This is a genomic window from Allocatenococcus thiocycli (assembly GCF_921292965.1).
GTDB classification, from domain to species: Bacteria; Pseudomonadota; Gammaproteobacteria; order Enterobacterales; family Vibrionaceae; genus Vibrio; species Vibrio natriegens.
This window is the reverse complement of sequence record NZ_CAKLCK010000029.1, coordinates 288,358-329,948: the sequence shown is the minus strand read 5'-3', so window position 1 is coordinate 329,948 and position 41,591 is coordinate 288,358. Positions and strand designations below refer to the sequence as shown.

Below are 41,591 nucleotides of genomic sequence, written 5' to 3'. Positions count from 1 at the left end.
CCGGTCTGATGCATGGATACTTCTGATTCTTTTTCTAATACCAAAACACGTGCGGTTGGGTAGCGCTGCTTCAGTTGCCATGCTGTTGATATTCCGACAATTCCGCCTCCGAGAATCACATAGTCGTACGGCTTTTCCATTGAAATCTCCAAAATAGTAGTGCCCGTGTTATTGCACACGGGCTAATTATTGTTATTTAGTTTGGTGGTGCCAGACCGTTCCCTGGCTCAGTAACATTTAGCGTGAAAATGAACCTCTCTGGCGAAGTAGTTCACGACTTAGATCTGGGTGCGGTACAAATTTATCTCGTCCGTGTAGCCAACGGTGGTTGTGAACAACCAGCATAGAACCGACGTTGACACGTACATTGAAACAGTTCGGATCATTTTCAAGAGACTCACCAATTTCATACAGGTACAAACCTTCACGTCGATTTTTAGGTTTCGCAAATTGGTCAATGAACAGGAAGTGTGGTTTACCTTCAGCATCCTCTTCAAAAAAGACTGGGTGCTCAATGTCATAACCGGTATTTTTGCTTGGTGGCGCGCCCCAAGTAATGTCTTGCTTCGCCATTGGATGATTATAGAATTTGTCTAGGTCCTGCCAGTCATCAAGATGCAGTAACAGCGAATCGCCGCCTTGCATGTTGCTCTCTTCCATTTTCATCATCAATACGAAATCCGTGCGTTCATCGACGTAGGTACCGTCGTTGTGCATTTCCATACGGCGGTGAGCCTGACGTAGGTAGCTGTCACTGTCGTCAACATTACGCACAGTAAAACGAGCATAATATTTACCGTACATGGCATCAAAGTTTGGCAGACCAATCATGTGCGAAATTGCCGTAGAGAGTTTGACGAAGTAACGACGTTGGATCTCGGTGTCTTCATAGTCTGCTCGTACTTCATCGCAAGCTTCGAGAAGAAATGCGCCTTGATTACGATCATCCATAATCTGAACAAGCAGCTTACCGAGTTGATAGTCGGATGCTTTATCCAGTGCTTCCGCTACAGCAAAGCGAAGAAATGGCTTGTACTCAATGGCTTGAAGATCCCACTCACAAGTCAGATCATTAAACTTCTCTAATAAGTCCTTTCCAAGAGTAATCACCTGCAAACGGCCATTTACCGGATGTGGGTTAACGGTGATGCCTTGTAGTTCTGAATTTACGCTGTCTTTGATGCTTAGTGTCATGGTTATTCCTTTTATTTCAGCAAAAGGTGTCCCGGTTCAGCTTTTGATTCTTAGTGGTAGATATTGCTTGTCTACCACTTGGTGTTGAGCGGCCTAATGGGGAGCACCCTGTTTATTCGTGGTTCTTTACTGTTGCAAAAAGGTTAACAGTGTTGGTCCTATATGTTCAATATATAGAAAATATACTTTCAATCTATAAAATAGATGGATTGCGTATCTAGCCGGGCGAAAATGCCGTTTTTGTTCACTTTTATTAATAAAAGAGATTCCTTTCATCACTTATTGATATTGAAAACGCCATTTTTCATCTTTTTTGCAGCAACTTTTATTTATTAATATCTCAAAAGCCAGGATTCGGGTTTGTCAGTGTTGTTAATGGTGTGTAAAAGCCGACATGGAGTATTTATAAGATCAATAACGTGAGGACATTATGAAAAAAACAATTAAAACGCTGCTGCTATTTTCCATGTTAAGTGTTGTGGGTGGTGCTCAGGCAGAAAATTACACTATAGGTACAGGAAGTCAGAGTGGAACTTATTACCCGTATGGTGGCGTTCTGGCAAAAATCTGGAGCGATAACTTACCTGATTTTAATATGCGAGTTGAAGTGACGGCGGCTTCAGTAGAGAACACCATCAAAGTGGTTCAGGATAAGCAATTGGTAGGTCTCGCGATGGGTGACGTCGTCATTCAGGCTCAAGAAGGAAGCAAGCCGTTTTCGCGTGCACTTGATGTTGCGGTATTGACGGCACTTTATCCAAACGTTGTGCAGTTTGTCGTGCGTGCAGATTCGGATATTTATTCACTGAGAGATTTAAAAGGGAAAACTGTCTCTCTGGGCGCGCCAGGTTCAGGCACCAGAGTGAGCGCAAGAAGTATTCTCTCTGCATTGGACCTTGATGAAGACGGTATGAATGTTCAGTCTCTGAACTTCTCTGCGACTGCTGAAGCTCTTGCGAATGGTCAGATTGATGCTGGGGTTTTTGTCGGTGGTACCGGGCTGGGCGCGATCACTGAATTGGCTCTGACCCGAGATATTCGCGTGCTTAATTTCTCCGCTGAAGACATGAAATCTATCATGGGTGCGCTTCCTGCGTATCAGTCAGTGCAGGTAGAGCAGGGCGTTTATAACGGTGTAGAAAGCTTTACGGCACCAGCTGTTTGGAACGTTTTGGTCGTTAACCAGCGACTTGACGAAGAGTTGGCTTACAACATGACCCGCTTAATTTTTGAAAACGCGTCAGCATTACAAAATTCACTCAGTGTTGCAAAATTCACCACGGTGGAAAATATGAACCAGCTAAGCGCTGTGTCTCTGCATCCGGGTGCCCAAAAGTATCTTCAAGAGCAGCAGAGTAAGCAAGCGCAGTAGGGCAGGTCAGTGAATGAAAGACAATAGAAACTGGAACCTGTTGGTTACCGAGCGTCTGATTGCTGTCGCCGCTATTTTTGCTGTGTCGTTATCAGCATTTCAGATTTGGCAAGGCATTACAGCGTCGTTAGCTGCGCCTACTTTTCGCCCCATTCATATTAGCTGGGTGTTGGTATTGGTATTTTTGGTTAAGCCGACATTCTCTTTAAACAGAACAACGTTAGTCTACCTGTTTGGGAGAATGATCGATCTGTGTTGCATGGTACTTACCATCTGGGCAACCTGGCGTATTAGCGTGTTCGATTACGATGATATGAGCTTTCTGATGGATGGTCTTCAGCTGACGGATACATTTGCAGGCGTAGTCGTCATCGCGATGTTGCTTGAGGCGACGCGACGTACTGTTGGTGCCGTGATGTCTTGGTTGGCAATCGTCTTTATTCTCTATGCAATGTTTGGCTCGCACTTACCGGATGCCATCGCAAGTAAGAGCTTTTCTATTGAAGAGATGATCCGCTTCCATATTTTTTCGACTAACGGCGTGTACGGAGCACCATTGGGAATTGCCGCAGGCGTGGTATTTACCTTCGTGCTATTTGGTGCCTTTCTTCAGGTTACCGGAGCGGGTCAATTTTTTATCGACTGTGCCTTCGCTGTGGCTGGTAAGTATCGCGGTGGGCCTGCAAAGGCGAGCGTGATCGCTTCTGCTGCGCTGGGTTCGATTTCTGGATCAGCCATTGCGAATACGGTTACGACGGGCTCGCTGACCATTCCGATGATGAAAAAGCTAGGTTACCGACCAGAGCAGGCGGCTGGCATTGAAGCGGCGGCGTCAACCGGTGGGCAAATTATGCCGCCAGTGATGGGGGCTGGAGCCTTTGTTATGGCGCAGTTTACCGGCATCGCTTACTCAGAGATCCTTCTGGTTTCGATTGTTCCTGCCATTCTCTACTTTCTTTCAACGTTGCTTTATATCCATTTGATGGCGTGTAAGCTCGGCTTGAAAGGGATGGCGCAAATAGAGAGCATCAAAATTGTTCTGGTCCGAGGCTGGCACTTCTTAGCACCATTAGTCTTTATTACGGTGCTATTGATGTTGAGTTACTCGCCTGTTCTGGTCGGAATTGCAGGGTGTGGTGCTATTCTTGCTGCGGCTATGGTGCGTAAATCGACGCGAGTTTCATTGAAGCTGATCTTACAGGGAATGAAGGAAGGGGCACTGATGGCCCTGCCTATCTCTGTGGCTTGTGCTTGTGCAGGTATTATCGTTGGCGTGATTGGACAAACCGGCATTGGTCTGCAATTCACTCAGTTCCTGCTTGCCATGTCGGGCGGTCAATTATGGTCGGTTCTGGGGCTGGTGGCGTTAGCTGCGTTGGTTCTGGGAATGGGGCTACCGGTTACTGCTGCGTATATCGTATTGTCAGTGATGGCGGTACCAGCATTGACCGATTTAGGTGTTAGCTTGCTTGCCGCGCATATGATCGTTTTTTGGTTGTCACAGACCTCTAATATCACTCCGCCGATCGCTCTGGCCGCGTTTGCGGGCGCTGGTATTGCAAATGCGTCACCAATGAAATCTGCGATTCAGGCGATGAAGTTGGCGCAAGGATTCTTCTTAATTCCTATTATGATGGCCCACGGCAACCTCATCTGGTTTAAAGAGTTCTCATTGTTCCCATTTGTTTTATCAGTCATCTACACACTCGCCTTGATCGTTGCGTTTGCGGGCAGTATTGAAGGCAGGTTGTTTAATCCTTTGTCCAAGGTGGCAAGGGGGATCCTGTTCGTCAGTGCGTTGGTGTTGGCATTTGGCGATAGTGATGTGATTAACATCGCAGCCACAGTGGGTATTCTTCTGGTTACCGTTTTGAATCAACTGAAAGTATTAACACCACTCAAAGCCAGTGCTGATTAGCGACATTTCTGGATAGTATTGCCCTCAGCCGCACCCGGACGGCTGGGGGCATTTTTATATCTCGCTATTTGATTCTTTTGGGTTGATACCACTCTTCCATAAACTTCAAAAACGCACGCGATGCATTAGACAGGTAATGGCTGCTTTTCCAGCCAATACCAAATTCGACTTTAAGTGCGGGATTAAACGGTACGCAAACCAATGGCTCATTTTCTTGCACTATTCGTCTCAGGCATGTGCTGACACCGGCTTCTTTCTTAACTAAGGCTTTCACGAGTTCGATTAAGTTGGTCTCAAAGCGTATATCTGGTTTTAAGTTGTGCTTTCGGCTGTAACGACTGACGGCTTCACGCAGCAAATATCCTTCCCGAAACAGAATAAGCGGCTGCTCGCAGAATTGTTCCAGCGTTACGTTCGATAATTGGGCAAAAGGGTGGCTCTCATTGACGCAGGCAACGATTTCTTCTGGGCACAACGAGACGTATCTCAGTTGATCAACGGGTTTATCTGTGCGGACGAATGCCAAGTCTAAAGCGCCTTCTAAAAGCATTTTTTCCAGTGTTGCCGTGCCGTGTTCCTGAACATGAATACGAATATTAGGGTAGGCTTGGTTAAAGGCTGACAGTGCTTCAGGGAAAAAATAAGACCCAAGCATCGCAGAAACACCAAAATCGATCTTGCCGCGTTCGAGCCCTTTTAGCTCATCCATTTCAATCTGGGCGAGTTCAACATCTTCCAAAATCCTTCGCGCATGGAACAGGAATCTCATGCCATCAGAGGTGAGCTGAATCTGTCTGCTGCTTCGATTGATCAATTTCAGACCGATTTCTTTCTCTAATTTTTGCATGCTAACGCTGAGTGCTGACTGGGCAATATCCAGTTGGTCGGCAGTTTTGGTGAAGTTGCCGTTCTTAGCCAAAGCTACAAAGTACTGAAGACGTTTGATGTCCACGTGACGTTCCCATGAGGTTTATGATGCGAACAAAATAGAATGAAATATACATCCTGGCGATTGAAACATAGGCTACAATCACTTTTGGTTATTATGAAGAGAAAAGCAATTAAGAGAAGATTACGATCACAGTCTTAATGCTTCTGCCGTGGTTTATGGCAATATCTAGGGTTTGTTTACTGACTGTCCCACATTACGTCACATTGATCATCAATGGCAGATTTTAGTAATTCAACAAGCGGCATTGCTCTGTGACTTATTGATACGATCGGCTCTGATTGCTCGTCATCATCGTTTGTTTCTTGAACGGACTTATTCTCTACTTCTGTTGCTTTGGTCAGCGAAGCGGTTAATTTAGCGAGCGCTTCTGGCAGGTCTTGAGCCGAGATCGAACCGGGCACAGTGCCGCTATGGCCCATCATTTTTATCATATTGAGGGCAATATCGCCGAACATGGTGATATTGGCATGGCTTTTACAGCGAAAGGTGATCAGCATGGTTCACTCCTGTTTTTCCTAATTATAATATACCAATCGTAGTAAATAACTGGTCAATCTAGCTTGTTAAAATACTCGATAACAGCGTTAACATTTTTGATTGTAGAGTAACTACTTATCGAAAAATGTTGCCTTGTTCTCAAGCATTTTTCCTACGCTATTTCTGACCACTTACTCACTGTGATTGGTATTCGCCAGTTTAACCGGAGTTTACCTAAATAGTGGAGTTAATTCTTTGGGGAAGCGGAAAGCGCGAACGCTCTCTTGCTTAATCAAATACGTTTAATCAAACAAGCTTTTAAAGAATCCACCGATTTGCTTCGGTGCTTCTGCTAATCCACGACCGATTTCTTTGAGGCCATCTTCCAAAGGCTGCAGGCAGTTAGGGCTCGTTTCTCCTGTTTCACTCCAAACAGGTAAACTGATTTCGCCAAAACAGCTTTCTCTTAATCCACCCTGACTATCAGTGCTGTAGTTTGCTAGCCCTATTTTCTCTGGCTTAGTTTGAACGATTGACTGGTAGCCGGCCTTTTTAAGGTAATCACCATAGATTCGTAACGGGCCACTCGATCCTGTCAAAGCAACTGGATTATTATCGTCGCGACCTACCCAAATAGTCACGACATCTTGGTTATCAAGCCCGACATACCAACTGTCACGCCCTTGGTTTGACGTACCAGTTTTACCCGCGAGGTGAGCACTGCGAGGCACGATCTGATTTAAGTAACGCGCGGTCCCTTGCTCGACGACTTGTTCCATTGCATATTCGATCAGCCAAGCAGCCTCAGGTTCCAATACTTTTTCTTGCTGAGGTTGATGACGATAAAGTTCTTGCCCATGTTCATCGAGCACTGCACTAAGTGCGAACAAGTTTTGTTTTTCACCCTGATTTCCCAACGCCTGATACATCTGAGTGACGTTCAGAGGGGAAAGTGCCAGTGCACCCAGTAACATCGATGGCACTTGTGGGACTTGACTCTCTTTGACACCTAATGACACCAAGGTGTTGGTTACCTTATCGGCTCTTCTCCGCTTTCATGAGTCAAACAACATCAATGAACCTATCATAATCACATGATTTATAATGCTTATTTTTATTATAAGTTTGTAGTGTATTTTGTCGTCTTTGTATTCCTCGTTGTTTTGCTTTAAAGGTCAGTGTGTCGAATCTTGTTCAATAGAAGAAGTGTCCCAATCAGTTTTCGTTCGTTGCCGTCGAGACCGAAGATATAAGGTCAAAGATCCAATCACAGGTGCAACCTGCACCGTAGACCACTATGTCAAAAGACGACTTCAGGATCTGCCTGTTAGCGGACGGCCATGCACGATAGAAGTTGAACTGGCTAAAACCAGAGATAAAGACGGAAGACGGCTAATTGAAGATACTGACTATGTCTCTAAAGGAGGTCGCTATACCGCTCGCTTTTGCAAGTTTATCAGTGGATTATGCCGCCACATGAGCATACATGCCGTGTCTCAGCATTTAGGTATTCGGTGGGAAACAGTCAAAAACATCGATAGAGAATACTTGCGTTCAAGCCTGCCAGCTTTAGAACCCGAGAAACTAAAGAACTTACTCCACATTGGCGTTGATGAAGTAGCTAGAGCTAAACGACACGATTATATGACCGTCGTTTACGACCTTGTTTCTGGTCATTTAATTTGGGTAGAACATGGACGAAAAGCAGAAGTCCTTATCTCATTTTTCGAGCAACTATCAGAGGAAACAAAGGCTGGAATTAAAGCGGTATCAATGGATATGGGGCAAGCTTACCAATCAGCGGTAAGAAAAATGTTACCTCATGCAGACATCGTTTTTGACCGATTCCATGTGATGCAAAACTACTGCATTTTAATCAGAAAAGAGAGAGCGAAAGCTTTTAGGATTGGCTCGCACGATGAGAAAAGGATGCTTAAAGGCACACTCTTCCTCCTACTGAAAAATGCACAGAAATTGGATGACAAGCAGTCTGACAGACTCGACGATTTACTTGAGAGTAACAAGACGTTGTGCGTGATTTATATGCTAAAAGAGCAGCTACAAGCGATATGGGATGAGCCTTGTTACGAGACCATGACAGCCGCTCTTGAAGCTTGGTGCCGTCTAGCAAAGTCAACTCGGATAATGTCACTAAGCAGCTTTGCAGACTCAATATTAGAAAGAAAAGTAGGTATCTGTAACTACGCAAAATACAAGCTGACCAACGCTCGGGTTGAGGCTGGCAATGTATCTATAGGGTTACTCAGACGAAGAGCCAGAGGAGTAAGAGATACAGATTATTTTAAGTTGAAGATCAGACAAACATCGGTTCCTGATACCCACTCAACTTTTTACCCAAATATCAAGCTCACCTAAGCGGAGAAGAACCCCTTATCTAACCCAATGGCCATACCGAGGTTTACAGTTGGCACATTGTAAGAATGGGCTAGAGCTTGGTATAGGCTCACCTGACCGCGGTACTGGCGATCGTAGTTTCGTGGTGACCACTTCTCATTATTTTGTGTTTGGATGGTAATTGGTTTATCCGCGAGGTTCGTTCCTAACGCGTAGCGTTCTGGCTGTGCTAATGCCGTGACATAAACTGCTGGTTTTATCAGCGATCCAATCTGACGCTCGGCATTTATCGCACGATTAAATCCATGGAAATTCGGCTGGCGGCTACCAATCATCGCGCGGATTGCACCGCTTCGTTTATCGGCAACGACCATCGCAGTTTCTAAAGACTGGCCTGCTTTCTTTTCTAAGTTGGGCATAACGTTGTAAACCGCTGCTTCTGCCTGACCTTGCACTTTAGGCTCGAAGGTCGTGAAAAGACGCAAACCGCGACCACTGTTGTAGTCGATGCCATTGTCTTTCAGTGATAGCTTTATGTAGTCGAAGTAAGGAGGCTCAGTGGTACTTCCTTTACCCTGAACAGCCAGTGACAATGGTTTCTGAATCGCGCGTTCGTAATCACTCGCTTCGAGATCGCCAGTGTCGACCATCATTTTTAGCACTAAGTCACGGCGAGCTTTTGCTCGTTCAGCGTAACGCCAAGGGTTGTAATAAGAGGGGCCTTTTACTAAACCGACAAGTAACGCTTGTTGATCAAGGCTCAGCTCCGCTAACGGTCGACCAAAATAATGTCGTGACGCTAAAGCAAAACCGTGAATCGCATTTTGACCGTTTTGACCCAAATAGACTTGGTTTAGGTAAGCATCAAGTAACTGATCTTTGCTGTAGCGATAATCCATGATCACCGCCAAGTAAGCCTCTTTAATCTTACGAATCAGGCTGCGTTCGCGAGTTAAGAACAAATTCTTCGCGAGCTGTTGAGTTAAGGTACTTCCGCCTTGTACGTTACGCCCCGCAGTAACGTTGGCTGCAAAAGCGCGGGCAATAGCGACAGGGGATACACCGTCGTGCTGATAGAAATCACGGTCTTCAGTGGCAAGCAAAGCAGCGACTAATGTCTCTGGCATGTCATCTTTGGATACGTAAATTCGTTTTTCGGTGTTGTCACCGTCGAGCATCCCTAAAATTTGTGGTTCGATCTGCAGTACGCCGAGATCATATTCTGAGGTTTCATCGGTGATCTTAACAATGCGTTTGCCACTAAATCGAATGCTTGCCTGCTGCGCAGGTTGCTCACCTTCAGGAAAAACGAATGGTCGACGAATCAGCCTTATTATCTGGCCAGAAATACTATATTCACCACTCTTTGTTGGCTGTGCGACTTTACGGTAATTTAGCTGATCCAACTCACTGAGCACTTCTTTCTGGCTAACCTGCATAGCAGGGCTTAACACCAAGTGACGTGCATAAACAACATTAGGCAGTTGCCACATTTGGCCTTCAAACTTGCTCGCGACCAGGTTGTTGAACTGCACTCCGAAGTAAATAATCGCTATAAGGAGTAATACAGCGCCGGCGAAGAGTACTTGAATCAAACGGCGGAACCAGAGTGTTTTCGATAGTGGAGACGGAGTGTTAGCAGGCATCTTTGTTTATGTTACGCGTTAAGTATAGCCGTGAAGCGTAGCCTGATGTTTGTTCGCTTATGTCATTAAAACGTTAACAGTCTCAATTAAGGGACACAAAGAGCAGAGGGAAGGGGTTACTGAGTGGTTACGTAGGCGTTATATGCAAAAAAGCCCACCGAAGCGGGCTTTTGAATTCTATGAAAGTTATGCGGTAACCGCAGGGCTCGCTGAAAACTCTTCAGTATCGATTTCTACTTGTTGAGCAGCGTTGTAGCGCGTGCCGGAGACGTTGTCATTGTTGATGAGTTGTCCCATTTTTTCTAACAGGTCGCTAGACAAACTCACCGACGTTGCCGAAACATTCTCGGTGAGATGGTCGATATTCGTCGTGCCTGGAATAACATGAATATGATCGTGTTGATCCAGCACCCAGCGTAGAACGATGCTAGCCAGACTTGCTTTACTTAGCACAGTGTCAGACTCTTGCTCGATCAATTGCGCCAGTTGTGTCACAAGGTGCTGGTTATGAGCAAAGTGCTCACTATCGAATCGAGGCATGTTGCGACGGATATCTTTCGGCGTAAAATTCGTCGGAGAATCGATTTTACCCGTCAAGATTCCACGCCCTAACGGACTAAATGCAACAAAGGCAGTCCCCAGTGCTTTACATGTTTCCAGCACTTTGATTTCAGGGTTGCGAGTCCAAAGTGAGTACTCAGATTGCACCGCTGCAATTGGGTGAACTTGAGCAGCTTTTGTTATTGTCGCTGCGGACACCTCTGACAAGCCGATTTCGCGAATTTTGCCTTCATCAACCAGTCTGCTTAGTTCGCCGACACTTTCTTCGATAGGGACGGTTTTGTCCCAGCGATGAAGGTAATAGAGGTCAATGACGTCTGTGTTTAGGCGTTGTAAGCTGTTCTCAATGTTTTTACGCATCGCTTCAGGACTACCATTGATCTCTTTCTTACCTTCTTCGTTAATGAACATGCCACATTTGCTGGCCAACACATATTCATCTCTTCTATGCCCAACGGCTTTGGCCACCAGTTTTTCATTGGCACCGCCACCATATAATGTCGCAGTATCAAGATGGTTGTAACCGAGGTCCAAGGCATGGTTGAGTAAATGAATGCTCTGTTTCTCATCCGGTGGTGTTCCGTACGCATGAGAGAGGTTCATACATCCCAGACCAACAGGGTTACATAGAAATTGGCCAATTTTCCGTTGTTGCATAGTAAGATTCCTTAGCTGTGTTGTCCTTAAATGAGCTGCTCTTCGATGCGGTGCAGTGTTTCCATTGCTGACAGGCATTGAGCAACACTTGAGTTCGGCTCTTTGCCGGTCTTAATTGCTTCGAAGAATTCACGGTCAATCAATTCAATACCGTTGTTTGACACAGTAACACCTGTCAAATCAATTTGGTTGTCATAGCCGTCATACAAATCATCGTAACGAGCAAGGAAAGTCCCCTCATCACAGATGTAACGGAAGAACGTACCAAATGGACCTTCGTTATTGAATGACAGAGAAAGCGTACAAATTGCGCCTGATGGCACCTTCATACCGATGCTCATGTCCATTGCGATGCCAAGATCCGGATGAATTGGTCCTTGCATGCCTTGAACTTGTGATGCGGTTTCGCCAGTTTGGTATTGGAATAAATCGACCGTGTGACATGCGTGGTGCCATAGCAGGTGATCGGTCCAGCTTCTTGGCTCGCCTTTCGCGTTGGTGTTGGTACGACGGAAGAAGTATGTCTGCACATCCATTTGTTGGATGTTTAGCTCGCCAGCCTGGATTTTATTGTGAATCCATTGGTGGCTTGGGTTGAAACGGCGAGTGTGGCCAGCCATTGCAACTAAACCCGTTGCCTTTTGAGTCTCGACTACTTTGTAGCTGTCTTCGATGTTATCAGCCATAGGAATTTCGACCAAAACGTGCTTGCCAGCTTCCATACACTGGATAGCTTGAGATGCGTGCACCTGAGTTGGCGTTGCTAAGATAACGGCATCAACATCGTCACGAACAAGTGCTTCTTCAAGTGTCGTTACACCAACAGCCTGAGAGTCATACTCATTGATCAGAGCATCAAGCTTGTCTTGTTCTGGAGAAACCATAACTGATACGGTTACGTCGTCGATATTTTGGATGGCTTCTAAGTGCTTACGGCCAAAGGCACCAGTTGCACCAACTACACATACTTTCATAAATAATCCTTTATTACACTTGGTTAAGAGGTAAGGGTATCGTTTGATTGGATGGGTGACGCTGAGTGCTCCATCGTATTCAAAATTTGATTAGATAACTGTTCTAACGTTTGATTATCGACAGTTACATTTAAATCCGACATTCGTTGATGCCAGTTGATTGCGCCGCTCGACATACTGGTATCGATATCAAGTGAAGCAAGTGTCTCGACTACTGATTTAAGTTCTTCGCTACGGCGTTTCCCATGGGTGAGCATTCTTTCCATATGGTAAACCGCCAATTGCGACAAATTAAGTTGCGGGTAACTCTTTTCCAGTGACTCAATCACATAGGGCGCGACCCCGGCACGATGAGCCGCAAGCATACATTCTGTTGTTAATGCTTCCAGACCTTTCACCATCGCTGAACGCAACATTTTTATTTGTGAAGCATCGCCGACCTGCTCTGAAATCACGGTTACATCAAACCCCAAATACTGTAATTGTGGTGCAACCAGAGTGGCTTTTTTACCAGAAATATACAGTGGGATTGGCTTTGAATTCGCTTTTACCGGACTCATTATTGCAGCGTCAATATAGGCTGCACCTTGCGACTCTACCAATTTAGCATTGTGTTTTTTCACTGCAGGAGCACACGAGTTACAATCTACGACAAACTGCTTCTCTGTCAGCGCACTACTAAGCGGTGCTAAAGCCAAGTTTGCCTGATCAGGTGTAACGAGAGAAAAAATAACCTGAGCGCCACAAACGGCTTGCTCTGGGTTAAACGCGCCATTGACCTGAAATTGGATGTAATCCATCAGTTTTGCTTCGCGTGTAGCCTCATCGCGTGTTTTGATATCAAAAGCACTGATCACGTCCGGTGCATTATCACCAGCGATGCTGATAAGTGCTTGAGCGGCTTCACCAAAGCCAATAAATGCGGCACGAGTTGTTTTCACCTTTGATACCCGAATATGTTGCTTCACCGAAAACGACTGTAACATTTGGGTAAAAACACGAATAATCAAAAGATGATATTAGGTATTCAATTTTGAGAAAGCGCTGCCCGATTTAGCCTGACATCTTCAAGCCATTCTTACGCAGAAGCGATACGAAATGCGTCTGTACGGTAGTCGCGTACCAGTTCTTACGCATGGTAAGGCCAATCGGTCGAGACTGCTGGCTGCAATCAAAAGGTAAAATCGTAAAGTGGCCTTCGTCCAGTTCACGTTGAATTTGATGTTGAGAAAGGACAGACAGGCGATCGCTGCCCAGTATCAGTTCTTTTACAAGCATCTGCGAACTGGCTTCTACTAAACGTGAAGGGGGCTCTAATCCACCATTGATGAAGATGTCTTCAAACATCTTGCGTCCTGGCGTATTAGCGCTGGAGACTACCCAACTGGCTTGATGTAAATCCTGCAGAGTGACATTCGCTTTTTTGGATAGCGGGTGATCGTGGCGTGCAAAGACTTTGTTTTCTGATTCAAACAGGGTTTCCTGACGAATATCAGTACTCGGGATCGGAAATCGCAATGCGCCAATCAGTACATCGATTTCACCGTACTTTAAGTGGTTGAGCAAATCGGAGTAGGGGCCATCGATAACCTGAATTCGGCAGTCTGGATAGCTTTGGCTGAATTCATTAATAGTAATAGGTAGCAAACAGGTACGAGCTAACGGCAGACAGCCCACTGTGATCACACTGTTATGACGGTCGCTAAGTGCATCGATCTCTTCGATTCCTTGCTTTATTTCAACAAATGCGAGCTTACAAGCTTTGACGAGCGCGGTACCGGCTTTGCTTACGACGATACCATTACTGATTTTTTCGAATAAGGTGACATCCAAGATCTCTTCAAGATCTTTTGACGCGCGGTAAACGGAAGATTGGGACACCTCCAACAAGCGGCTGGCTTCGGTAAAACCCTGACCATCCGAAACGGCAACTAACGCCTTCAGGTGTGTCGACGTCATATTGTATAAGAATCTATGAACGTTGCTTTTGCGTTGCCCTTTGGCGATTTTCAGTGTCTCAGAGATCCCATGCTCAATATGATCTAGCGCCCTATCAATACGAAACGCGAAAGCTTTACCTTGCGGAGTCGGCGTCATGCCATCACTGGTACGTTCAAATAGTTCACTGTGAATACTCTTTTCGAATTTTGAAATCGCTTGAGTGATGGCTGGTTGGGAGAGAAATACGGTCTCAGATGCCTTACTGATGCTGCCTGTCTTGACGACTTCAGAAATGGCGCGTAAGTGCCGAATATTTGGGATGTTAAACATAAGACCGCCTGTAAATGAGCAATGTAATTCTCAGTGTTGAATATGCAATTTGGAAAACTGGTAACGCTGATGGGGCAACGACCCTAGGAGGTGAACCCACATTAACTTTTCACTTATTTAGACATGTTTAAGCACAATGCTAAATGTTTAGGTTACTTTCTTGTTTATAAATTGTGACGACAATCTCCTATTTGTAATTGTATACAATGGAGGGTGTTTATTTTTTATTTAATATTTCAACGCTATAAAATTTGGTTTAATTTGTTGAATTTAAAGGATTTAATTTTCTATTGTTCTTAATTGATAATTGCCCCTTTATCTAAAAATTGAATGGCACTTTCACTATATGAATTATAGGTCATCTGGGGGGAGTGCTAGATTGTTAATGCCATGAAACAGGAGGTTCACAGAATGAGAACAATAAAAACATTATCACTTTCTCTCGCACTTGCTTACGCGGGAACTGCCGCATCATCTGAAATTGAAATCACGATTGGTCACGTTGATTCTCAGGAATGGACGACATCTAAAAAAGGTGCTGCTACACAGGTTTTTAAAAATCTTGTTGAAGCGGAATCCGGCGGCCGTATAAGTGTCAATGTCTACCCATCTAGCCAATTGGGTGGTGAGACTGAGCTACTACAGTCAGCTCAGGAAGGCATGTTAACAATGACGATGGTTTCTGGGGCTTACAGCAAGCTGTGTAAAGAAGCGAGTGTGCTTGAGATCCCTTACTTGTTCCCTTCAGCTCCGGTTGCATGGGAAGTTCTGGATGGTGAGTTCGGTAAAAAGCTGGGCGAACACTGTCTCAAGCAGACTGGGCTTCGTAACCTTGCTTACGGAGAAACTGGTTTCCGTCATTTCACCAACTCTAAGAAAGTCATCAGCAGCCCGGAAGACCTGAATGGGTTAAAAATCCGCGTGATGACCACCCCTCTTTATATCGAAATGTTGAAATCGGTAGACGCAGAACCAACGCCAATTGCTTGGCCTGAAGTTCCGGCTGCACTGACGACTGGCGTAGTAGACGGTCAGGAAAACCCTGTTGGTGTAATTGCGAACAACAAATTCTACGAGCTGCAAAAATACATCACGCTAGATGGCCATGTGTACGGCACTGACTTTCTGCTAATCAACGACGATTTCTACACTGGCTTAAAAGCAGAGGATAGAGAACTGATTGACCGTTCGGCAAAAGTAGCAAGTACGGTAAGTCGCGCTATCCAACAAGTGAACTCAGCTGCTGGCCTTGAATTACTGGCGAAAAAAGGCATGACAGTTACGTCACTAACGGCGGAACAGAAGCAGAAGTTCAGCGAGAAAACTCAGCCTGCTGTGATCAAATGGCTAGAAACGACGATTGATTCAAAATGGATCGATGAGGCACTTCAAGCAGTAGACGCTGCTAAATAATTTTAAGTAAGCCGTGAAGCCCATTACGGGCTTTACGGAATTTTGTGGAGAAAGGCTATGATAGAGCGATACAAAAAGCTGCTGGCTATCCTTGCTGGCACTTCATTGCTAACAGTCTTTGTAGTGATGTTGTTTAGCAGCATCAGTCGTTATTTTTTCAATACCTCGATTTTATGGGGTGAAGAGCTGTGTAAATACGCCATGATTTACGGCGTTATGTTTGCTACAGCAATCTGTTACCTCGATGAGTTACACATTAAATTCTCAGTTCTTAGCTCAGTGAAGTCAGCTAAGTTCCAAAAAGGATTAGAAGTCATTACTGACATAGCAGTGTTTGCGAGTGCATTGATATTGATTTGGTCAGGTTATTTGTTTGTTGCGAAGCGCGGTGCCATTGAATCACCGGGTATTGGGATCAGTATGTATTACTTCCAATCAGCACTAGTGGTTGGTGGTGTGTGCTTACTTATCGCAGCATCACTTCGATTAGCCGCTCATCTATCAGCTCTAACCGGGCGTGCACCCTGTCTAAAACGTAGAGATGTATAAGGATTTACTATGCCATCTATAGCTTTGATGGGCACCTTACTGATATTCGGTGTTCCGCTCGTATTCACAATCATTCTGGCGATGTCGTTTTATGTCACCAGTACGCCAATTTCAATTAGCTTAGTTGCTCAACGCATTTTTAGCGGATTGGATTCCTATTCAATTCTTGCAGTGCCTCTGTTTGTTCTGGCTGGTGAGCTGATGAACAAAAGTGGTATCACTACGCGAATTATCGATTTTGCTAATGCGTTAGTCGGGCACTTCCGAGGCGGACTTGCTCAGGTAAATATTTGGTCGTCAGTGATGTTTGCGGGTATTTCTGGCTCCGCGGTCGCAGACACTTCTGCTCTTGGCCGTGTGTTTATTCCTCAAATGGAAAAAGAGGGATACAGCAAAGAGTTTTCGTCCGCATTAACTGCTGCGTCATCTGTTATCGGCCCAATGATTCCGCCAAGTATCCCGGTGATTATCTACGCGTTAATCGCAAGTGGTGTGTCGGTTCCAGCGCTATTCTTAGCAGGGATTGTACCGGGTATTCTATCTGCGATTGCACTGTCGATATTTGTTTATTTCTACGCAACACGTCATAAGATTCGCAGTAACGTTGTCCGTCAAAGTCGCCGTAAAGCACTGGTAAAGGCGTTTGTCCCATTGACCATGCCGGTATTCATTCTTGGTTCAATTCTATTAGGCGTTGTCACACCGACAGAAGCCGCTGCTTTTGCTGCATTTTACGCACTGACCGTTGGGATGTTTTTCTATAAAACACTTAAAATTAGTGACTTACCGGAAGTGTTTATTCGCTCAATGCGTGACTCATCTATCGTATTGATTTTGATTGCGGTAATTTCCGTTGCTAACTGGCTGCTGACTTTCTCTCGTGTACCTCAGTACATCAGTTCGCAAATCATCAGCACAATCAGTGACCCGGTGATGTTCCTGATTATGGTTAACCTGATATTGCTGGTGGTTGGTCTATTCCTTGAAGGGATTGCGGCAATGCTTATCTTGATTCCAATCTTCCATCCAATCGCGATGAGTTTCGGAATCGACCCTGTTCACTTCGGGATTGTGGTTATTTTTAACCTGATGATTGGTTTGATTACGCCACCACTTGGTATTTGTCTGTTCGTTGCCAATACCATTTCCAAAGTGGGTGTTGCGGCTATATCAAAACAAATAGCACCGCTGTTTTTGCTCGAAGTTGTCGTGCTGTTTTTTATTACCTTCGTGCCTCAAAGCGTGCTGTTCTTACCAAAAATGTTTGGCTACTAACAAGTACTCAATATGGCTGTGATGGACGTTCTCCTGCCGCTCGCGATGATAGTGGCGGCAGGGTTTTATACAACAAAAATTCGCTTTTTCTCTCAAGGTTTTCATGCGGATATAGGTAAGTTAGTTTTATATTTCTCGTTGCCTGCTGTCATATTGATTAATTTGTCGCAACTGGATATTAAAAATGCATTAGAACTTAACTTTTTATTGGTATACGCAATTTCAGGCATTGCCTCAATGGGCTTTGCGTTGGTCATAAGTAAACAAGTATTAAAATCTGATTGGAAAGATGCATGTATTAATGCATTAGGTAGCGGTATGCCAAATAGTGCATTTGTCGCTTTCCCAATTGTTTTGTCATTATTTGATGGTCAATTTATTGAAGCCTTTCTAATGTGCGTTTTGGTGGAGAATCTTTTATTTATTCCACTTTGTTTATTATTTCTGGAAATTAGCCATAGCGTAAAAACTAATACGTTCGATCAAATGAAATCAATCGCTAAACGTATTAGCAGTAATCCAATAATAATTTCTATCGCTATTGCGCTAGGCATAAATTTATTAAATATAACTTTGCCTGAGTTTGTTATGAAAAGTGCCGATTGGTTTTCTAATACAGCTGTCGCATTGGCATTGTTTGCTATCGGTGGTGCATTAGGCCAGTCATTCAAGCTTGAAGAAAGAAGACGCACCGCCTTGGTTGCCGTCAATAAACTCATTATTTTTCCGATGGTTGCGATTGGATTGCTAAACATTTTTCCAGTCGATGAAGCGCTTAAACCGGTACTGATTATATTTGCTGCAGCGCCGATGTTAACCATCTACCCAATATTGGGTGCTATTTATCATCAACAAAAATTTTGTGTAAACACGCTTGTAACAACAACGCTGGCTTCCGGAATTTCTCTGTCCATTGTTGTTGCAATGTTTAATTCATAGTGAGGCGAGTGTCTGGCACCTGTCAACGCCATTCTTAACGCCTCCCTATACAAGATATCAGCCTTTGATTGGCTAGGAGTTAATTTATGAAGTATTCAATTGCCACCGTTTGTTTATCCGGTACGCTTGAGCAAAAAATGCATGCAGCGGCTAAGGCGGGTTTCCACGCAATCGAAATTTTCGAGAATGATTTGACCCAATACCGAGGCACCGCTCGCGATGTAAAACGTATCGCTGATAGTCTGGGGTTGGAGATTTTAGTGCTGCAACCGTTTCGCGATATGGAAGGGCTACCGCCTGAGCTACGCGATAAGAAATACAAGATGATGGAGCGTAAGATCGACCTCGCGCATCAGCTCGGTACTGATCGTTTAATGATGTGCAGTAGCGTTCACCCGCTGGCTTCCCCAGACAGAAATCAGTGCGCTGCAGATCTGCATGCGTTGGCAGAACTGGCTAAACGTGAAGACATGAAGTTAAGCTACGAAGCGCTTGCCTGGGGCCGTCATATCGCAGACTACGACGACGCCTGGGATATCGTTAAGCGAGTGGATCACCCAAATTTGGGTATCGTACTTGATACATTCCATATGTTCGCCCGTGGTAACACGCTGGACACGTTAAAGAACGACATTCCAGTTGAAAAAATTGGCCTGGTTCAGTTGGCTGATGCGCCTAAGATGCAAATGGACATTCTGCAGTACAGCCGCCATTATCGCTGCTTCCCTGGTCAGGGTGATTTCCCTATTATTGAGTTTGTTCAGGCACTTAAAGACAAAGGTTACGACGATTACTTGTCGCATGAAGTGTTTAATGATGAGTTCCGCTCTTCGTCTCCAATTGAAAAAGCGATTGATGGTGTGCGCTCTTTGAAATGGCTTGAAGATCAGAGCAGTGACACGTTCGAAGCGCCTGAAGTGAGTGATATAAGTTTTGTGGAATTTGCGGTAAAAGAACGTGAAAATAACCCGTTTACTGACATCATCGAATCGCTTGGCTTTAAGAAAACCCATTGTCACAAAAGCAAAAATGTTGATCTTTACCAACTTGGTGATATCAACTTCGTATTCAACTATGAGAAAAATAGTAATGCGAGTAGCTACTTAGAAGGACATGGTGAATCTGTTTGTGCGTTGGGTGTATTAGCGAAGGACGCAAACCGCTTAGTTGAACTGGCAAAGCGTTACAACAGCCCGACTATTTATCAAGCACGCCAAGAGAATGAACTGGATATCCCGACGCTGAAAAGCTCAAGTAATCTGCTTATCCATCTGCTTGATCAAAACCACGCAGAGAAGTTCTATGACGTCGATTTTGAACCGCTGACGGATGGTGCTGCCTATAATGACAACCTAATCCGTATCGACCATATGGGGCAGGTGGTGTCACCTGAAACCTTGTTGTCTAACTTGTTCTTCTACAAATCAATTTTTGGCTTTGTTCCGGAAGAGAGCTACGACTTACCAGATATCAACGGTCTGATCACCAGCCGCACGATTACCAGTCCAAACGGCAAGATTAAGTTTGCGTTAAACAGTACGAGTGCGAAGCAGACTTCTGCCCAACGTTTTTTAAATGCGTCAAATGGTGCAAGCATTAACCAGATTGCCATCCAATGTCATGATATTTTCGCGGCAGTAAAAGATCTGTCGCCAATTTATCAGTTGAAAATACCAAACAACTACTATTTAGACATTCAAGCTCAGTTTGATTTAAGTGACGATTTTATTGCAAAACTTAAAGAAAACAACATCCTATACACAGAGGATGACACAGGTAGCTTCTTGCATTTCTACACAAAAGAAGTCAATGGACTGTTCTTTGAAGTGTTACAGCGAGTTGGAAACTATAAAAAATATGGCGAAACCAATGCGTTTATTCGCTTAGCATCCCAGTCTTACCATGATTAAACATTAGAAATAAAGATCAGAATAAAAAATAGGTGCTTCATCGAAGCACCTATTTTTTTATTTGTCGAATCATTGAAATAACGTCGGGAAGTTATTTTTCTAGCAAATAGTTAATCGCCAATTGGTAGCCCTTTGTGCCCATACCAATAATGGTACCAGCAGCCACCGGAGAAATGTAAGAGTGATGACGGAACGATTCGCGTGCGTGTACGTTGGTAATGTGTACTTCAACCACAGGAACGCCAACACCTGCGATCGCATCGTGAAGGGCAATAGAGGTATGCGTGTAAGCGCCTGGGTTGAAAACAACGCCAGCGAGCTCACCAGCTTTGTATTCAGCCCCAGCTTTGTGGATGGCATTAATTAACTTGCCTTCAATATTGCTCTGCAGGCATTCGACCTCATAACCAAATTCAGAGGCGAGTTTTTGACAGCGGACTTCTACATCCGCTAGCGTTTCATGACCGTACTTCTCAGGTTCACGAGAGCCCAACAGATTAAGGTTTGGGCCGTTTAATAACAGTAACTTAGGCATAATGAGAACCTTTGCTTAGCATAGCTGAGTGAAATGCGATTCACGGAACTCTGCTAACTCGGCAGGGCTTGGTTTGGTATTAGTAAATAGAGAAAATGCGTCAGTTGCTTGATGGAAAAATAGTTCAAAGCCGCTGATAATAGACACGTTTTTCTCTTTTGCTGCTAGAAGGAATTGAGTGTCGACAGGCGTATAAACGGCATCGAAAACCCACTCTTGCGAGCCAATCCAGCTTTCTGGAATAGGGGTGCCCGGCATCGAGTAGTGACCGACTGGAGTGCAGTTTACCAGACCATTGGCCAGCTTGACGTAAGACTCAATTGATTCGCTATTTGCCGTTGTCACCTGTAAGTCTTCGTCAGACAGTTGATTAGCAAGTGCCTGGGCTTTTTTCTCATCCATATCAAACAAAATCAGCTCTGATGCACCTAGATCAACCAGTGACATCGCCACGGCTTTACCAACGCCTCCACATCCAACTAGCACAACTCGACCAGGTGTCTGCTCACGTGAATTTCGGTAAGCCTGAATGAAGCCTGAGTAGTCGGTGTTGTAAGCGATAATTTCATCGCCTTTTTTCACTAATGTGTTTGCTGCCTGAACGCGTTGCGCTGATTTGTCGAGTTTATTCGCTATTTCAATGGCGATTTCTTTAAATGGGTAAGTGACATTTGCCGACTGAATTTCAGAAGCGAACAACGCCGTTGCTTGAGATTTGAACTCTTCAATATCCCCGCTATCAATACTATTTAATTGATAGCTAAAGTTAATATTTAAATGCTTGGCAAGCTCGTTGTGAAAATATGGGGATTTTGACCGAGTTATATTTTTTCCAAATAAACGGCATTGCATAGTAAGTACTCCATCTATTAATGACAGGATAAGGCTACCACACGTCATTTTTCCATTGATAATTATATTTTTCTAACACCTATTCATTTTTGTTGAATGCTTGTATTTATTGGCTTTTAAGTCGATTTATTAACAATAAAAGTAAGGCATCTATCTCAAAAACTTATACCGTAAAAATAAATTGAAATAGTCGAGTTGTTATCTCCGTCGTTATAGTAGTTATACACAAGTGAATTCCAGATGCAGGATTCAAGTCGTGGTTGAATTTATCAGCCAAGACATTTTCATAGAACTAAGCATCTCGAGGTTATTTGAGTATAAAAACAAAACAACAGAAGGAATTGATGAGATGATAATCGATTGCCACGGCCACTATACCACTACACCACCGCAAGTCGGTGATTACCGAGAAAGCCAAAAAGCAGCGGTAGCAAAAGATCCAAAATACGTTGGAGACAAAGGTACTATCAGTATTTCTGACGATGAGATTCGCGAAAGTATTGAAAACAACCAGCTTCGTCTGCAAAAAGAGCGCGGAACCGATTTGACTATCTTCTCTCCTCGCGCAAGTTGGATGGGACACCACATTGGAAACGAGCATACTAGCCGCTTCTGGACAGAACATCAGAATGATTTAATTCGCCGTGTGTGTGACCTATTTCCTAACAACTTCGCCCCTGTTGCTCAACTTCCTCAGTCGCCGGGTGTGACGCCTTCTAAATCGGTACCCGAATTGGTTCGCTGTGTCGAAGAAATGGACTTCATCGGCTGTAACCTAAACCCAGATACCACGGGCGGCTTCTGGAAAGATGCGTCTTTGGGTGACCGAGCGTTTTACCCACTTTACGAAAAAATGGTTGAGCTAGACGTTCCGGCGATGATTCACGTATCTGCGGCGTGTAACTCTTGCTTCCACACCACCTCTTCACATTACCTGGGTGCGGATACCACGGCATTCCAACAGCTTCTGATGTCGGATGTATTTAAAGATTTCCCTGAGTTGAAAATCATTATTCCTCATGGTGGTGGCGCAGTGCCTTATCACTGGGGACGTTTCCGCGGTATTGCACAAGACATGGGTCTTCCACCATTAGAAGAGTCAGTTTTGAAGAATATCTACTTCGATACTTGTGTATACCACCAGAAAGGCATTGACCTGCTACTAGACATTCTTCCTGCGAAAAACATTCTGTTTGCGTCAGAGATGATTGGTGCAGTACGTGGTGTCGACCCAGAAACTGGTCACTACTTTGATGATACCAAGCGTTACATCGACGCAAGCGATAAGGTCAACGACGAAGAGAAAGCACTCATTTTTGAAGGCAACGCTCGTCGTGTATTCAGCCGTCTGAAGGCATAAGGATTAATATTATGCAAAACAATGTTGTAGTTCAGAATATTCAACGTGCAGACAAAGACGTGATTGAAGGTCTGCGTAAATGTGGCGTTGCGACTATCCATGAAGCTCAAGGTCGTCGCGGCCTGCTGGCACACTACATGCGTCCTATTTTCCAATGTGATGCAGTAGCTGGCTCGGCACTGACTATCTCAGGTGCTGCGGGTGACAACTGGATGATGCACGTGGCGATCGAACAAGCTCAGGACGGTGACTTTTTAGTCTTCGCTCCAACTTCGCCTTCTAACCACGGTTTCTTTGGTGATTTACTGGCTACTTCAGCTCAAGCGCGTGGTGTGGTTGGCCTAATCATCGAAGGCGGCGTACGCGATACGCGAGATTTGCGTGAAATGAACTTCCCGGTTTGGTCAAAAGCCATCTTCAGCGAAGGTACTATTAAAGAAACATTGGGTTCTGTGAACGTTCCAATGACCTGCGCAGAAGAAATCGTCTACCCGGGTGATGTGATGGTCGCTGATGAAGACGGTGTTGTGGTTGTTCGTCGCGACGAAGCAAAACAAGTACTTGTAGCCGCACTGGATCGCATCGAGAGAGAAGAGGCGAAACGTGTTCGCTTAGCAAACGGCGAACTTGGCCTGGACATCTATAATATGCGTGAGCGTTTAGCAGAAAAAGGGCTCAAATATGTCTAACCAAGCCCCTTGTATGTGGATGAGAGCGGGTACTTCAAAAGGCGCATACTTTGTTAAAAGTGACCTGCCTTCAGACCAGTCTTGTCTGGAAAGCTTTCTTCTCGCGGCAATGGGCTCACCTGACGAGCGTCAAATTGATGGGATTGGCGGTGCCGATCCCCTGACTTCTAAAGTTGCGATCGTCGCGCCATCTGAACGAGATGGTGTGGATGTAGATTATCTTTTCTTACAAGTGTTTGTGGATCAACCATTGATCAGCACTAAGCAAAATTGTGGCAATATCTTAGCGGGTGTAGCTCCATTTGCGATAGAGCGAGGCATCGTGGAAGCCCAAGAAAAGCAAACGACAGTAAGAATCTACATGGAGAACACCGATCAAATCGTGACGGTCACCGTGAATACGCCCAATCGACAAGTGACCTACGAAGGTGACTGTGAAATTGATGGTGTTCCAGGTAGCGCAGCACCGATTGCGGTTACGTTCGAAGATACTGCCGGATCAACTTGTGGTGCACTGCTGCCGAGCGGCAATGTCGTGGATGTGATTGACGGTGTTGAAGTGACGTTAATTGATAACGGCATGCCTGTTGTTGTCATCAATGCCCATGATCTCGGTATTTCGGGCGATGAAAGCCGAGATCAACTCGACAATAACGCGGAACTAAAACAAAAGCTGGAATCAATACGGCTACAAGCTGGACCGTTAATGAACCTCGGTGATGTTTCCCAATTATCGGTACCTAAAATGTCATTGGTTAGCAAAGCCCAGTATGGCGGTGCTATCTCTACTCGTACCTTTATCCCTCATCGCTGCCATGCCTCTATAGGCGTCTTGGGAGCCGTAAGTGTTGCGAGTGCGTGCATTTTAGATGGTTCGCCGGCACAAAAATTGGCATCAATCGAGCAAAGTGAAACTTTAGCGGTAGACGTTGAACACCCGATAGGCAAAATGAGCGTAGTGTTGGATGTAAAAGAGAACCAAGTCCAAGCTGCAGCAATTTTGCGTACCGCCCGTAAGTTGTTTGACGGAATCGTGTATACAAATAGATAGAATATAAGGACTGACCATGGACAAGGATTATCTACCTTTTCACCCTAATCCAAGCAAACCCGAGTTTAAGGTGCCGGAAGGTGCTGTGGATAGCCATTGCCACGTATTTGGCCCAGCAAGTAAATTCCCTTACTCGCCAAAACGTAAGTACACGCCGTGTGATGCCTCTAAAGAGCAGTTATTCGCACTAAGAGATTACCTCGGCTTCAGCCGCAACGTTATTGTTCAGGCGTCTTGCCATGGCACAGACAACGCTGCTTTGGTAGATGCGCTCAACACCGCTGGTGATTTAGCTCGCGGCATTGCCTTTGTCGATGAAACCGTCACTGACGAAGAGCTGCAACTGATGGATAAAGCCGGCGTTCGTGGTGTGCGTTTTAACTTCGTGAAACGACTTGTTGATACCGCGCCAAAAGAAACGTTAAAGCAGATTGCAGAAAAAATTCGCCCACTGGGCTGGCATGTTGTTGTCTACTTTGAAGCTCAGGATATCGATGAAGTTGCGCCATTCCTGAATGAACTTGATATGACTGTTGTCATCGACCACATGGGGCGTCCAGATGTTTCTAAAGGCGTCTACAGCGAAGAGTTCGAGAAGTTCATTAACATGATGGAGAGCAACCCGCAGATCTGGACGAAAGTGAGCTGTCCAGAGCGTTTGACGCTTACGCCACCAGACTATTCAGACGTAGTTCCTTTCGCTCGTGAGCTCGTTGAGCGCTTCCCTGAGCGTGTATTGTGGGGTACTGACTGGCCGCATCCAAACATGAAATCACACACACCAGATGACGGTCATCTTGTTGATGTGATTCCAAAAATCGCGCCATCGGAAGAGTTGCAACAAGCGCTGCTTGTGACTAACCCGATGAAACTGTACTGGCCGGAGGAAGTTTAAAATGTCTTATCTTGATAACAAGTCCTCAATTGAAGGCACCGTTCTGTTTGACGGTGAAATGGCTCGTAAAGGTTACGGTCTGAATAAGATGTGCTTTTCTCTCAACACGGCTGAGGCTCGCGAAGAGTTTCAGCGTGATGAAATGGCTTACTGCGATAAGTTTGGTCTGACGGAAGAGCAGAAAGTAGCGATTCAAAATCGTGATGTGCTTGGCTTACTGAAGTTAGGTGGAAGTATTTACTATTTGGCTAAGTTTGCTGGAATGCTTGGTCTGAATATGCAAGATATTGGTGCGATTCAAACCGGCAAAACGGTTGAAGAATTTAAGCAAATGTTAGTCGACGCGGGGAAATAATCATGGCAAAAATTATAGGTGGTATCGGTACTTCACATATCCCTGCTATCGGCAAAGCGATAGAAAACAATCAACAGCAGGAACCGTACTGGAAGCCGTTGTTTGACGCGTATCCTCCGATTCTTAAATGGTTAGGGGAAGAAAAACCAGACGTTGCGATTCTGTTTTACAACGACCATGGTCTTGAATTCTTTATCGATAAGAAGCCAACGTTCGCGATTGGTGTGGCAGACCGTTATGAAAACGCCGACGAAGGTTGGGGCATTCAAACGATTCCAGATGTGAAAGGGTCTCCAGACTTAGCGTGGCATATTTCTAACCACTTGGTTGAAAATGAATTCGACATCACGATTTGTCAGGAAATGAAAGTTGACCACGGTCTGACGGTTCCTATGCAGCTTCTATGGCCAAATTACTCGTACGACAATGTTCAGGTTATTCCTGTTTGTATCAACTGTGAGCAGCATCCAATGCCTTCTCCAAAGCGTTGTTACGACCTGGGTAAACAAATTGCTGCGGCAGTTGAAAGCTTCGATCAAGACTTGAAAGTGGTTGTGCTTGGTACTGGCGGTCTTTCACACCAGCTGGACGGCGAGCGTGCAGGGTTTATCAATAAAGAGTTCGATCTTTACTGTATGGATAAGTTAGTTGCAGAACCTGAATGCCTTACTAAACTTTCTGTCCTTGATCTTATCAAAGAGGGTGGTGCTCAAGGCCCTGAACTGAACATGTGGCTTGGCATGCGTGGAACACTGCAAGGTGAGCTGAGTGTGTTGCAGAGCAGCTACCACGCACCAATCTCAAATACTGGCTCCGGTACGATGTTAATCGAGTCAAAATAGTCGTTAAAAGACTTGTTCATTCTCTCCTTGTTAAGCGGTCCAAATGGGCCGCTTTTTTTGACTGGCGGTCCTTAACTTAGTTCGCTTTTTGTTTGTCTCTTTTTTGAAACTCACAATTGGGCATTTCTGTGTTACATGCCCGCAGCACACCTCTGGACAAAAACGTGTATCGAGTGGACTAGTGAACGTCCGGAAATGGCATAGAATTACCGCCTTTAGCAACTAAATTTCTACTACGCTCTGCACCTGATAATGATAGAATCTCCACATCAAAATTATCGAGCAACTCTATGTTTATCCATCATGTTAACGGCATCGACTGGCTGGTGATTACAGCTTTTGAAGAACTGAAACCTATATTCATCGAAGACGCTGGTGCAATCCCCTCTTGCTTCTCTATCGACAGCGAATTGAACCTGATCGATCAAGCCAAGCGTGCTTATGGATATTTGCCTACACTCACCGGCGTGATCACAGATACCGGCACTTTTCAAAGCCAGGACAACGAAGAAGATTTGAACCCACAGCTTGCCTGTCTAGTTGAGGGGCGTGGTCGGGTGTTTATCTATCACGGCGGCTTTGTAGCTTTTGTGGATGACGAGCAAACCTTTATTACCCGAATGGACTGAAAAATATTCAGTAAGTTGAAATCGGCGAATTGGCATCCCTAGCTAGGAACGGGGCATAACTTTGTTAGCCTGAGGAGAGCTGAAAATAAGGATACCTAGGTATCCTTATTTGGCGGAGGTTGTTACATGCCAGAGGGTATTATTTCGTCGGCTTGATATCTTCATAAGGTAGACCAACGTATTGCTCGGCAATCATCGTTTTACCCGATTCGCTATGTAGGCAGTAATCCAGTTCAGATGTCATCAGGTGGCTGAATATAGCGCCATCCGTGTTATTCACACTGAGTTCGTCAAAGTCGTGCAGCATGTTGGTCATCCACCACGAGAAACGCTCGCCGTGCCATACTCGGCGTAAGCAGATATCTGAATATTGCTTGATGCATTCCATATCGTCATTTTTGTACACTTGGGTCATGATCTTGTACAACGTCGCCACGTCAGAGGCAGCCAGGTTAAGCCCTTTGGCACCGGTCGGCGGTACAATGTGTGCAGAGTCACCCACTAGAAACAATCGACCGTATTGCATTGGTTCACACACAAATGAACGCAGTGGCGCGATACTTTTTTCGATACTAGGACCGGTTTGTAAGTTTTTGCTCGCTTCAGCGGGTAAGCGTTTTTTCAGTTCGTCCCAGAACTTGTCGTCACTCCAGTCTTCTACTTTATCTGTTGCGGGAACCTGTAAGTAATAGCGTGAACGAGTGGATGAACGTTGGCTGGCTAAAGCAAAGCCTCGTGGGTGTTTACAGTAAATCAATTCGTCATCAACAGGTGGGGTATCGCTTAGCAGCCCAAGCCAGCCGAATGGGTAGACTCGCTCATATTCTTTACGGATGGTATCTGGAATCGTTGGTCGTGATACACCATGGAAACCATCACAACCGGCAATAAAATCACATTGCAACTCGTAAAGGGTACCTTCGTGCTCGAATCTGACCGCAGGGGAAGTAGAGTCAGGCGCGACTATTTCGGTAACGGGTGCATCATAAAAGCTTGGTAGGCCGGCAGCACTTCTCGCTTCCATTAAATCGCGGGTGATTTCGGTTTGTCCGTAACAAGTCACGACTTTGCCACCAGTGCGTTCTTTGAGGTCTATTCTGGTACTTTCGCCGTTGACACTGATTTGAAAGCCGTCATGGATGTGTCCTTCTTTATCCATACGAGCGTTACAGCCTGCTTCTTTGATGAGGTCTACAAAACCTTGCTCAAGGATGCCGGCACGTATTCTGGACAGGACATGATCAGCAGTTGAACGTTCTACGATGACATTATCGATGCCCTGTTTCGCAAGCAGTTGGCCAAGTAAAAGACCTGAAGGGCCAGAGCCAATAATTGCAACTTGTGTTTTGATAACTTCCATTTTAAGCACTCCGCTTGTTTGATTCCTTGTGTTTCTATTTTGTTAATAAAGTGTGATTCTCTCCATTCACATACAGGGCAATTTCTTGTACTTTTAAGTCATATATGGAAATTTTTTTATCGGTTGGGTAAGTGATGAGTTCGATATCTGATGTGCCAAGGTTCTTCTTATATGGAGAAGAGAGTGACAGCAATAATTCCGAGTTTGTTCACGTGGAGACCATTGCTGCTCGCAGCGAAACCAGAGGGTGGCGTATTAAGCCACATCGACATGGAAAGCTATTCCAAATCTTAGTTTTGGATAGTGGGAATGCAGAAATTTCTTTAGATAATAAAAAGATACATGTTAACGATGCCAGCGTGATTGCCATTCCTACCGGGGTGGTTCATGGCTTTGTTTTTTCACCGAATACGGAGGGATATGTTGTCAGTATCGCGGAACCGATGATTCAACATTCGGCGTTATCGTACGCTGAGAGTGTATTTGAGACCGTGCTGGATAAACCAAGAGTGCTCTCATTTTCGACTGAGGATAAGGTTCTTACTCAACTGCATGATTATTGTAATTTATTGTCATCTGAACTGAATGCACACGATGTGGGAATGAGACAAGCTTCTGAATGGTTAGCAAAGATGATCTTATTGACTCTATTCCGAGCAATAAAGCAACAAGACGAAGAGACTAACGTTGGTAGCTCAATAAATAGTCACTACTATCAATTCCAAAAACTACTCGAGAATAACTATCGTCGTCATTGGACTGTCGCTCAATATGCGCAAGCGCTGCAAACGTCTGTTTCGACGTTAAATCGCGTATGTCGCAAATCAAAAGGGGTGGCAGCAAAATCGATTATTGCAGAGCGACTGTTTGTGGAAGCGAAGCGCAGCCTTCTGTATACCCAATTGCATGTTGACCAAATTGCCTACAATCTGGGATTTGAAGACCCTGCGTATTTCTCTCGCTTCTTTAAGAATAAATCTGGGTTGAGCCCGACATCTTTCAGACAACTCAACCCATTCGACACGGAATATTAGAAAACGCTTGGATTAAAAAATATCCAGGTCATTCCCGAGCACGACTTCTCCGTCGTAGCTCGCCTGAATTTCTTCCAATACGGATTCGATAGGCGCGCTGTAATGGAGAATGTGGCTAAGCACCAGCAATTTAGGTTTTGCTTCAGAGGCAATCTTTGCTAGCTCACTGGTTCTGGTGTGGCTAGTTGAGTGGTATTTTTGCCAAAATTCAGAAAGCTTCGACAGCCCTTGTTCACTGATCACTTCATGCACCAAGACATCAGCGCCTTTCGCAATTTCGATCATCTTGTCTGAATAAGCGGTGTCGCCACTGATAACCACAACTTTGTCTGGCGTTGTCACTTTGTAGCCAAAGGCTGGACGGATATCACCATGAGGAACGGTAAATGCCTCGATTTTAACACCATCTTGATCATAAACGGTGTTGCTTTCGGTGTATTCGGTCACGTTCATCTGGTAGTTGGTTGGATCTTTTAACGGCTGCTTACCACTTGTGCGTAAACCAATATCAACCGACAACATGTCATAGTAGCCCGTTACAAATTTTTCCGTACCAACTGGGCCATAAAGCGATACTTTGTCGTCACGTCGCCACCAATAGGTTGCTGCCAATTCCGAGATGTCCAGAATATGGTCACTGTGAAGGTGTGTGATGAAAACGTGTTTGATGTTGGTTGGGTATAGGGCTTTGATGCCTTTCTTTTGTGCTGCTTCAATGGCTTTTTGAACCATGCCGCCACCCGCATCAAAGATAAATGCCGTATCGTTATACACTACGGCGGTTGATGGGCCAGAGCGGTCAGCATCAGGGACTGGCGTGCCCGTTCCTAACAAGATTACATCGGTTTTGGCTGATGCACTGACGGATAACAGTAAACCTAGGGCACAAGTTATCGCAGGTACACAAATACCTGATCTAAAGATTTTCATTAGATTCTCCGGAAAGTTGAGTAGGGGATAGAGCCCTCACCACATTCCGTGTGGTGAGGGTGATAGGAATTATTATAGAAGTCCCAGGGCGAGTGATGGGAAGCCGATGATTAATAGCAGGCGAGTGACGTCTGACATAACGAATGGGAACACGCCTTTGTACATGTCCTTAATGGATACATCCGGTGCTAACGACTTGATGACAAATACGTTCATCCCTACTGGCGGAGTAATCAGCCCCAGTTCTACGGTAATTACCGCAACGATACCGAACCAGATTGGGTCAAAGCCTGCCGCTTCGATGAGTGGGTAGACCACCGGCACTGTCAGCAGCAACATCGCAATACTGTCCATGACACAACCTAATAGGATGAACAGTAACAGCACCGCAAACAGAACCATGTAAGGAGAAAGCTGCAGGCTATCGACCACTTCCACCAAGGTGTAAGAGATTCTTGAAACTGAAAGGAAGTAGCCAAAAATTTCTGCACCAATGATCATGAAGAAGATCATGGACGAGAGAGCCAGTGTTTCCTCGACCGCTTCAACAAACTGTTTCCATTTCATTCCTCGGAACAAGGCGATGACTAATGTACCTGCCGCGCCAATAGCTGCTGCTTCGGTTGGTGTAAACAGGCCAAAGTAGATACCGCAGATGATGAAAGCGAAGATGCCGGTGAAAGGAACTAAGCCTTTAAGCCCTTTGATCTTCTCTGCAAATGACGTTTGTTCACCTGGCGTTGCTAGCTCTGGTTTTAGCCAAACTGTGATAGCAATAGTCGCACAGTATAAGAACAGGCCAAGTAACCCAGGGATTAGACCAGCGATGAACATGTCACCCACAGACTGCTCTGTGATCAAGGCGTAAAGCAGAAGCGCGATAGACGGTGGGATCATGATGCCTAGAGTACCACCTGCCGCAAGCGTACCGGTTGCCAATGACATCGCGTAGCCATTCTTTTCCATTTCTGGCAGAGCAACGCGAGACATACTTGCTGCGGTCGCCAGAGAAGAGCCAGAGATAGCCGAGAAAACACCACAAGAGGTTACTGCTGCCAGTGCCATACCGCCGCGCCAGCGACCAAATAGTGTTCTCGCACCATGAAACAGCTCTTGAGACATCTGCGCTTTAGAGGCAAAGACACCCATGAGGATAAACATAGGAATCGGGCTAAAGCTGTAGTTAGACAGGGTCTCAAATGGGCCGCTGTCCAAAATTGCCATCGCTGAAGGAAAAGCAACAATAGATCCGAACCCAACAAATCCGGTTACCGCCATGGATAACGCGATGGGAGCTCTGAATGCCATCATTACTAACATTAACGCAATACAAATTAGACCAATCGTTGAAGCATCCATTAGACTAACTCCTCTTTGTTTCGTTGTTGCACGTTACTTTTTTTGTCGCTTGACTTTGCTGGTTCATTACCGCCATTTTTTGTCGCTGGGGTATGGCAGTGAAAAATAAGCTCACCGGCGATGATCAATGCGCGGATTGCAAGTAGCGCTGTGGCGACAACGACTCCCATATAGATATATTCCAGCGGGATTTGTAAGTCCTGAGTGGTTTCTCCGGTAAGCGCGGCTGATTCAATCGCGTCAAAGAAACGCACTGACATACCCGCGCCCAGTAGTGCAAAACCTAGGTTGTAGAAGGCTTCAAGATATATCTTCACACGATGATTCATTTTCTCAGTAAACAGGTCAACAATGACCTGAGATTTGGCTACCGAGTGAGGCATAGTCAGCAAAATGGCAAACAACAAACCAAACTTAATCAGCTCTATGCCGCCAACAAAGGTTAAGTCAACACTGCCGTCTGTAAAATTAAAAACCGCACGAGTGATAACGTCAGCAAGCGTGATGAACATCATCGACACTAAGATAAAACCTGCGCCCAAGTGAGCGATATGTGCTGCGCGATTGACTAGGTTGATGAGTGTTTTCATAGTCTCATTCCCTTAATTCAGGCTGAAAGGCAGCGGTTAGTTACTACAGTCTTGCGACAGTTCCATTGCTCGCTTGTAAACATCACGTGCGGCTAGGCCTTTCGATTCCAAGTCCGACAAGTAGTTTTCGATCACTTTGTCGAAGATTGGTTGCCAGGTTGTTTGGTTGTTTGATGCATCAATACGGTTGATGGTGTGACCCGCTGCTTTCGCTTCTTCAAGGCCTTTGCTATCTAGATCATCAAATACTTGTGCCGCAATGCTCGACCAAGCGGCACCTGAGTTTTTGTCGATAACCGCTTTTAGCTCATCATCAAGAGAGTTGTAGACATCGCTATTCATCGTCACGATGAAGGCTAGCGAGTACAACCCACCCACTTCAGTGTGGTTTTCTGCCAGCTCGTTAATTCTGAAGCTCTTCACGCCTTCCCAAGGTAGAGCAACACCATCAATCACACCACGTTGAAGCGATTGATAAGATTGCGGCGCAGGCATACCGACAGGTAGTGCACCAAGTTCTTCTAGTAAGCCACCGATAACGGCAGTTGGACGGCGAATGCGAAGGCCTTCTAAGTCGCTAGGCTGCTCAATATTTTTGCCTTTTACGTGCAGTAAGCCCGCGCCGTGGGTAAATAAGAACAGTGGTTTTGAATCCTTGTATTCATTTGCAAACGCACCTTCTTCGTATAGCTTTTGAATCACACAAGAGCCTTGAGTTGCGTTTTGTACCACCCCTGGTAGCTCGACGATTTGAGTCAGAGGAAAGCGGTTTGCTGAGTAACCTTGCACTGTCGCAGTCATATCTAAGATACGGTGTTTAACGGCATCATATTGTGCTGGTGGCTTGGCGAGAGTAGAAGACGGATATAACTCTACGTTGATACGGCCATTAGAATCCGCTTCAACGGTGTCAGCCCACTTTTGATAAATCTCTTTATGAATATCAGATACTGAAGGCCAAAAGTGTCCGAATCGCAATGTAACATCTGCGGCGAAAGCAGGTGAAGCTAGCAGAAGTGATGACAATGCAGTGGCAGCAGTCTTTTTAATAATCGTATTCATACTTAAACGTCCAATTGTTAGTAGAGTGTTTTCGTAAAGCGCTCTTTTAGTCAGGCTATTCTTTTTCTTGGGGCTGAATAAAATCGTCAACTTTTACCCGTCAGCGGTTTTTACCTTATGTAAGATGTTAAGGTTAAGTTAACACTTGATTCGCCATGACGTTAGTTAGAAAAAGGAAAAGGCTATTCAATTTTTGAAATTCTGTGACTTTAATTAGAGGGAATTTTCGGGCTAGAAATTAAAAATTATAGGGGTCAGATGATTGATATAGTTCATGTTTCATAGTCATGTTTTAGGTATTAACTCCTGAGTATCAGCTATGTTAATACATGAAAAATGCTTGAGTCAGAAAGTAACTATAATTTGTGTTACATAGGTGTTTCTTAGGAGTGTGATATGTGTGGCAGGTTAAATGTGATCAACGAACCGCTTTGTCGAATTGTTTCCGAGCAGCTAGGTATCAGTTTTAAAACGGAGACAAATAAAGACCTAAGACCGACACAGATTGCTTCTACGGTTGGCGTTGTACTCGGAGAACTTCAACAGCTCGATTTACCTTGGGGAATACAACCCGACTGGGCGAATAACCTGATCATAAATGCCAAAGCTGAAACGGTGGCGGTCAAGGCCACATTTGCTCATGCATTCGAGTTTAACCGAGTGGTGGTTCCGTGTTCAGGTTGGTATGAGTGGCAAGAAGAAAATGGTAAAAAGGTCAAATATCTGTTCAGCCCAGGCGAGAGTGATGTTTTATACATGGCTGGCATCGCCTTGAATGAGGCTAAAGATCTGGTCACATTAACAACAGAGCCAAATAAACAATGCAGCGAATTTCATCACCGCATGCCTTTGTTAATTCCTAATAATGAAGTCTTGAACTGGATAAGCGGAGAAGGCAAAAGCGTATATAAGTTGCTAGAAAATCAATTTAGTGAAACGTTGACGATAAAGAGTAGCGATACCCTTTAAGACGCTTCATCCTAAAGAATATCGCTAGATGATGTTAGTTTGTCACATGATACTAGGGAGCCATAGGGACAATGGCGGAATAAGGAGTAACAACAGTAATCGAACGATATCTGCGCACCAATACGGAGTGACGCCTTTGAATATCGTGCTGGTTTTGATGTCTTTGACGACGCTGCTGAGCACAAAAATATTCAATCCTACCGGAGGAGTAATAAGACTTATCTCAGTGACAACCACGACCACAATACCAAACCAGACCAGATCAAAGCCTAAGCTTGCAACCAATGGGTAGAATACTGGCACTGTCAGCAGAAGCATCGACAGGCTTTCAAACACAGTGCCAAGTAGGATGTAAATCCCCATTATCGCCAGAATCACATAGATTGGCTCTGCGCCGAAAGATTCCATCCATGTGACGAGTTCATGAGGCAACCCAGTGCGGTTGACAAAGTTTGAGTAAATAAGTGCACCGATAATGACCCCAAACAGCATGGTAGATGTTCTCGCGGTATCAATCAGGATCTCTTTAAGCACACTGATGGTCAGAGAACGGCGATAGAGTGCAATAGCAAAGGCACCACCGGCCCCAATACCTGCCGCTTCAGTTGGCGTAAAGGCACCCAGATATATTCCGCCCATTACTAGTGCGAACAACCCAAGAATACCCGAGACAGACTTCAGCGCGGCCTTTTTATCTTCCTTAGACATCTTTTCACCTTTAGGACCCGCATTTGGGTTACGCCATACAACGTATTTTGTGGCTAAAAGATACATGAAGATACCAAGTATGCCCGGGATAAAGCCTGCTGCGAAAAGATCTCGAATGCTCTGTTCGGTGAGTACTCCATAGATAATTAGGATGACACTCGGTGGAATCAAAATCCCTAGCGTCCCGCCTGCCGCTATGGATGCTGCGGCTAAGCCATCTGAATAGCCATACTTTCTCATAGAAGGCATGGCAACCTTAGCCATGGTTGCTGACGTCGCCAGGCTAGAGCCTGAAATGGCTGAGAAACCACCACATGCCGCTACGGTTGCCATTGCTAATCCGCCGCGATAGTGGCCCAAGAACGCATAACAAGCTCTGTACAGTTCTTGAGACATACCCGCGCGAGTGATTAAGTTCCCCATCAGAATAAACATAGGGATGACCGACAAGCCATAATCCTGCGCAGTGTCGATCAGTCGTTTAGCACTGACGGTTAGCGCACCGTTAAAGTTCCAGTCCCCCAGAGCAGCATAGCCTACGAACCCCACCACACCCATTGCAAACGCGATCGGCATTCTTAACAGTATTAGCATCATCAGTACTGCGAAACCAATTAAGGCAATAGTCATATCAATCCCTCTGATTCAAATACTCTTTGTTAAAGATTCGCGTAATCACTAAAACAAGAGAAGTGATTGCGGTTAGCCAGCATGAAATAGCCAGAAAATAGACAAAATAATAGGTTGGGATTTCGAGATATTCGGTCATCTCTCCGTACATTAGTGCTCGGTTCCCCAGTTCCCATACTTTGAATCCCATTACTGAGAGGCAAAGCGAAACTACGGCATCAAAGCCCATATCGCGTATGTTTTTTACCTTTCTGGGAATAATGCTATCGGTCAGGTCAACACTGATATGCTCTTTACGCCATGTCACCAACGGCATCGTAGAGAAAATGAGCGCACCTAAAAGTAACTCTGTGAGTTCTACACTTCCGGTTACTGGCTTTTCAAACATGTAGCGTCCTATTACATCGATACAGGTAAGCAGCATCATCGAGAGTAATATCAGACACGCACACAGCTTCAGAAACTTATCCAAAAGTTGGGCAGTAGACTCCCAACTTTTGGTAAACCAAATTAATGAGTTGTTCATCATTGATTCCTAAAGCTCGATTGGCTCGTAGTCGTTAACGATTTTTCTGAACTCGGTTAATGCCGCTTGGGCGTCGACTTTACGCGACTTAACTGATTTCACCCATTTATCGTCAAGACCTTGAGTAAGCTGTTCATAGTATTGAACATCTTCATCAGACAAGTTCTCCACTTTGCTGCCTGACGCGATAATGTCAGCCTCACCAATTTCGTCGGCCTTAGACCAGTAACGGCCTGCCAGTGCGGAGAGCTTTTCGCCAGATACGCTTCTGATTGCCTGACGATCTTCTTCAGAGAGTTTTTCCATAAATTGAGGACTGATGAAAATGCCAAATGAGCCGAGATATAAACCAGTTGGTAGCTTGTAGCTGTATGGTGCGACATCTTTAAAGCGAGCAGCTTTCATCATGTCCATTTGCATGAACAGACCATCTGCTACACCTTGCGATAGCATCTCATACGCTTTTGTTGCAGGTGCGCTTACGCCCGACACTTCCAGAAGATTACCTACTTCGGTGGAGATACCACCACCTACACGTATTTTTTTGCCTTTCAGATCTTTAAGAGATTCGATTGGCTCGCGCATATGGACTTGACCAGGCCCATGAACAAATACCCCGGCCAGTTCGACGCCGTTGTATTCAAATGAGTTTTTAAAGTACTTCTCGTTAACGCGCCAGTGAGCGACAGAAGCGGCTTCACCACTGGCCTTGTTGCCCGGAAGCTCAGCAATTTGAGTTAAGCGAAAACGTCCTGGGAGATAACCATGAAATGTCCAAGCGGCATCAACCGCGCCATCTTCGACTAATTCAACAAGACTTTTGGGGTGAGCCAGGTCGTATTCCAGTTTAATCGTGACACGTCCATCAGTGGCTTCTTCTATCCATTTCCCCCAAGTTGGCAGTACATCAGCATTCATTGTCTGCATTGGACTGAGCCATGTTGCGATTTTTAGTTCGTGCGTTTGTGCTTGAGCACTGTGACTCACCAAGAGGGTGGAAGCGAGCAATCCTGCCAGGCCTTTAGCTACGGTTGATTTAAACATACTGATTCCTTTGTAAGTCCCATTAAAATAAATTAATCTCCTCATCAAATGACACATAATTAGGTCAAATGATGATTTAAACGTATCATTTAAAATGATGGTTGTGTATCATGATTGTTAATGAATTGTGATTTTGTGAATCAGAACTTGTTTTGAAGATGAACAACACAGCCATTTCATAAGTGATGTGCTAAAGCCGAAATCAGCATGTCATTTGGTGGAAAACTCTAGTGAGGCAATTGCTACAGCATTAAGGATTAACGAGGTATAGAAATGGAACAATTAACCAGTTACGTAGCCGGAGAATGGTATTTTGGAAACGGGAAACCGCGAGTGGTTTCAAGTGCAATTACTGGTGAAGCGTTGTATCAGGTCAATGCGGATGGCATGGATTCTACTAAGGTCCTGGAATACGGAAGAGAGCGAGGCACTAAAGCGCTTTCCCAAATGACGTTCTTAGAACGGGCCAATATGATCAAAGATTTGGCTAAGTACCTGCTTTCCCGAAAGGAAGAATTTTATGCGCTTTCACAACACACTGGCGCAACAAGAATGGATTCTTGGATTGATATTGAAGGGGGTGTCAGTACCTTGTTCAATTACTCTAGTCTTGCAAACCGCGAACTACCGAACGACACTATCTGGCCGGAAGATGAATTGCTGCCTCTTTCTAAGGAAGGCGGCTTCGCGGCTCGACACTTTCTGACCAGCAAGACCGGTGTTGCTCTTCACATTAATGCGTACAACTTTCCTTGCTGGGGGATGTTAGAAAAGCTCGCTCCGACCTGGTTAGGCGGTGTGGCGGCGATCGTTAAACCGGCAACGGAAACCGCATATCTGACGCAAGCAATGGTTAAAGCGATGCAAGACAGCGGTATAGTACCGGAAGGTGCTATTCAGGTTATCTGTGGCTCTGTTGGTGACATGTTCGAGCACCTCGAGTATCAAGATGTCGTAACATTTACTGGTTCGGCACAAACAGGCCAAATGCTGCGCTGTCACCCTTCGATTACACAGAAATCCATTCCATTCACGATGGAAGCTGACTCGTTGAACTGCGCCATTTTAGGTGATGATGTCACGCCTGATATGCCAGAGTTCGCGCTGTTTGTGCGCGAAGTGACTCGCGAGATGACAGTGAAAGCGGGACAAAAATGTACTGCGATTCGCCGCGCCATCGTACCTGAGCATTTGATTGATGAAGTCGCAACAGCACTAACGTCAAAACTTGAGAAAGTTGTCGTCGGTGACCCTGCAATTGAAGGCGTCAAGATGGGCGCGTTGGTGAGTAAAAGCCAACTAGACGACGTCAAAGAGAAAGTCACAACGTTATCCAATTATTGCGATGTCCTGACGGGTGGAAATACGTCAGACATGAGTGTTCAGGGCCCAAGTGAGGGCGCTTTCTATCCGCCAACTCTGCTTCGCTGCAACAACCCTCATGAGGTAGAGGAGATCCATTCTGTCGAGGCATTTGGCCCGGTATGTACACTTATGCCATACAGAGACCTCAGCGATGCAGCAGTGTTAGCCAAAAAAGGTGAGGGCAGCTTAGTAGGCAGTATCGTTACCGCTTCGGGCAGTGTCGCTGCTCAGCTTGCACTTGAAATTTGTTCGTCACACGGCCGTTTACACGTATTGAATGAAGAATCATCCAAGGAGTCTACTGGTCATGGCTCTCCGCTGCCAATGCTTGTTCATGGTGGTCCGGGACGTGCTGGTGGAGGTGAAGAAATGGGTGGGTTGCGTGGAGTAAAACACTATATGCAGCGCACCGCGATTCAAGGCTCACCAACCATGCTGGCTAAAATAGGTCGAGAGTGGGTTCGCGGGGCTGAAACGGTCTCTGATCCTATACATCCGTTCAAAAAGTACTTCGAAGATTTGCAAATCGGCGAAACCCTTACGACAGCAAGAAGAACGATAACAGAAGCGGATATCGTTAACTTTGGTTGTTTGAGCGGTGATCACTTCTATGCACATATGGATAAGATCGCGGCAAAAGACTCCATGTTTGGTGAAAGGGTGGCGCACGGATACTTCGTCATTTCAGCCGCTGCAGGACTGTTTGTGGAAGCCGCACCTGGGCCTGTCCTCGCCAACTATGGAATGGAAGGACTGAGGTTTATCGAACCGGTTAAAATCGGCGATACCATTCAGGTTCATTTGACGTGTAAGAAGAAAATTAAGAAGCGCCAGCGTTCTGCTGAAGAACAGGCACAGGGTGTTGTGGCCTGGGATGTCGAAGTGTGTAATCAGGACGGAAAGCCGGTCGCGCTTTATACCATCCTTACCTTAGTTGCGAGACAACAAGGTGACTTTTAACTGGTCAGACATTCACTAAAAATTTCTGCAAATATTACACAACAGGGCCATCTGGCCCTGTTTTTTTATCACAATTTTAACAATCAAAGGCATCATATTTTACTTTTTTGTAATTATTGTGTTGCGAATGTATTTTTGCGTGATACATTAAAATTACAAACGATATTTAATGTGTATCAAATGGAGAAGAGGATGTCTTCTGAGCAAACGTCATTCGAGCGAAAAATCGAACAAGAGATTGCAGTCGAGCCTAAAGATTGGATGCCTGACGGATACCGTAAGACACTGGTACGTCAGATAGGTCAGCATGCTCATTCAGAGGTGGTAGGAATGCTGCCAGAAGCTAACTGGTTAACACGAGCACCATCTCTGCGTCGCAAAGCGGTATTGCTTGCAAAAATTCAAGATGAAGCAGGTCATGGCCTGTACCTGTATAGCGCGGCAGAAACCTTAGGTGGCGAGCGTCACGACCTGTACGAAAAAATGCTGACCGGTGAGATGAAGTACTCATCCATCTTCAACTACCCAACCCTTAGCTGGGCTGATGTTGGTGTGGTTGGTTGGCTTGTTGATGGTGCAGCAATCGTTAACCAGGTGGCGTTGTGCCGTACCTCTTACGGTCCTTATGCACGAGCCATGGTTCGAATCTGTAAAGAAGAGAGTTTCCACCAACGTCAGGGATATGAAGCATGTCGAGTGCTCGCTGACGGTAGTGATGAACAGAAAGCCATGCTTCAAGACTCTATCAACCGCTGGTGGTGGCCTGCGTTGATGATGTTTGGTCCGAACGACAGTGAATCTCCAAACTCAGCAAAAAGCATGTCTTGGAAAATCAAACGCGTCAGTAACGATGATCTGCGTCAGAAGTTCGTTGACAACACGGTTCACCAAGTTCATGCGCTGGGCATGACGATTCCGGATCCAGACCTGAAGTGGAACGAAGAAACGGGTCACTACGAGTTTGGCGAGATCAACTGGGAAGAGTTTAACCAAGTGATCCATGGACACGGCATTTGTAACCATGAGCGTTTGAAAGACAAGCGTGATGCCTGGGAAGCGGGTGCATGGGTTCGAGAAGCAGCTGTCGCTTACGCAAAAAAACAGATGGAAAGCGCAGCTTAGTCGCGCCAACAAGAATCGAAACAGATTAAGGAGAATCAAGATGAGTTCATTTAACTGGCCGCTGTATGAAGTATTCGTTCGAAGCAAACAAGGTTTGGACCACAAGCATGTAGGCAGTGTTCGTGCTTCTGATGGCCAAATGGCGCTTGAAGCCGCTCGCGATCTATACACTCGTCGTAGTGAAGGCTGTTCTATTTGGGTGGTTGAATCAAATCAAATCACTGCATCTCAATCGAGCGAGCAAGGCCCGTTTTTTGACCC

The 41,591-nt window shown here is 45.2% G+C and carries 40 protein-coding genes (1 of these 40 running past the window's edge); 20 read left to right on the top strand and 20 right to left on the bottom strand.

The features are described from left to right. Both L9Q40_RS11705 and glaH read right to left on the bottom strand, forming a co-directional pair. Positions 1-140: FAD-dependent oxidoreductase (locus L9Q40_RS11705; RefSeq protein WP_498793381.1), on the bottom strand; the 140-nt coding region annotated here is incomplete at its 3' end. Positions 141-237: 97 nt separating this feature from the next. Beyond that, the gene (glaH, locus tag L9Q40_RS11700; protein ID WP_065297727.1) at positions 238-1,194 is read right to left on the bottom strand and encodes a glutarate dioxygenase GlaH; all 957 of its coding nucleotides are present in this window, start codon (positions 1,192-1,194) and stop codon (positions 238-240) included. 430 nt (positions 1,195-1,624) lie between these two features. Here glaH and L9Q40_RS11695 point away from each other — a divergent pair, with 430 nt between their 5' ends. Continuing rightward, positions 1,625-2,566, top strand: coding sequence for a TAXI family TRAP transporter solute-binding subunit (locus L9Q40_RS11695; protein WP_498793373.1), 942 nt, complete (start codon positions 1,625-1,627; stop codon positions 2,564-2,566). A 13-nt stretch (positions 2,567-2,579) separates the two neighbouring features. Then, a complete protein-coding gene (locus L9Q40_RS11690; protein ID WP_498793372.1) occupies positions 2,580-4,484 on the top strand; it encodes a TRAP transporter permease in 1,905 nt (634 codons plus the stop codon). Positions 4,485-4,548: 64 nt separating this feature from the next. Here the strand turns inward: L9Q40_RS11690 and L9Q40_RS11685 are convergent, their stop codons facing one another. The 3 genes from L9Q40_RS11685 to L9Q40_RS11675 all read right to left on the bottom strand — a co-directional run bounded on the left by L9Q40_RS11685 (position 4,549) and on the right by L9Q40_RS11675 (position 6,932). Continuing rightward, a complete protein-coding gene (locus L9Q40_RS11685) occupies positions 4,549-5,436 on the bottom strand; it encodes a LysR family transcriptional regulator (RefSeq protein ID WP_020334227.1) in 888 nt (295 codons plus the stop codon). 176 nt (positions 5,437-5,612) lie between these two features. Then, on the bottom strand, positions 5,613-5,933 hold the full coding sequence (locus tag L9Q40_RS11680; RefSeq protein WP_498793371.1) for a DUF1840 domain-containing protein: 321 nt from the start codon (positions 5,931-5,933) through the stop codon (positions 5,613-5,615). Between the two features lie 282 nt (positions 5,934-6,215). Continuing rightward, on the bottom strand, positions 6,216-6,932 hold the full coding sequence (locus L9Q40_RS11675) for a penicillin-binding transpeptidase domain-containing protein (RefSeq protein ID WP_498793370.1): 717 nt from the start codon (positions 6,930-6,932) through the stop codon (positions 6,216-6,218). 118 nt (positions 6,933-7,050) lie between these two features. Here L9Q40_RS11675 and L9Q40_RS11670 point away from each other — a divergent pair, with 118 nt between their 5' ends. Beyond that, entirely contained in the window at positions 7,051-8,289 is a 1,239-nt protein-coding gene (locus L9Q40_RS11670) for an ISL3 family transposase (RefSeq protein ID WP_498791601.1), read from the top strand. On the opposite strand, the gene L9Q40_RS11665 is transcribed toward L9Q40_RS11670, so the two are convergent. The 5 genes from L9Q40_RS11665 to L9Q40_RS11645 all read right to left on the bottom strand — a co-directional run bounded on the left by L9Q40_RS11665 (position 8,286) and on the right by L9Q40_RS11645 (position 14,377). Further along, positions 8,286-9,914: a transglycosylase domain-containing protein gene (locus L9Q40_RS11665; RefSeq protein ID WP_498793369.1), complete on the bottom strand. Its 1,629-nt coding sequence runs from the start codon at positions 9,912-9,914 to the stop codon at positions 8,286-8,288. The two genes, L9Q40_RS11670 and L9Q40_RS11665, sit on opposite strands and share 4 nt — an antisense overlap. Positions 9,915-10,100: 186 nt before the next feature. After that, entirely contained in the window at positions 10,101-11,132 is a 1,032-nt protein-coding gene (locus L9Q40_RS11660; RefSeq protein ID WP_498793368.1) for an aldo/keto reductase, read from the bottom strand. Positions 11,133-11,158: 26 nt separating this feature from the next. Then, complete coding sequence (locus L9Q40_RS11655) at positions 11,159-12,106, bottom strand: Gfo/Idh/MocA family oxidoreductase (RefSeq protein ID WP_014233873.1); 948 nt, start codon at positions 12,104-12,106, stop codon at positions 11,159-11,161. Positions 12,107-12,129: 23 nt separating this feature from the next. Further along, the gene (locus L9Q40_RS11650; RefSeq protein ID WP_498793367.1) at positions 12,130-13,047 is read right to left on the bottom strand and encodes an NAD(P)-dependent oxidoreductase; all 918 of its coding nucleotides are present in this window, start codon (positions 13,045-13,047) and stop codon (positions 12,130-12,132) included. A 112-nt stretch (positions 13,048-13,159) separates the two neighbouring features. Continuing rightward, entirely contained in the window at positions 13,160-14,377 is a 1,218-nt protein-coding gene (locus L9Q40_RS11645; protein ID WP_020334233.1) for a LysR family transcriptional regulator, read from the bottom strand. 411 nt (positions 14,378-14,788) lie between these two features. On the opposite strand from L9Q40_RS11645, the gene L9Q40_RS11640 reads away from it, so the two are divergent. From L9Q40_RS11640 to L9Q40_RS11620, 5 genes are all read left to right on the top strand, one after another. Continuing rightward, complete coding sequence (locus L9Q40_RS11640) at positions 14,789-15,790, top strand: DctP family TRAP transporter solute-binding subunit (protein WP_014233876.1); 1,002 nt, start codon at positions 14,789-14,791, stop codon at positions 15,788-15,790. 57 nt (positions 15,791-15,847) lie between these two features. Continuing rightward, a complete protein-coding gene (locus L9Q40_RS11635) occupies positions 15,848-16,339 on the top strand; it encodes a TRAP transporter small permease (protein WP_014233877.1) in 492 nt (163 codons plus the stop codon). A 9-nt stretch (positions 16,340-16,348) separates the two neighbouring features. Beyond that, on the top strand, positions 16,349-17,614 hold the full coding sequence (locus L9Q40_RS11630; protein ID WP_498793366.1) for a TRAP transporter large permease: 1,266 nt from the start codon (positions 16,349-16,351) through the stop codon (positions 17,612-17,614). 12 nt (positions 17,615-17,626) lie between these two features. After that, complete coding sequence (locus L9Q40_RS11625) at positions 17,627-18,553, top strand: AEC family transporter (RefSeq protein WP_498793365.1); 927 nt, start codon at positions 17,627-17,629, stop codon at positions 18,551-18,553. 86 nt (positions 18,554-18,639) lie between these two features. Then, a complete protein-coding gene (locus L9Q40_RS11620) occupies positions 18,640-20,463 on the top strand; it encodes a bifunctional sugar phosphate isomerase/epimerase/4-hydroxyphenylpyruvate dioxygenase family protein (protein WP_498793364.1) in 1,824 nt (607 codons plus the stop codon). A gap of 91 nt (positions 20,464-20,554) precedes the next feature. Here the strand turns inward: L9Q40_RS11620 and aroQ are convergent, their stop codons facing one another. Together aroQ and L9Q40_RS11610 are read right to left on the bottom strand one after the other, a co-directional pair. Next, positions 20,555-20,998: a type II 3-dehydroquinate dehydratase gene (aroQ, locus tag L9Q40_RS11615; protein ID WP_498793363.1), complete on the bottom strand. Its 444-nt coding sequence runs from the start codon at positions 20,996-20,998 to the stop codon at positions 20,555-20,557. Positions 20,999-21,013: 15 nt separating this feature from the next. Then, entirely contained in the window at positions 21,014-21,850 is an 837-nt protein-coding gene (locus L9Q40_RS11610) for a shikimate dehydrogenase family protein (RefSeq protein WP_498793362.1), read from the bottom strand. 349 nt (positions 21,851-22,199) lie between these two features. Here L9Q40_RS11610 and L9Q40_RS11605 point away from each other — a divergent pair, with 349 nt between their 5' ends. The 7 genes from L9Q40_RS11605 (at position 22,200) to L9Q40_RS11575 (ending at position 27,671) form a co-directional block, all read left to right on the top strand. Further along, the gene (locus tag L9Q40_RS11605; protein WP_498793361.1) at positions 22,200-23,210 is read left to right on the top strand and encodes an amidohydrolase family protein; all 1,011 of its coding nucleotides are present in this window, start codon (positions 22,200-22,202) and stop codon (positions 23,208-23,210) included. A gap of 11 nt (positions 23,211-23,221) precedes the next feature. Further along, the gene (locus L9Q40_RS11600) at positions 23,222-23,899 is read left to right on the top strand and encodes a 4-carboxy-4-hydroxy-2-oxoadipate aldolase/oxaloacetate decarboxylase (RefSeq protein ID WP_014233884.1); all 678 of its coding nucleotides are present in this window, start codon (positions 23,222-23,224) and stop codon (positions 23,897-23,899) included. Beyond that, on the top strand, positions 23,892-24,950 hold the full coding sequence (locus tag L9Q40_RS11595) for a 4-oxalomesaconate tautomerase (RefSeq protein WP_498793360.1): 1,059 nt from the start codon (positions 23,892-23,894) through the stop codon (positions 24,948-24,950). The genes L9Q40_RS11600 and L9Q40_RS11595 overlap by 8 nt, the downstream gene beginning before the upstream one ends. A 16-nt stretch (positions 24,951-24,966) precedes the next feature. Continuing rightward, on the top strand, positions 24,967-25,845 hold the full coding sequence (locus tag L9Q40_RS11590; RefSeq protein WP_014233886.1) for an amidohydrolase family protein: 879 nt from the start codon (positions 24,967-24,969) through the stop codon (positions 25,843-25,845). Between the two features lies 1 nt (position 25,846). Next, positions 25,847-26,200, top strand: a complete 354-nt coding sequence (locus L9Q40_RS11585; RefSeq protein ID WP_498793359.1) for a protocatechuate 4,5-dioxygenase subunit alpha — start codon at positions 25,847-25,849, stop codon at positions 26,198-26,200. A gap of 2 nt (positions 26,201-26,202) precedes the next feature. Further along, positions 26,203-27,042: a class III extradiol dioxygenase family protein gene (locus tag L9Q40_RS11580; RefSeq protein WP_498793358.1), complete on the top strand. Its 840-nt coding sequence runs from the start codon at positions 26,203-26,205 to the stop codon at positions 27,040-27,042. 290 nt (positions 27,043-27,332) lie between these two features. Then, positions 27,333-27,671 (top strand): cytosolic protein, encoded by a 339-nt coding sequence (locus tag L9Q40_RS11575; protein ID WP_264907568.1) that lies wholly within the window; start codon positions 27,333-27,335, stop codon positions 27,669-27,671. Positions 27,672-27,810: 139 nt separating this feature from the next. On the opposite strand, the gene pobA is transcribed toward L9Q40_RS11575, so the two are convergent. Further along, the gene (gene pobA / locus L9Q40_RS11570) at positions 27,811-29,031 is read right to left on the bottom strand and encodes a 4-hydroxybenzoate 3-monooxygenase (RefSeq protein ID WP_498793357.1); all 1,221 of its coding nucleotides are present in this window, start codon (positions 29,029-29,031) and stop codon (positions 27,811-27,813) included. 134 nt (positions 29,032-29,165) lie between these two features. On the opposite strand from pobA, the gene L9Q40_RS11565 reads away from it, so the two are divergent. Then, a complete protein-coding gene (locus L9Q40_RS11565; protein ID WP_420659373.1) occupies positions 29,166-30,065 on the top strand; it encodes a helix-turn-helix domain-containing protein in 900 nt (299 codons plus the stop codon). Positions 30,066-30,077: 12 nt separating this feature from the next. On the opposite strand, the gene L9Q40_RS11560 is transcribed toward L9Q40_RS11565, so the two are convergent. The 4 genes from L9Q40_RS11560 to L9Q40_RS11545 all read right to left on the bottom strand — a co-directional run bounded on the left by L9Q40_RS11560 (position 30,078) and on the right by L9Q40_RS11545 (position 34,006). Further along, a complete protein-coding gene (locus tag L9Q40_RS11560) occupies positions 30,078-30,995 on the bottom strand; it encodes an MBL fold metallo-hydrolase (protein WP_020334253.1) in 918 nt (305 codons plus the stop codon). Positions 30,996-31,067: 72 nt separating this feature from the next. Beyond that, positions 31,068-32,354 carry a TRAP transporter large permease gene (locus tag L9Q40_RS11555; protein WP_014233895.1) on the bottom strand — a complete coding sequence of 429 codons (1,287 nt, stop codon included), beginning with the start codon at positions 32,352-32,354 and terminating at the stop codon, positions 31,068-31,070. Next, positions 32,354-32,944 carry a TRAP transporter small permease gene (locus L9Q40_RS11550; protein WP_118120426.1) on the bottom strand — a complete coding sequence of 197 codons (591 nt, stop codon included), beginning with the start codon at positions 32,942-32,944 and terminating at the stop codon, positions 32,354-32,356. Before L9Q40_RS11550 ends, L9Q40_RS11555 begins: the two co-directional genes overlap by 1 nt. Before the next feature lie 36 nt (positions 32,945-32,980). After that, entirely contained in the window at positions 32,981-34,006 is a 1,026-nt protein-coding gene (locus L9Q40_RS11545) for a TRAP transporter substrate-binding protein (protein WP_014233897.1), read from the bottom strand. Positions 34,007-34,402: 396 nt separating this feature from the next. Here L9Q40_RS11545 and L9Q40_RS11540 point away from each other — a divergent pair, with 396 nt between their 5' ends. After that, a complete protein-coding gene (locus tag L9Q40_RS11540; RefSeq protein WP_498793356.1) occupies positions 34,403-34,975 on the top strand; it encodes an SOS response-associated peptidase in 573 nt (190 codons plus the stop codon). A 42-nt stretch (positions 34,976-35,017) separates the two neighbouring features. On the opposite strand, the gene L9Q40_RS11535 is transcribed toward L9Q40_RS11540, so the two are convergent. Genes L9Q40_RS11535 through L9Q40_RS11525 form a run of 3 tightly spaced genes read right to left on the bottom strand, consistent with a single transcriptional unit; the run spans position 35,018 to position 37,883 of the window. After that, positions 35,018-36,313, bottom strand: a complete 1,296-nt coding sequence (locus L9Q40_RS11535) for a TRAP transporter large permease (protein ID WP_020334263.1) — start codon at positions 36,311-36,313, stop codon at positions 35,018-35,020. Between the two features lies 1 nt (position 36,314). After that, the gene (locus L9Q40_RS11530) at positions 36,315-36,839 is read right to left on the bottom strand and encodes a TRAP transporter small permease (protein ID WP_498793355.1); all 525 of its coding nucleotides are present in this window, start codon (positions 36,837-36,839) and stop codon (positions 36,315-36,317) included. A gap of 9 nt (positions 36,840-36,848) precedes the next feature. Next, on the bottom strand, positions 36,849-37,883 hold the full coding sequence (locus tag L9Q40_RS11525) for a TRAP transporter substrate-binding protein (RefSeq protein ID WP_498793354.1): 1,035 nt from the start codon (positions 37,881-37,883) through the stop codon (positions 36,849-36,851). A gap of 273 nt (positions 37,884-38,156) precedes the next feature. On the opposite strand from L9Q40_RS11525, the gene paaZ reads away from it, so the two are divergent. The 3 genes from paaZ to paaB form a co-directional block, all read left to right on the top strand. Further along, positions 38,157-40,208 carry a phenylacetic acid degradation bifunctional protein PaaZ gene (gene paaZ, locus L9Q40_RS11520; RefSeq protein WP_498793353.1) on the top strand — a complete coding sequence of 684 codons (2,052 nt, stop codon included), beginning with the start codon at positions 38,157-38,159 and terminating at the stop codon, positions 40,206-40,208. 192 nt (positions 40,209-40,400) lie between these two features. Continuing rightward, positions 40,401-41,330, top strand: coding sequence for a 1,2-phenylacetyl-CoA epoxidase subunit PaaA (gene paaA, locus L9Q40_RS11515; RefSeq protein ID WP_498793352.1), 930 nt, complete (start codon positions 40,401-40,403; stop codon positions 41,328-41,330). Between the two features lie 40 nt (positions 41,331-41,370). Next, positions 41,371-41,591: the 5' portion of a 1,2-phenylacetyl-CoA epoxidase subunit PaaB gene (gene paaB, locus L9Q40_RS11510; protein WP_020334268.1), read on the top strand. It continues 67 nt past the right edge of the window; 221 of the gene's 288 nt are visible here — the first part of the coding sequence; its start codon is at positions 41,371-41,373; its stop codon lies off the right edge, out of view.

Coding starts and splice junctions, on each gene's coding strand:
- pobA (WP_498793357.1), bottom strand. CDS start 29,031: ATGGAAGTTATCAAAACACAAGTTGCAATTATTGGCTCTGGCCCTTCA.
- L9Q40_RS11545 (WP_014233897.1), bottom strand. CDS start 34,006: ATGAATACGATTATTAAAAAGACTGCTGCCACTGCATTGTCATCACTT.
- L9Q40_RS11585 (WP_498793359.1), top strand. CDS start 25,847: ATGTCTTATCTTGATAACAAGTCCTCAATTGAAGGCACCGTTCTGTTT.
- L9Q40_RS11590 (WP_014233886.1), top strand. CDS start 24,967: ATGGACAAGGATTATCTACCTTTTCACCCTAATCCAAGCAAACCCGAG.
- L9Q40_RS11555 (WP_014233895.1), bottom strand. CDS start 32,354: ATGGATGCTTCAACGATTGGTCTAATTTGTATTGCGTTAATGTTAGTA.
- L9Q40_RS11575 (WP_264907568.1), top strand. CDS start 27,333: ATGTTTATCCATCATGTTAACGGCATCGACTGGCTGGTGATTACAGCT.
- L9Q40_RS11565 (WP_420659373.1), top strand. CDS start 29,166: ATGAGTTCGATATCTGATGTGCCAAGGTTCTTCTTATATGGAGAAGAG.
- L9Q40_RS11530 (WP_498793355.1), bottom strand. CDS start 36,839: ATGAACAACTCATTAATTTGGTTTACCAAAAGTTGGGAGTCTACTGCC.
- L9Q40_RS11665 (WP_498793369.1), bottom strand. CDS start 9,914: ATGCCTGCTAACACTCCGTCTCCACTATCGAAAACACTCTGGTTCCGC.
- L9Q40_RS11535 (WP_020334263.1), bottom strand. CDS start 36,313: ATGACTATTGCCTTAATTGGTTTCGCAGTACTGATGATGCTAATACTG.
- L9Q40_RS11695 (WP_498793373.1), top strand. CDS start 1,625: ATGAAAAAAACAATTAAAACGCTGCTGCTATTTTCCATGTTAAGTGTT.
- L9Q40_RS11540 (WP_498793356.1), top strand. CDS start 34,403: ATGTGTGGCAGGTTAAATGTGATCAACGAACCGCTTTGTCGAATTGTT.
- L9Q40_RS11580 (WP_498793358.1), top strand. CDS start 26,203: ATGGCAAAAATTATAGGTGGTATCGGTACTTCACATATCCCTGCTATC.
- L9Q40_RS11640 (WP_014233876.1), top strand. CDS start 14,789: ATGAGAACAATAAAAACATTATCACTTTCTCTCGCACTTGCTTACGCG.
- L9Q40_RS11655 (WP_014233873.1), bottom strand. CDS start 12,106: ATGAAAGTATGTGTAGTTGGTGCAACTGGTGCCTTTGGCCGTAAGCAC.
- paaA (WP_498793352.1), top strand. CDS start 40,401: ATGTCTTCTGAGCAAACGTCATTCGAGCGAAAAATCGAACAAGAGATT.
- L9Q40_RS11625 (WP_498793365.1), top strand. CDS start 17,627: ATGGCTGTGATGGACGTTCTCCTGCCGCTCGCGATGATAGTGGCGGCA.
- L9Q40_RS11660 (WP_498793368.1), bottom strand. CDS start 11,132: ATGCAACAACGGAAAATTGGCCAATTTCTATGTAACCCTGTTGGTCTG.
- L9Q40_RS11525 (WP_498793354.1), bottom strand. CDS start 37,883: ATGTTTAAATCAACCGTAGCTAAAGGCCTGGCAGGATTGCTCGCTTCC.
- L9Q40_RS11605 (WP_498793361.1), top strand. CDS start 22,200: ATGATAATCGATTGCCACGGCCACTATACCACTACACCACCGCAAGTC.
- L9Q40_RS11620 (WP_498793364.1), top strand. CDS start 18,640: ATGAAGTATTCAATTGCCACCGTTTGTTTATCCGGTACGCTTGAGCAA.
- paaZ (WP_498793353.1), top strand. CDS start 38,157: ATGGAACAATTAACCAGTTACGTAGCCGGAGAATGGTATTTTGGAAAC.
- L9Q40_RS11630 (WP_498793366.1), top strand. CDS start 16,349: ATGCCATCTATAGCTTTGATGGGCACCTTACTGATATTCGGTGTTCCG.
- L9Q40_RS11600 (WP_014233884.1), top strand. CDS start 23,222: ATGCAAAACAATGTTGTAGTTCAGAATATTCAACGTGCAGACAAAGAC.
- L9Q40_RS11645 (WP_020334233.1), bottom strand. CDS start 14,377: ATGTTTAACATCCCAAATATTCGGCACTTACGCGCCATTTCTGAAGTC.
- L9Q40_RS11560 (WP_020334253.1), bottom strand. CDS start 30,995: ATGAAAATCTTTAGATCAGGTATTTGTGTACCTGCGATAACTTGTGCC.
- L9Q40_RS11550 (WP_118120426.1), bottom strand. CDS start 32,944: ATGAAAACACTCATCAACCTAGTCAATCGCGCAGCACATATCGCTCAC.
- L9Q40_RS11595 (WP_498793360.1), top strand. CDS start 23,892: ATGTCTAACCAAGCCCCTTGTATGTGGATGAGAGCGGGTACTTCAAAA.
- L9Q40_RS11690 (WP_498793372.1), top strand. CDS start 2,580: ATGAAAGACAATAGAAACTGGAACCTGTTGGTTACCGAGCGTCTGATT.
- L9Q40_RS11610 (WP_498793362.1), bottom strand. CDS start 21,850: ATGCAATGCCGTTTATTTGGAAAAAATATAACTCGGTCAAAATCCCCA.
- glaH (WP_065297727.1), bottom strand. CDS start 1,194: ATGACACTAAGCATCAAAGACAGCGTAAATTCAGAACTACAAGGCATC.
- L9Q40_RS11635 (WP_014233877.1), top strand. CDS start 15,848: ATGATAGAGCGATACAAAAAGCTGCTGGCTATCCTTGCTGGCACTTCA.
- aroQ (WP_498793363.1), bottom strand. CDS start 20,998: ATGCCTAAGTTACTGTTATTAAACGGCCCAAACCTTAATCTGTTGGGC.
- L9Q40_RS11680 (WP_498793371.1), bottom strand. CDS start 5,933: ATGCTGATCACCTTTCGCTGTAAAAGCCATGCCAATATCACCATGTTC.